This window comes from Paucibacter hankyongi (assembly GCF_037482915.1).
Classification (GTDB): Bacteria; Pseudomonadota; Gammaproteobacteria; order Burkholderiales; family Burkholderiaceae_C; genus Paucibacter_A; species Paucibacter_A hankyongi.
In genome coordinates this window covers 57,672-115,115 of the sequence record NZ_JBBHJX010000005.1, presented here as the reverse complement: position 1 = coordinate 115,115, position 57,444 = coordinate 57,672, and the positions used below count along the sequence as shown (strand labels likewise).

Sequence of the window (57,444 nt, the reverse complement as noted above, 5' to 3'; positions counted from 1 at the left end):
ATCCTCCACCGCCGAGCCTTCCATCGGCGCCAAGTTGGAACTATCCAGCGGCAGGCGCACGCCCCATTCGCGCTCGGCCAGCACTTGGTCGACAAACACCTGAGAGCGCCCCAGATTGGCTTGAAACACGGTCGCTCGCGACGTATCGCCGGCGGCCTCGGCGCAGCCCAAGGCCATCGCTAACTCGGCACGCAAGCGGCCCACGTCGCCGCGATCGGCCGCCAGGTAATGGCTCTGCCAATGCACATCGGCCAAGCCAGTCTGGTCGGCGGCGGCTTCAAACAGCGCGCGAGCCAAGTCCAGTTGCCGCTCCGCCTGCGCCAACTCGCCGTGCAAAAGATGGGCCTCAGAGCGCACCAGATGCAGCCGCCCGCGCGCAGCGTCGAGGCGGAGCGCCGGCCAGTCGGTCGAGCCCAGCAGCCCTTCTACATCGGTCACCAGCACCAAGGCCCGGCGGGTGTCGCGCTGACGCAGGCCCCAAGCCAGTTGCAGCCGCTCTTGCACGGTGTCCAACGGCGCGCCCAGGGCCAGCTGCTGCTCCCAAGCGGCGATGCTTGCGTCTGCGGGGAAAAACTCCATGGCCGACCTCGTCAACTCGGTGTGGAGCGCCGACTCTTCGGCTCGCCCTTCACCGAAGGCTAGACAGGCATTGAGGATACCGCGGCCACCTCAAACGCGACGCGACCTTGCGCGACAAATTCAAGCGCTGCTGCGCGAAACCACACGCCCTACCCTGCTCATCCGGCTCATTCGGCTCATTCGGCTCAATAACCCTGCTGGCGCTGCACCAGATGAGCAAAGGGCTGGCCGGCGCGAAGCGCCAGCACATTGGCGCGCACCACCGCCGCCGCGCTGCGCGGATCGGTTTGGGCGGCGCAATGCGGCAACACGGTCAAGCGCGGATGCTGCCAAAACGGGTGTGCGGCCGGCAGCGGTTCCTGGCGGAAGACATCAAGCACGGCACGAGCGAGCCGGCCGCTGTCCAAGACGGCCAGCAGATCGGCTTCGACCACATGGGCGCCACGCGCCAGATTGACCAAGCTGGCGCCCGGCTTCATCGCTGCAAAGCGGTCCGCGTTGAAGAAGTCACGTGTCTGCTCGGTCAGCGGCAACAGATTGACGACCGTATCGGCCTCGGCCAAGCCCAGGGCGAGACCTTCGGCGCCGTGCAGCGTGCGCACCCCCGCCAACTCGGCCGGCCGGCGACTCCAGCCGCTCAGCGCATAACCTTGCGCGGCCAAGGCGCGGGCCACGCGAGCGCCCAACTCACCCAAGCCCAGCACCAGCACCCGCCATTCGGCGGCGCGACTTTGCATGGGCTGGCGCCATTCGGCTCGCCGCTGTTGGTCCTGCAGGTCAAAGAAGCCGCGATGCAGAGACAACACCGCCCACAGCGCCGTGTGAGCCATCGCCTCGTTCATGGCCGGGTCGACCATGCGCGCCAGCGGCACCTGGGGCGGCAGGGTCGGGTCTTGCATCAGGCGGTCAACACCGGCCCAGAGCGACTGGATCAGGCGCAGATTCGGCAGCTGCTGCAGCACGCCCGGTTCCGGGTTGGCCACGATCGCGATCTCGACCTCGGCCGCCTGCGCCGCATCGGTCGGCGGCGTTAGCCACCATTGCTCGTCGGGCAAGGCCTCTTGCAACAGGCGCAGCCATTGCTGCTGCTCGGCCGCCGGCCAGCGGCCGCTCAGCAAAATACTCATCGATTACTGGTCCTTGTCTTCCAGGGCTTCGCACAAGGCCATCAAGCCGGCGCGCAGCGTGGCGATGCGCACCGCATGGCGGTCCCCGCTGAACAACTCCTGCCACACCTTGGGCGGGCGGCCCGCATGCACCAGCGCCAGCCAGACGGTGCCGACCGGCTTGTCGGCCGAGCCCCCGGTGGGGCCGGCGATACCGGTCACTGCCAGCGCCCAATCAATCGGCGCATGGGCCAGCAAGCCCTTGGCCATGTGCAGCGCTGCCTCGCCGCTGACCGAACCATGCAGGCCGATCAAGGCCGCCGGCACGCCCAGCAATTCGGTCTTCGATTCATTGCTGTAGCTGACCACGCCGCGCTCAAACCATTGGCTGGAGCCCGACAAGCTGGTGCAGGCCGCGGCGATCAAGCCACCGGTGCAGGACTCGGCCGTGCCGACCTTTTCGCGCCGCTGCATCAGGGCCACGCCAATGCGGTCGATCAACTCTTGCTCTTCAGGAAACAGCATGTTTGAACTCCTCTTGATCAATTGGAAGCGGCGTTACACGCTGCTCCTCAAAGCCTCAGAAAAATGAACGCCACAGTGCGATCACCACAAGCGTACATCCAGCCGCGACGAAATCATCAAACAAAATGCCCCAACCCTGCGCCCAGCTGACCGGCTTGCCACGCTCGCCCTTGAAGAGCTGGTCGGCCCAGCCCACCGGCCCAGGTTTGGCGGCATCAAAGTAGCGAAACAGGGCGAAGGCGATCAACTGCGCCCAGAACCCGGCAGGCATCAGCAGCCAGAGGATCAACCAGAAGGCCAGCACCTCGTCCCAAACGATAGCGCCGGGGTCAGGTGTTGCCAGATGCCGAGCCGTGGTCGTGCAGGCCCACCAGCCGACCAAGGTGCCGCCCAGCAAGAGCCAGCCCCATTGCGCTTCGCTCAGCCAGCGATTCAAGACCAGAAAGCTGAGCCAGGCCCACAGCGTACCCACCGTGCCCGGGGCCTTGGGCGAGAGGCCGCTGCCAAAACCGAGCGCAATCCAATGCGCCGGATGCGGAAACATGAAACGCGCCGTGGCGCGGCGCGGCGCGCGCGTGTCAGACGAAAAGGAATCACTCATGGGGTCTTGAAATGGTCAAAGCTGCTGAACTGAGCCAGCAGCGGGCTGCCCGCTGCATCGCGCAGGCGCAGGCCCGGCTCGGCCTCGATGCGGCCGATGCGATGCACCGGCGTGGCGCTGGCGACCGCCGCAGCAGCCACGGCCGCACGCCCGGCGGCATCGCTCGGCGCGCTGAACACCAATTCGTAATCGTCGCCCCCGGCCAAGCCGCATTCGCGCTGCAGGGCCAGGTCTTGCGCCGCCAGCACCGCGCTGCGCGGCAAGGCGTCGGCATTGAGGCTGGCGCCCACGCCCGAGGCCTTCAAGATATGACCCAGATCGCCCAGCAGACCGTCCGATACATCGATGGCGCTGCGCGCCACGCCGCGCAAGGCCAAGCCCAGTTCGACGCGCGGCTGCGGGCACTCCATGGCCCGGCGCACCTGCTCGAAGTCTGCCCCAGCCAACTGGGCCGTGCCGCGGAATACCTCCAGCGCCAAGCGCGCATCGCCCAGCGTGGCGCCCGAAACGTAAATATCGTCACCCACCTTGGCACCACTGCGCAGCAAGGCCTGACCCCGCGGCACCTCACCCATCACGGTGATGCAGATGTTCAAGGGGCCCTGGGTGGTGTCGCCGCCGACCAAGGCGATGCCATGGCGCTGCGCCAACTCAAACAAACCCTGCGCAAAGCCGGCCAAAAACACCTCATCGGCACGCGGCAAGCTCAGCGCCAAGGTAAAGGCCCGCGGTGTCGCTCCGCAGGCCGCCAAATCACTCAGATTGACGGCCAGGGCCTTGTGTCCCAGGCGCTGCGGCGCCACCGTGGACAGAAAATGCCGCCCCTCCACCAGCATGTCACTGGACACCAGCCATTGCATGCCCGGCGTTGAGTTGATGACGGCACAGTCATCACCGATGCCGACCGGCACCACGTCCGCCGACGGCCGGCTTTGGCTCTTGAAGAAACGCTGGATCAGATCGAATTCACCCATGAGTGGATTGTCTCAGCCCAGGGGGCGGGATCAGCGCAAGATTCAAGCGGAAGGCTTGCTCAAGCCAAGCTTGGGCCTGAGGTGGTCGTAGGCCCAATAAAAGGCATAGGTCCAGACCCAATAGAACGCAGCCAAACCAATGTCCACGAACAAGGCGTCAACAAATGACATGTCCAACTGCCACATGATGATGGGGACCGTCATCGCCGCCAAGCCCACCTCAATGGCGATGGCATGCAGGGCGCGAATCAACTTTGTTTTACTGAGCGAATAGCGAATCAGCACAAAGTAATACGCACGATTGATGCAGTACTCAAGGCTCACCGCCATGACGCTGAACAGCACGGCCAGCCCCAGCATGGTGTGCGCCGAAGTGTTCAAAATCCAGGCGGCCAGCGGAGCCACCAGGACCAAGGCCAAGACCTCTTTGAGCACCACCTGTACGACCTGCTCGGTATGCGACAAGTGCTCGACCGGCGCGCTCATTTCGAACCCTCTGCCCCAGCGATATCAGCACCAACTTCACTGCGCGCTTGGCTCCTGAGGTAGGAGTTCTCGTAGATAGTCAAGTCCTCCTGGAGGCGCGAGGATCCATCGCCTGCACGGGCCAGCTTGGCCTCCATCAAGGCCATCATTTGATCGGGCCGGTAGCCGGCGAATGGCGGCATGTCCATGATGTCTTTGAACACCGCAGACCCGTCCTCGTTCAGGTAGACATTCGCCGAGGCGTTCACCCCCATCAGCTTGTGCACGCTGCCCATGGTTTCCTGATAGGCCCCGGCCAAGACATAGTCTTCCCCAGCCTCAATATCGTGCATGGGGAGGCTGCCACACAGGCCACCCACGCCAACATAGCGCTCAAATTTGCCGTCACTGTCGCAAGTGACGTCTTGAACGCTGCCTAGGCGCGTTGGCTGGGTTGCCAGCTTTCGTATCGGCATGAGCGGGAAGGTTTGCCCGAGCGCCCGTCCACTCTCCGAAAAAATTGAAGGATGCGGAATGCCGTGCTCGTCGCAGTGCTGCTTGATTTCTTGAACCACGCCTGGTGCCTGACGATCTACATCGTCAGTCGGGGACTCCTGCGCACTCACTTGAAATGAGTGACCCGCAGTCTCTTGGGCGATAGATCCGGCAAAGCTGCTCACGCGGTCCCCTTGAATGGCGATTGGTTCTTTGTGTGCTGGCGACATCAGCGCGAAGATCAGCTCGAAGAAATGTACCGCATGGCTGCGGGCATCATGTGCCACGGGACTCCCCCGTGCTTTGAAGCTCCCCTGAACTGCCTAGGCTTCGCCTTTGCCCTGAAACTCCTCACGGCCGATACGATCGATGAGACTGGGCTCCTGCCCCGGAACATCGTCGGTTTTTGTATCAATCACTCGAAGCCGCGCGCGTTCAAGAGTTCGGCGAGATGGGGTATTCGCGGGGCAGATCAGGGCGAGCACCTCCGGTTCGCAGCGCTTGATGAACGCTTCCGCCAAGGCCTCTTGGGCGATCGCCGATGCAAGGCCTTGACCCCACGCGCGCGGCGCAAAACGGAAGTACAAATTCAAACCGAAGCGGGACCCAGCGGCCTTGCGCATGACACCGCCAAAACCCAGTACCTCCGGCGTCTCGGTGGTACTGTAGACGGCCCAATAGCCAAAGCCTTCGCTATCCCAATGTGCGAGACCGCCACCAAAGAGGGCGATGGCAGCTGCTGATCAGACAGGTCGGAAGGGTACGCGATGAATTCAAGCTGCACGCAAGACCCACCGGTGCACGGCAACAGCCGCGGCAGCTTAGACAACCACGTTTTCCTCGCCCGGCTTGGGCCGCCGATAGGCCATACCGACAGAGCGCGGCGCCGTATGGACGAAGCCGAATTGCGCATAAAGATCTTGCGCCTGGCCATCGGCGATCAGGCTGACATAGCCACTGAGCGGAACATGGGCATCGATGTACTGCCGGATCTCCCCCATGATGCGCTTGCCCTGCCCGCGGCCCTGATGCGCCTTGAGCACCGCAATATCTACAACCTGAAAGAAGCAGCCCCCGTCGCCGATCACCCGCCCCATGCCGACCGGCTCTGAGCCCCAAAGTATCTGGACAGCGAATAGCGTGTTGGGCAGACCCCTCGCTGCGGCCTCGTCGGTCTTGCCGCTGAGACCTGAGCCCAGGCGCAGCATCTGGTAGGTTTCAACTGAAGGCGTGGCATGCACACTGATGTAGTCCATTGGGGAATCCATTGTTGTTCGAGTCATTGTTTTTGGCGAGACGGAGAAAGCCCTTGTTGCCGCTGACCTTCAGGCAACAAGCGCTCCTCGTTTTATGCAGTCATTTTCGGTTGGCGCTCCGCATTCGCGCCGCCAGTTCAAGCTGGCCTTGGTCCAACAGCCGACATAACTATTTTTTCAATGAGACTCTACGCCCGCTCTATCCGACAGCCGTAGCAGCCGTAGCCAGCGAACCTGGCCAACACAAAGTCAACTCGCTCATTGGCCAAGAGCTTGTCCAATTCAATGGCGGCCGTCTCCGGCGTGGTCAAGACGGCATCGACGATGCGCTCTTCTTTGGAATAGGCGCGCAGTACAAAGACTCGGGTGAAATAGCCCATGTCTGCGCCAATCGGCAGGGCCGTGAGTTCGGGGCTTGCCGCTGAGGCCTCGGCAAGGACGTACACCGGGCCATATTCCTTGTACGGACCTGCCACGGTGAAGGGGCAATAGCTGGCAAGAATTAAAGCCTCTCCGGGCAGGGCGGCTCGCAAGACATCTCGGCAGGGTTCCCCGCCGGCGGCGGTGTGTCTCTCCACCGTCTGGCCAAGGTCATCAAGGCCTTGCGTCCTGACCTTGTCCAAAAAATCCGCACGAATAGGTCGAATCTTGAAGCGGGCTTTGATGACGTCGGTTTGCATATCAATGAGCAAGAGCTGAGGAGCACGGGCGGTGACTTCACTGGGTCTGCGTGCGCTTAGGCAGGACCGAATGAGGATGGCCATGGCCCAGATAGTCAGAAAACCTGCATTGTCAAAATTGGCCGACCGAATGCCCACCCGATTCTTGCGCTTATGCCCGGCCTAAGGCGAGGCCGGCGCCCCAAACCAAGTCAAGTGAGCTGAACGAGCCCGCCCTGAGCAGCCTCCAACACATACTCCTCATCATCCATCGCTTCGCCGCGAATCACATCGTTGCCGATCAGGATGCGGGTGAACTTGAAGCCGACTTTTTGCAGCACCCGGCCGGAGGCCTGGTTGCCCACGGTGACGGTGGCAACAAAGCGGTGCACGCCGCGCGCGGCCAATTGCGCGGCGGCTGCAGCAGCGGCTTCGGTGGCGTAGCCCTGACCCCAAAAGGGACTGAAGAAATAGAAGCCCAGGTTGCTGGCCTCGAATGTGTCGGTGATCTCGGCATCGACGCGACCGAGGTACAGGCCATCGGATTTGCGTCGCACGGCCCAAGCGGGCCAAGCGCAGTCACCATCAGGGGAGATACGAGTCGCCTCGAGACTGCGCCAGCGGGCGCGCAAAGCCGCCAGACTGGCGGGCTTGGGCATCGAGATCCAACGATACACAGCCTCATCCTGCAGCGCTGGGAAAAACGCCTCAGCATGGCTTTCGCGCAGCGGCTCGAGCCATAGCCTGGGGGTTTCAATGGCGGCGGCCAGCTGGGCGGCAGTCTCGGGTTGCATGCAGAGGGACTCTTATCCGATGTGATGAAAAACCTGATCAGTATCGCCCGTCATAGAGCCAGTACAGCGACCGCGGCGCTTGGGCGACACTCACCCCTTCGCGCTCCACCGTTTATTGCCCCAACTACTTTGCCACCTTGAGCTCCCTGCCCGCCACCCACCTCCCCAGCCTGGCCACCCTCCCCAACGGCCTGCGCACCGTCACCATCGCCATGCCCTGGCGCCAAACGGTGAGCCTGAGCGTGTTCATCCGCACCGGCAGCTTGCATGAAAGCGCAAGGCTGAATGGCATCAGCCATGTGGTGGAGCACATGGCCTTCAAGGGCACGGCCACGCGGGACTGCCAGCGCATCAACCTCGATGCCGAGGCCCTGGGTGCCGAGGTCAATGCCCATACCGACAAGGACCACACCGCCTTTCATATCGAGGGCTTGCCCGGTGATCTGCCGGCCTTTGTCGAGTGGCTGGCCGACATCGTGCTGAACAGCAGTTTTCCCGCCGATGAGTTGGAGCGCGAGCGCCGCGTGATCGAACAAGAGTTCAGCGAGTTCGAGGATGACCCCAGCAGCATGGCCTTTCAGCTGCTGGACCGCGCCAGCTATGGCCAACACCATGCGGCCGGCCGGCCCATCATCGGCACCCGCGCCAACATCCTGCGCTTTGGCCGCGAGGACCTGCTGGCCTATGCCCAGGCCCAGTACACCGCTCGCAATGTGGTGGTGACGGTGGCCGGGCCGGTCGATGCCGAGGCCTTCACCCGGCTGGTGGAGAAGGCCTTCGGCGCCATGCCCAGCGGCAGCCCCAATGCCTTGAGCGCGCCAATCTGGCAGGGTGGACTGAAGACACGCCGCATGGCCGGCAGCGGCCAATGCCAGGTCTTGCTGGGCTTTGAGGCGCCTGGCCTGGGCAATGCCAACAGCACCCAGCACCTTCCCCATGTGCTGGCCGCCGCGCTATTGGGCGAAGGCATGAGCTCACCGCTATTGGACGAAATCCGCGAGCGCCGCGGCCTGGCCTATCACGTGGCCAGTTCGGCCGACATCTTGCCGCTCTACGGTCAATTCTTGATCGAAGGGGCCACCGCGCCGGCCCAGGCCGAGGAGTTCTTGCAAGCGGTGCATCAGCTCTTGCGGCGCCATGCGGAAGGGCCCCTGGACAAGGTGGCGCTGGCGCGCGCCCGCAAGCAGTTGCAAATGCGCGGACTGCGGGCCCTGGAGCAGCCTGCCCGGCGCATGGAGGCGGCGGCGCAAGAGCTGTTTGCCTTCGGTCGGCTGCGCGATCCCGTGGAGGCGATGGCGCAGTTGCAGGCGGTCAAGCCCAAACAGGTGCAGGCGGTGTTTGAGCAGTTGCAAGAGCCCCAGAGACCGCGGCCTGCGGTGGCGCTGGCAGGCACGGTGCCGCAGCGTGCGCGCGCCTGCGCCGAAGCGCTGTTTTCCTGAGGCTGGCTTGATCTTGCGCGAGGCACTCAGTCCTCGCGCAGGAGATTGCTCAACTCGACGGCAGACTTGACGTTCATTTTTTCGAACACCCGCGCGCGGTGCACCTCAACGGTCCGAACGCTGATGTTCAGCTGATCGGCGATCAGCTTGTTCGGCAAGGCCTGCACTACCAGCGTCATGACCTCGCGTTCGCGCTCGGTCAACTCGGCCAGTCGCTTGGCCATTTGCACCTGTTGGCCACGCTCGGCAATGGCGCGCTCGCTGATCGCCAGCGCCTTCTCGATGCGGTCCACCAAGGTGTTGTCCGAGAACGGTTTCTCAACGAAGTCGAAGGCGCCGCGCTTGACCGCGGCGACGGCCGTCGGCACATCGCCATGGCCGGTCAAGAAGATCACCGGCAGGGCCGCGTGCTCGCCGCACAGGCCGCGCTCGATCAAACGCTCGAACAGCGCCAGGCCGCTCATGCCCGGCATGCGCACATCAAGCAAGAGACACGACGGCGCATTTGGCCAGTCGCTGCCACCCTCGGGGCGGGCATCCAGCATGACCTCAAAGGCCTCGGCGCTGGCGAAACCTTCGGACAAAAGCCGGCGCGAGCGCAACAACCAGCCGAGGGCGTCGCGCACCACATCCTCGTCGTCGACCAGATAGACCATCGGCAGTTTTCGACTCATGACAGCGTGTCCCCTTTGTGATCGGCGGGCGCAACTGCGCCGGCGCCGGCAGCCGGCAATGTAAAGCGGAATTCGGTGCCCGACACGGTGCCGCCCGGTCCGTCAAGATTGACGAAGTCCATCGCACCGCCATGTTGCTCCACCACCGTGCGGCACAGGCTCAGACCCAAGCCCATGCCTTCTGAACGGGTGGTGAAAAAGGGCGTGTAGAGCTGGCGCGCTACCTCGGCCGGAATACCTGGGCCGCGGTCGATGACAGCCAGGCTGATCCAGCGCGGGTCCGAACTGGGCCGGGCCTGCAGGCGCAGCACGCGCTCGGCCTGCGGCGTGTGGCCCTCCATGGCCTGGATGGCATTGCGGGTCAGGTTCAGCAAGACCTGCTCAACCATGGTGCGGTCGCAGCGCACGCGCGGCGCTGGCTCGGGCAGTTCAATCTCGATGCGGGTACCGCTTTTGCGCGCCTGCAGCCGCACCAGCGGCAGCACCGCGTCAAACAACTGCTCGACACCGATCGCCTCACGTGCCTGATCGCGCCGGCGCACAAAGTCATGCACGCTTTTGATCACGCGGCCGGCGCGCTCGGCCTGCTCGGCAATGCGGGTGACAGCCTGGCGCACCATCTCGGGCGTGGTCGGATCATCGGCCTCGAGCTTGAGCAGATTCAAGGACGCGGCGGCATAGCTGGCGATGGCCGCCAGCGGCTGATTCAACTCATGGCTGAGCAGCGAAGCCATCTCGCCGACGGTGGCCAGGCGCGCCGTGGCCTGCAGGCGCTCTTGCTGCTGGCGCGACAGTTCTTCCATGCGACGTTGATCGCTGACGTCCAGCACCGCGCTCATCCAGCCGGTGTGCTGACCCTGAGCATCAAGCAGCGGCGCTTCAAAAATCATCACCGGAAAGCGCTCGCCGCTCTTGCGCATAAAGACGGTCTCAAAACCTTGCCGCGGGTCTTGGCTGGCCTCCCAGCGGGCACTGCGGTCGGCATGGCGGCGGCGGTATTCCTCGACAAACTCGGTCGGCCAATAGGGCGGCGTGGTCTGCCCCAAGAGCTCCACCGGTTTGAAACCCACCATGCTGCAAAAAGCCGGATTGACGTAGGTGACGATTCCAGCCAGGTCGCGCGCGCGCAAGCCGGTGATCAGCGAGTTTTCCATCGCGTGGCGAAAAGCCAAGGACTCGGCCAAGGCGCGCTCAGCATAGGCGCGCCGGCGGCCGTCACGCGCCAACATCAAGACCACGGCGAACAGCGCCAGCGACAGGCCCAACACCAGTGCGGTGGCCAGGTTGGGAATCAAGCGTGGCCGACCGGCGGCGCTGTCGACCTTCAACTGCAGGGTCAGGCCCGGCAAATCGACCAGACGCTCGGCCAGGTAATGGCCGGCACCGCGGTTCAAACCGGTACGCGCCAAACGCGTGCCGTCGCCCTCGACAAAACTCAGCTCATGGCCACGAGACTGGTCCTGCGTCACCGCATCTTCGAGCAGATAGCGCAAGCTGATGGTGGCGACGATATAGGCCGAAGCGAGGCCGGCGCGCAGCTGCGGCAGGCAAAGGTCGACCACCTCCAGCCCCTCACCACCGGCAAACGGAATGAAATAGCTGCGCGAATACAGCTGCGAGCCCTGGCGCAAGGCGGCCTCGCAGGCCAGCTCGGTTTCAATTTCCATATGCTCGCGGCCAATCTGCGCAAACAGCGGCGTGACATAGGGCGACTCGACCGACTGCAGCACCTCGCGCTGCGCGTCGCGGTACTCCACCCGCAGCAAGGCCCGGGTGCGGCGCAACAACTCGCTGGCGTCGGCCTGCCAACGCGGCGTCTGCGGCTGCTCCCACAACAAGCCCTGTAGACCCTGCAGATCGCGGCCGGCGATTTGTTTAACACGGGCGGCCACTTCGGCCGCCGTGTCATCGACCTTTTCCTGCGCACGGGCGGTTTCGTAGCTGAGCGTCAGCGCCACCAACAGCGACTGCGCCACCAACAGCAAGGCCACCAAGGCCCCCCATAGCAGGGCCCGGCGCCAGCTCCAGGCGCGCGGCAAGGCGGCGGATGTGTGTTCGTGCTTCAAATGGGCAGCGTGGAGCAAAGTAGAGGGCTCGACAGCACGCAGTATCCTTTGCCTGCGGGTCCGGCAAGATGCGCAATACCGCGTATCGTCAGCGGGCCGGTTCAGCCGACACTTGCGCTCTCCACAGCTTGGCCTTCGTGCAGGCTGCGGCTTTTACAATCGCCGGCCGCATCGGGACCGCAGCGTCATCGATGGCTTCACTGGTTTGCCGAGAGAAACAGCACCATGCCCACCTCAGAACAGAAGAACGCCCAGTTTCGCCAAGCGGCACTTGAGTATCACGAGTTCCCGACACCCGGCAAGATTGCCATCGCTGCGACCAAGCAGCTGGTCAATCAACGCGACCTGGCGCTGGCCTACTCGCCCGGTGTGGCTGCGGCCTGTGAAGAGATCGTGGCCGATCCGGCCAATGCCTTTCGCTACACCTCGCGGGGCAATTTGGTCGCGGTGGTGACCAATGGCACCGCCGTGCTGGGCCTGGGCGACATCGGCCCGCTGGCCTCCAAGCCGGTGATGGAGGGCAAGGGCGTGCTGTTCAAGAAGTTCGCCGGCATCGATGTGTTCGACCTCGAAATCGCTGAGCGCGATCTCGACAAATTGGTCGACATCATTGCCGCGCTAGAGCCCACCTTCGGCGGCATCAACCTCGAAGATATCAAGGCGCCGGACTGCTTCTATGTTGAGCGCAAGTTGCGCGAGCGGATGAAGATCCCGGTCTTCCACGACGACCAACATGGCACGGCAATCGTCGTCGGTGCGGCCTTCTTGAATGGCTTGAAGGTACTGGGCAAGGACATCAAGCAGGTCAAGCTGGTGACCTCCGGCGCCGGCGCCGCGGCGCTGGCCTGCCTGGGCCTCTTGGTCAAGCTGGGTCTGCCGAAGGAAAACATCTGGGTCACCGACTTGGCCGGCGTGGTCTATGAAGGCCGTGTCGAGCTGATGGACCCGGACAAGGCCGGCTTTGCCCAGAAGACCGAGCAGCGCAGCCTCAGCCAGGTGATTGAAGGCGCGGATGTGTTCCTGGGCCTGTCGGCCGGCGGCGTGATGAAGCCGGAGATGGTCGCCAAGATGGCGCCGCGGCCGATGATTTTTGCGCTGGCCAATCCGACGCCAGAAATCCTGCCCGAGCAGGTCAAGGCGGTGCGTGATGACGCTGTGATGGCCACCGGCCGCACCGACTACCCGAACCAGGTCAACAACGTCCTGTGCTTCCCCTACATCTTCCGCGGCGCTCTGGACTGCGGTGCCGTCACCATCAATGATGAGATGGAAATCGCTGCGGTTCGCGCGATTGCCGAGCTAGCCCAGGCCGAGCAAAGCGAGGTGGTGGCGGCGGCCTATGCGGGCGCCAACCTCAGCTTCGGCCCCGAGTACCTGATTCCCAAGCCCTTTGATCCGCGTCTGATGATGAAGATCGCCCCAGCCGTGGCCGAAGCGGCGATGGCCTCCGGCGTGGCCAGCCGCCCTATCAAGGACATGGAGGCCTACCGCGAAAAGCTGCAGAGCTTTGTGTACGCCTCGGGCACGACGATGAAGCCTATCTTCAACGTCGCCAAACGCGCGGTGAACAAGCGTGTGGCCTATGCCGAGGGCGAAGAAGAACGCGTGCTGCGCGCCGTACAGGTGGTGGTCGATGAAGGCCTGGCTCGCCCGACGTTGATTGGCCGCCCCGGCGTGATCGCCGAGCGATGCGAGCGTTTTGGCCTGCGCCTCAAAGAAGGTAAAGACTACGACATCGTCAATGTGGAGAACGACCACCGCTACCGCGACTACTGGCAGACCTATCACCAGATGACCGAGCGCAAGGGCGTGACCCAGCAGTTGGCCAAGATCGAGATGCGCCGCCGCCTGACCCTGATCAGTTGCATGATGCTGCACAAGGGCGAGGTGGACGGCATGCTCTGCGGCACATGGAGCAATACGGCCATGCACCTGCAGTACATCGACCAGGTGATCGGCAAGCGTCCGGGCGTCAAGAACTACGCCTGCATGAACGGACTGATCCTGCCGGGCCGCCAAGTCTTCCTGGTGGATACCCATGTCAATTACGACCCGACGGCCGAGCAATTGGCCGAGATCACCGTGATGGCTGCCGAAGAATTGATGCGTTTCGGGATCCGCCCCAAAGCCGCCCTGCTTTCACACAGCAATTTCGGCTCCAGCAACCAGCCGTCGGCGATCAAGATGCGCGAAGCCTTGGGGCTGATCCAGGCCGCCGCGCCTTGGCTGGAAGTAGACGGCGAAATGCACGGCGACACCGCTCTGGACGCCGCCTACCGCAAGGACCTGATGCCCAACAGCACCCTCAGCGGCGAAGCCAATCTGCTGGTGCTGCCGAATATTGACGCGGCCAATATCTCCTATAACCTGCTGAAAACTACGGCCGGCGGCGGTATTGCCATTGGGCCGGTTCTGCTCGGCGCAGCCAAGCCGGTGCATGTATTGACCCCCTCGGCCACCGTGCGGCGCATCGTCAATATGACGGCCTTGACCGTCGCCGACGCCAACGCCGCGCGCTGAATTTCAAAGAAATATCAGCCCCGGCGACAGGAACAATGCGCACCAAACGGGTGCGCATTGCGACCTATTGCGGGAGTTTTTACAAAAGTTTGTAAGGGCTTACCGGGCCCAGTTCAGTTACAAAAACTACACATTCTCAATACCCATTGGGAATGTGTGTACACACAAACAATTACCAGAATCCCGGTCCAGCTGGGGCTAAGCGCTTGAGGTTTTCGGGCGTTTTCGTTACCATTGCGCTTTCAGGAACAGGGTAATCCCGTGTCTTTGCTCTCTCGACCACCGCAGTGGTCCACTTGGTGCAAGTCGGTCGTCGCCAGCATTTTGGTGGCGGCAGCGAGCGTTCAAGTGCAGGCCAAAGAATCGGTAGCCGCGCCGGATCAGTTGTCAGCGACAACCGAAACGGTCGCTTTGTCGAAGCTGCCCCGCGAAGCCCAAACAACGCATCGCCTGATCCTTGCCGGAGGTCCATTTCCGCACGACAAGGACGGCATCGTGTTTGGCAATCGCGAGCGCTTGCTGCCCGCCAAGGCACGTGGCTACTACCGCGAGTACACCGTCAAAACGCCCGGTGCACGTAACCGCGGCGCAAGACGCTTGGTTTGCGGAGGCAAACCCCCTACAAATCCTGATGTTTGTTATTACACCAGCGATCATTATTCAAGCTTCAAGCGCCTTGAGCAGTGATTCGATGGTGGTGAAAAGTTCTGTGACTATATAGGAGGATCGCGACCATGCTTTTGCAGACCGTCCGTCCCAATATCGTGCAGGCCATTCGGGCCTACCGCGTAGAGGACTTGATGCACGCCGCACAGGATGCCGGCCAGCATTTCTTGTATGCCAACTTGACCGAGGCACAGTCCAAGCAGGACGTGCTGGAAGCGATTGCCCAGGCATTTCTCTTCCCGGCCCATTTTGGCAAGAATCTGGACGCCCTCCACGACTGCATGACCGATCTGGTCCACAAGTCCGGCGCACAGCCCGGTTTCGTCGTGGTGCTCGAGCAGTTGCCCGACAACGTCAAGTTTGATCGCGAGGCTCGCGAGCAACTGCTGGATGTCTTCCGTGAAGCGGCCGATTACTGGGCCGATCGAAAGATTCAGTTCAGGTGCTTCTATTCTTTTCAGTAGCCCGCTCTCAAGACAATGCGTCCTGGGAGCGGGCTACCGAAGAAGCCGCCGCCGTTGCCACCAAGCCTGCAGCCAAGAACTCCAAAGCCGCCGCCAACGCCAACTTTGGCATGAATATGCCGATGATGAGCAGTGCGTTCGACACGGCCATGTGGCTCAGCGCCGCCTGAGTTCCGCTGAACACAGCAAAGAAAAAGGAGCCCTGGGGCTCCTTTTTTTCGTCCCTTGCCGGCCTATAGGGCATACAGGCCGCTGGAATCAGGCAATTTCAGGCTTGCAGAGCTTGCGCCAAGGCCACAAACTCCGCCACCGGTACTTCCTCGGCGCGGCGCTGCAAATCGAACTGTCCGGTAAAACCACGCGCAGATAACCAAACACCCAGGCTGTGACGCAAGAGCTTGCGGCGCTGCGAGAACGCGGCAGCCACCATTTCGCCAAATAGCTTGCTATCCAATTGCGGCGGTTTGGCGTAGGGCTGCATGCGAACAATGGCCGAATCCACCCGCGGCGGTGGGTCAAACGCGCTCGGCGGCACATCCAGCACCGACTCGATGGCGTAGCGCCACTGCAGCATCACGGTCAAGCGGCCATAGTCTTTGCAACCAGGCGCGGCGGCCATGCGATCCACCACTTCTTTTTGCAGCATGAAGTGTTGGTCGACCACATGGTCCACAAAGCCAAGCAGATGAAACAGAATAGGCGTCGAAATGTTGTAGGGCAGATTGCCAACCACGCGCAGTTGCTGTCCCTTGGCGGCGGCCAGCGCCGCGAAGTCGACCTTTAGCACATCGGATTCGATCACCTCCAAGCCGGTTTGATGGCGCAGCTTGGCCGCGAGATCACGGTCCAACTCGATCACGGTGAATGGCTGGATGCGCTTGAGCAGCGGCAAGGTCATCGCCCCCAGGCCCGGCCCGATCTCGACCACGGCCTCGCCGGCTCGAGGATCGATGGCATCGACGATGGATTCGATGATGTGGACGTCGGTCAGAAAATGCTGACCGAAACGCTTGCGTGCAATATGTTGAGCCACCGGGTTGTCCTCAGTCCAACCACTCGCGCACTTCGACATAGGCGCGTGCACGCAGGTCCTTGACCCAGTCCAGGTAAGCCTCCTCGTACTTGCCCTCACGCAAGGCCGCACGCGCTTGCTCACGCAATTGCTTCAACTCGATCTCCACCGAGCGCCGCTCCTGCACCTGAATCAGGTGCAGGCCGAAACGTGACGGCACCGGCTCCGAAATGCCGCCGATTGGCAGCGCGTTCATCGCCTGCTCAAACTCGGGCACAAAGGCGCCGGGAGACATCCAGCCCAGATCGCCGCCCTCGGGTGCGCTGCCGTCCTCGGAGTTCTCGCGCGCCACCACTTCAAAGCTGGTGCGGCCGGATTCAATGGCGCGTTTGAATTCAGCCAGACGGCGGGTGGCCACCTCTTGCGTCAGTTGCGCGGAAGGACGCAGCAACACATGGCGGGCGTGGGTCTGCACCACCGTGGTCAGCGAGCCCGAACCTTCGCGGTCGACAACCTTCAAGACATGGAAGCCAGCACCGGAACGCACCACTTTCGCGCTCAACGCACCCTTGCCCAAGCCCTTGACGGTCTCCACAAACAGGTCCGGCAGGCGTTCGGCCGGACGCATGCCGAATTCGCCGCCGCGCTCCTTGCTGGCGTCATCGGAAAGCTCACGGGCCAATTTGGCGAAGTCCTCGCCGGCCTTGGCGCGCTCCAGTGCCCGCTCGGCCTTGGCTTGGCGCTCGGCCAGTACGGTTTCGCTGGCGCCCTCGGGAACCTTGATCAGAATCTGCGCCAAATTGATCTGCCCCGAACCCATCAACTTTTCGCGGCGCTGCTCCAAGTAGGTATCGATCTCACCGTCGGTAATGCGGATACGGCCCTGCACCTCACGCTCACGCACCCGCTCGGACATCATCTGATCACGCAGGCCTTCACGGAAGGTGCGGTAATCGGTGCCGTCTTGCTTCAGCCGCTCGCGCAACTGCTCCATCGTCAGCTTGTTCTGTGCCGCCACATTGGCCACCACCCGGTCCAACTCGGGCTCATCCACCTTGCCGCCGGCTTCGCGCGCATAGGTGACCTGAACCCGGTCCTCAATCAAGGCTTCCAGCGCTTGCTTGTGCAGAGCGGCCGAATCAGGCATCGCCTCACCGCGGCGACGCGCCTCCTCCAGCAAACGGGCCGTGCGTTGCACCACCTCGCTGGCCGCCACCACGTCTTGGTTGACGACCGCGGCGATGTAGTCGCCTGGCTTCAGGTCGAAGGCTCGCTGCTGCGCCCAAGCCGGCTGGCTGGCCTGCAGGCCAAGCAGGATGAAAGAGCCAAGCAGAGTCAGGGATCGAATCGACATATCAGTCATAGGGAGCTTCAAGGCTTGCCGAGCGATCAGAGCTCAGGCGTCGGTAACCGGGGATATTGTCCCTCAAGACATTGAGCGCATTGGAGCCCAGTTGGGACAGACCCACCAGTTCCATCTGCAACATCAAACGCGTATTCGTTTCGGCGCGCCCGGCGGACAGCCGTTCGACCCCGAAACGCAGGATCCAGCAGCCGGAGTCATATTCAAAACCCAGCACCGAATCGGTCAACTTACGGTCGACCAGACTGTATTGCAGGCGCCCGGCGCTGTACCAAGCACCGCCGCAGCCACCGGCGCTGCGTTTGGCCTCGCTCTGCCCATACAAGGGCCATTGCCAAGCCAGTTCAAGCTGCTCGCTCTGCCCTTCCAATCCGCCCTGCCCGGCCTGCACCGCCTGGCCGCGCGCCAAACGGTAAGCCGTGCTGACGGTGCGGAACGGTCCGGGCGAATAACGCGCCCGCATGATGGTACGCACCGAGCGGTTCTCATCGGGATTGAATTGCACCGAGCCGTCCACCCACCACTTCGAGTCCAGGTGCACCGCACCCAGCAAGAGCAGGTCCGAGAAGCGCTGTGTCAGCGGTTTCTCGCTGCCGGTGATCAATTGATCCCGGAACAAGTAGCGTTGCACCAAGCCCAGGCGCAACACTTCGTCGCCCTGCGCCTGGTTGACCCAGCGGCTGACCGCGCCCGCCGTCAGCTGATGGCCGTCCGAGACCCGGTCCACGCCGGAGAACTGATTGGCCGTGTAGATCGAATCGAAATTGAAATCCTTCGGCGCCGAGTCGAACTTGGGGAAGTTTTCCTGTGCCCGGTACGGCGTGTTGACATAGAGCACACGCGGCTCCAAGGTCTGCAACAGGGAGCGGCCCAGCCACGAGGTGTTGCGCTCAAAAATCCAACCATGGTCCAGGCTGAAGCTGGGCACCGTTCGTCCCATCGTCGTCTGGCCATCCAACTGCGGTTGATCGAGCTTGTAATAGGCCGCATTGACCGCCACACGCGGGATCAACCACCAGGCTGCCCCCCCCAGCGGAGCACTGACATGGGCCAGCATATGGGCCCGCTGCCCGGTCGGCAGGCGCGTCATCAGCAAGTTTTGCAACTGGGCATTGCGGGGCAAGTCGAAGCGGTTGTACTCCAGCTCCAGCGAGCCCTCCAGACGCGCCTTGCGACCCCAGGGGCGGAAGCCCTCAAAGACGGCGTCATCGGCCGCCGTCGTCAGGCGCACGCCGACTTGAGGCGAACGTTGATAGGGCGACTGGATCGGCGAATCCAGCTCTTGCAAGACCTGCCAACGCTGCACCCGCGCATAAGTCAGCGCATCGCCCCAGGTCGATTGCCTCAGGCGACTCAGTTGCAAATCGGTCGACAACAGGCGCTCGGTCTGACTCTGCATCCGCTCGGGCAAGTCTTTCCAATAGTCGTCATCGGAGACCCGTTCAGCGCGTAATTTGTAGCCCCAGTTTTGGCCCAGTGAGCCGCGCTGATCCAGGTTGAGCGCCCAACGTGAGCCGCCCATGACCCGGTCATGCGGCAACAGCGCCAAATTCAACTTGCCGGCATGCTCGGGCTCCAGGTAGCGGAACTCACTGTCCACACCGGCGCCGCGCCGCGACATCAGGAAAGGCGTCAAGGTGGCATCACGCTGCGGCGCAATGTTCCAGTAGTAGGGCATGCCGAACTCAAAACCGCTGCGATTGCCGAAGCCGATATTCGGCGCCAGCCAACCCGACTTGCGCTGGCCGCCGAGCGGAAAGCTCAGTGCCGGCACGGGCAGAATCGGCACGCCATAAAACCGCAGCATCGCCCCGGTCGCCACCCCTTCGTTGGCCTCGAAGTCCATGTCCAGCTTGCGGGCCGTGACCTCCCAGGCCAGCGGTGAACCATCCTCATTGGCCGGGCAACTGCTGTAGGTGCCCTCCAGCGCTTGAATGTTCGACGGCCCGCCGAAGGTGACCCGCTCGGCATGACCGCCACCACCGGTGAGCGAAAAGAAATAACTGGGATTGAGAAACTCGCCCTCAAAGCGCTTCAGGTACAGCTGCAACTCGGGGCCACGGAACAAATTCCCCGCCCGGCTGACCTCCACATCGCCGCGTGCAATGGCCAAGTCTTCCACCTGCTCATAGCGCAGACTCTTGGCACGCACCAACAGATCACCGTAGCGCAGTTCGGCCTCGCCTTCGGCCAACATGGCCTCATCAAGGCGCGAGCTCAAACTCTTGGCACTCAGCACCAAGGCGGGCTTGGCCTCGCCCTGTGGCGTGCCGGCCAGGGTCTTGGCCGGCTTCAGGCGCGGGGCCGGCGGGTTTTGCGCCAGCACCAAACCGGGTGCGCACACACACCACAGGCTCAGCCAGGGCCAAACCGGCCGGCGCGACTTGGCGGCGCGGGCAACAGTCGATCGGGCCAATTCAGCGAGAGGGGTGAGGGCAAACTTTGACAAGGGGCGCGGCACAGCGTCGGCGGGCGGCTAAAAATTGAAGAAATTGCGAGCAGCACAGCCGGGCCGCGCGTCCGCACTTCGAACGGATCGCCGCCCTTCAGCTTGCGGTTTGTAAAATCCATTATCCATGAGGCCGCCAGCCAAGGCTGCGGGCTCGACACCGACCCGAGAACCGCCCCGAATGAATTCGATCCCCTGGCAAGACAAGAAGCGCGAACAAGGCTTTCATGGCTGGCTGCAAAGCCTGCAAGCCAGCCACGACCTGCAGCTCGACACGCTTGCCATTGCCAGCGCCGACGCCAGCGCGCGGCGCTATTTGCGCATCGGCACAAACGACGGCGCCAGCTTCATCATCATGGACGCGCCGCCCGAGGCCGGCGACTGCCGTCCCTTCATTCAAATCGCGGCCCACATGGCCGAATGCGGCCTGCACGCCCCCAAGGTCTATGCAGCCGACGCAGCGCAGGGCTTTTTGTTGCTGGAAGACCTGGGCAGTCTGACCTATCTGCAAGCCTTGAAGGCTGCCACCCCGGCCGAGGCCGACCGGCTGATGCGAGCTGCCACGCAGACCCTGTTGCAATGGCAACTGAAGGTCGACGCCGAGCGCCTCCCTCTTTACGACGAAGCCTTCATCCGGCGCGAGTTGCAAATCTTTGTCGACTGGTGCGTGCAACGCGAGTACGGCCGCGAATGGAACGAGACCCAGCAAAAATGGTGGGCACATGGCTGCGACGTGCTGGTCAAGAACATGCTGGAACAGCCGCAACTCGCCATGCACCGCGACTATATGCCGCGCAATCTGATGGTTTGCGACGAGGCCAGCGGCAGCCCCGGCATTCTGGATTTCCAAGATGCGGTCAAGGGCCCGATCGGCTACGACCTGGTTTCGCTGCTGCGCGACACCTTCATTTCCTGGGAAGAAGAGCAGGAGCTCGACTGGGCGATTCGCTACTGGGAGCAGGCGCGCAAGGCCGGCCTGCCAATCAATGAAGATTTCGGCGAGTTCTGGCGCCAACTGGAGTGGAGTGGGCTACAGCGCCACCTGAAGATTCTCGGCATCTTTTGCCGCCTCAAGCACCGCGACGGCAAGCCGGCTTACGCGGAAGACCTGCCGCGCTTTTTTGCCTATGCCATCAAGGTCTGCACGCGCTATGTGCAGCTGTCGCCACTGACCCATCTGCTGCAGGACCTGCAAGGGCAGATGGTCGATACCGGCTTTACCTTGCGTTAGGTTTTCAGCCGACTACTGGGGCAGCCGGCCGCCTCCAGCCAGGGATCTCGGTCCTCGCCGCCAAAGATCTCGCGCAGAAATTCCAGAAACACCCGCGTGCGTGCCGGCACATATTTGCGCGTTGGCATGGCCGCCCAGATCGTCACGCTGTGCAAGCGCCACTCCGGCAGCACGCGCTCGAGCGCATGTTCGAGCAAGGCATCTTCAACCATGAAGGACGGCAGGCCGGCCACGCCGAGGCCGTGCAGCGCGGCAGCGTAATTGCTGTCCATATGGGTTGTTCTGAGGATGGCTTTTTTCGGCACCAGACTGAGCGTCTCACTGCAAGAGCCGTCATCCCCAAAGGGGCCGCGCTGAAACTGCATGCCTCGCTGCAACTCCGACAAGGGCGGCACCAGGGTGTCATGCCGGGCCAGGTCATGCGGATGGCTGGGGCGGCCGCGCCGATTCAGATACTCGGGCGAGGCGCACATGATGAACTCGGTGCGGGCCAACAAACGGGCGACGAAATCCCCCTCCAGCAATTCCCTGGCCAAGATGATGGTCACATCAAAGCTGTCGTCCACCGCCGTCACCGGGCCGGGCGAATGCAACTCGACGGACAGCTGCGGGTACTTGGCCGAAAACCCGGGCAAGTGCTTGGCCAACTGATGCACGGCCACGGCCGGCGGCACCAAAACACGCAGATTGCCGCGCGGCTCTGCAGTGGCCGAGGCCGCCAAGGCTTCTGATTCCTCAACCTCTAACAGGATGCGCCGGGCCCGCTCCAGATAAGCATCGCCCACATCGGTCAGGGCCAAGCGCCTGGTGGTGCGATGAACCAAACGGGCACCTAGATGCGCCTCCAACTCGGCCACCAGACGCGTCACCACGGCCGGCGCCAAGTCGAGCGCACGCGCGGCAGCGGCAAAGCTGCCCTCATCGATCACGCGGGTAAAGACGCGCAGCGCCTTCAGCAGATCCACGCCGCCGCCCGCTGACCGTCAGCGTCGCATCAAGGGTGGGCCGCCATCACCTGAGCCACCGCGGCGGTCAGGCGCTTGCCATAAGGCACATGCAGAAACTCGTTCGGGCCGTGCGCATTGCTCTTGGGGCCCAAGACGCCGCAGACCATCATCTGCGCAGCGGGGAAGCCCTTTTGCAACATGCTCATCAGCGGGATCGTGCCACCCTGGCCGATATAACCGACCGGCGCGCCGAAGTGAGTCTCGCTGGCCTGATTCAAAGCCTGGCTCAGCCAGGGGGACAAATCGGGCGTGTTCCAGCCGGTGGCGCCATACGCGCCGGCCCGACCATCGGGCACAAAAGTCACCTTGGCGTTGTACGGCGCGTTGTCTTCCAGCAAGGCCTTCAGACGCAGAGCCGCCTCATTGCCATCCACCAGGGGCGGCAGGCGCAGTGACAATTTGAAGGCGGTGAAGGGTCGCAACACATTGCCGGCATTGCTCATGGCCGGGAAGCCGTCCACACCGGTCACCGACAAGGTCGGCCGCCAGGTCCGGTTCAAGAGCACCTCGACCGGCTCGGCCGTCATCGGCAAGACCGGGCCGCCGTCGGCACCACAGGCCCAGGGCAGGCGCTTGTAGACCTCGTCCTTCAGGATGGCCGCCGTCGCTTGGGCTTGCTCAATGCGGTTGCCGGGAATCTCGCAATGGAAGCTCTCGGGCAAAAGCCGGCCGGTCTTGGAGTCCTCCAAGCGGTCCAACACCTGACGCAGGATGCGGAAGCTGGACGGCACCACGCCCGAACCGTCGCCGGAGTGGATGCCCTCGGTCAGCACTTCGACCTTCAACACGCCACTGACCATGCCACGCAGCGAGGTGGTCAGCCAGAGTTGGTTGTAGTCGCCGGCGCCGGAATCCAGGCACACCACCAGCGAGACTTGCCCCAGGCGCTCCTTCAGAACATCCAGATAGGCAGGCAAATCGTAGGAGCCGGATTCTTCGCAGGTCTCGATGATGCCGACGCATCGTGGCCGTGCGATGCCCTGTTTGTCCAAGGCCATGATGGCGGTCAGCGAGGCGTAGACCGCGTAGCCGTCATCGGCGCCGCCGCGACCATAGAGCTTGCCGTCTTCGTACTTGGGCGTCCACGGGCCCAGATCATTGCGCCAGCCGCTGAATTCGGGCTGCTTGTCCAAGTGCCCATAGAGCACGATGGTGTCGCTACTGTCGGCCTTGGTGGCCGGCACTTCAAAGAAGATCACCGGCGTACGGCCGGGCAGGCGAATCACTTCCAGCTTCAAGCCGGCGACCTTTTTGCTCTCGACCCAGGCCGCGGCATCGCGCAAGACCTTTTCGATATGACCATTGGCGGCCCAGTCGGCATCGAACATCGGGCTCTTGGCCGGGATGGTGATGTACTGGGTCAGGGCGGGCACGATTTCATCGTCCCAGACCTGGGCGGCAAAGTCGGCGATGGCCGAGGCTTGGGCGGGCTGCAGTGGCAGCGAAGGGTCGCGAGCGTTCATGATGGGCTTCCAGCTTGTGGCGGGGGAAGCCCCAAGTTTAGGGCAAGGCCTTTTCTACCGCTCAGCCCATCTTTCGTTTCATTGGTTCTCGCCAAAGCGCTCGGCAATCCAGCGCTGCAGCCGGGCAAACACCTGTTCCTTCTCCGGCTCATTGAAGATTTCGTGGAACAAGCCCTCAAAGCACTGGCTTTGCACCAGCGCCGCGGGCGCCTGAGCGGCGAACTCCGCGCTGCCGGCGGGCGACACGCAACGGTCACCGCCGGCCCAGATCAATAGCGTCGGAACGACCCAATCAGGCGCATGCTGACGCACCAGCTCGCCGCCGTCCACGATGGCCTTGGCCAGCGTCGGGGTGATGCGATTGTGCACCAAGGGGTCGGCCACATAAGCGCGCACCACCGCCGCGTCGCGCGAAATCCAGCTCGGCTTGAGTCCATTGCCCACCGCCAGATGCGGCAATAGCGCCACACCCAGGGTCAGTTGCAGGCGTTTGAAACCCGACATGCCCGGGTCCAGCGCCGGCGACGACAACACCAAGGCGTCGACCGGGCGAAACCACATCGGCAACTGTCCGCCGCTGCTGGCCGCCAAACCGCCAGCCACAAAACGCGCCGCCACCAGGCCACCCATGCTGTGACCCAACAACAATAGCGGGCCCTTGCCCAACACCGGGTCGGCACGCAACTCGTCGATCACCAGCGCCAGGTCTTTCAGCAGGCGCTCGTCATCCTTGACGTCCCCGCGCATGCCGCCGGATGCTCCGTGGCCTCGCTGGTCATGGCCCACTACATGCCAACCCCAGTCATTCAAGCGGGCGGCCACGGCCTCATAACGACCCATATGCTCGCCCAAGCCATGGACGATCAGCACCGTGCCGCGCGCCGGCTCCAGGCCGGGCTTGCTCCACTGGCGCCAGTGCAAAGGCACGCCATCATCACATCTCAAGGTACGCATCGCCACAGTGTAGGCAAGCCGGCTTCACTTTCGGCCCAGGGCTTGCCCGGTCGGTAGAAGTACGCAAGCCGCGTGTCACACAGCGGATAGTCCCCAACGCAAAGAAACGCTAGTCTCGCAAGATCTGGCACTTTGGATCATCAGCCCATGAACGATTTTTTCAGCCTGACTACCGACGCGGACGGTGTCGCCCACCTCTTGTTGAACCGCCCGGAGCGCATGAACACCATGGCGCCCGCCTTCTTCCCGGCCCTGCGGGATGCGGTGCTGGAACTGCATCAAGCGGGTACGGCCCGGGTGCTGGTGATTTCATCGACCGGCAAGCACTTCAGCGCCGGCATGGCTCTGGAGACCTTTGCCGGCCAAGGGGCCCTGCTCGACACCAGCAGCGCTCGCGCACGCCTGAGCTTTCAGGACTCGCTGCGCCAACTGATGGCCTGCTTCAGCGTCATCGACGAGGCGCGTTTCCCCGTCATCTGCGCCGTCCAAGGCGGCTGCATTGGTGGCGCACTGGATCTGGCTGCCACCTGCGATATCCGTTATGCCTCCGCCGAGGCCTTCTTCAGCGTGCAGGAAATCAATATCGGCATGACGGCCGATCTGGGCGTGCTGCAACGCCTGCAACAAATCATGCCGGCCGGTCTGGCCCGCGAGTTGGCCTACACCGGCGAGCGGTTGACGGCCGAGCGCGCCTTGGCCTGCGGTCTGCTCAATGCCGTGCTGCCGGATGCCGACGCCCTGCTGGCCCATGCAATGAAGGTGGCGCGGCAGATCGCCGGCAAATCGCCACTGGCCATCGCCGGCAGCAAATTGGCCCTGAACCACGCCCGAGACCACGGCGTGGCGGCCTCGCTGCAACAGATGAGCTTGCTGCAGAGCGCCATTTTTGACACGGCCGAGATGGGCCGCGCCATCATGGCCTGGCAGAGCAAGTCGGCCGCCGACTTTGCGCCACTTGCGGAGATTGCACGGCTTTAGGCTGAGCATCGCGAGTTCGTCAGCTTGGCGCCATACGGCGGCCCTACACTGCGCGTTTTGGGTCTCCGTTAGCGCTGATGAAATCGCTGCTCTCCCTGTTGCTTTGTCTGCTCCTGGCGGCCTGCGCGGCCCCCAAATACACCGTCGACGATGGGCGTAAGGTTGACGAGGCCCTGCTGGCCAATATTCGCGCCTATGGCTCAGGCGAACAAAGCCTGCGCCCGGCCATCGTGCGCAGCGCCGGACTGAAGGACCCCGAGTGCGACCGGCAATGGGAGCTGCCCTTCGCCGTGGCCACCAGCTACGGCTGGGCCGAAAATGACCGGGTCGCCTGGGTGCGTGGACTGCAAGTGGACGAACGCCTGACGGTGGTGGCGGCCGCGCCCAATTCGCCGCTGAATCTGGGCGAAAAATTGCAGGCGGTGGCGGGTCAAAAAGAAGAAGACAGCGAAAAACTGCTGGCCAAACTGGCCGATCGACGTGATGCCGGCAAGCCCTTTTTCGTCACACTTAGCAACGGTGCCCAGCGTGCCGTGACCCCCTTTGAGGTGTGCCGGGGCTATGCCCGCCTGGCCCCGCCCAACACGCCTGAGGTGCAGGACTACCACTGGTTGCTGAGCATGCACTCGCTCGAGTTCAGCCAGGCTCAAGTGACTGAGGACGAAGCCTTGTGGGCGGTGCTCTGGACCCAGGGCCTGTCCGAAGAGGGCGGCGCGCGCATGAAGACCTACCACTATGGCACCAAGATCGTCGGCACCCTCTACAACCTGGTAACCCTGGCCACCGGCTTGCGCGGCGCCGCGCTGGCGGCTGAGGCGGCCATCACCGCGGCCAAACAAGCCGCGCAGACGGTGGCCTCCGAAATCATCAAGCAGCAGCTGATTGAGCAAGGCAAGATTCTGGCGGCCCAAAAACTGCGGGAAGGGCTGGTCGACGCCGCCAAGGAACTGACCAAGCAACAGGTGATGAACGGCCTGCAGGCGGCCGCCGTGAACCGCAGTTCTTTGTCCGGCGTGGCCCGCATCGGTGCCACCGTGTTTGACCGCGCCGACCAATGGGCCTTTGAGCGGATAGAGAAACTCGGCGGCAACCCGCTGGCGGGCTTCAGTCTGCACCAGAAGATGCTGGAACGCAGCCTGTCCGGCAACGCCTTTGCGCTGGACCTTGAGCGGCTCGAATCGCTCAGCAAGCTGGCCCAGACCCGCGGCATCGACGACCAGGTGCAGGCGATTCTGCGCGGCTTCAAGGCCAGCGATCTGGCGCAGGAAATCGGCGCGATGCCACTCGCCTCGGCGCCGGAGGCCTTTTCCTTTGAAAGCCCCACCGATCCGGGCAGCGGACGCTTTGCGCGCGGCCTGATCGATGCCATGCTCGACATGCCGACCGAATCCGGCGGCAAGAAATGATTCGCAAGAGGCCCCGCATCTTGAAACTGCACCTGAAGCTGCTGAGCGCAGCACTGGCCCTGAGCCCCATGTTGGGCTTGGCGCAAACCGCAAATCCGCCAACAACGACCGCCCCGCCCCCCGCCCAAGCTGCCTCCGCAGCGGCGGCGGAAGCGCCCACCGAGTTGCCGCTGGCAGGCATGCCCAGCGCCGCAGTCTCCGCACCCGAAGGCACAGAAGCCGTCGCCCCACCCCCCAGTTGCGCGACCTTGACGCAACGCGCCATGTCCACCGATTTGCGCGCGGCCACGGCCATGACGCAGAACAAGCCAGTCGATGAGCTGGCCAAGCTGTTCGACCGGGCCATCGCCCAATGGACTCTGGCCCTGGACGCCTGCGAGGGGCGCGCGCGCGATCGCGCCCAAAAGAACCTGTCCGACGTGGAGAAACAGCGCGGCCTGATCGCCGAGCGCCAGGCGGCCGGCTCTCAGTGCGAGGTCTCACACCGCGACGCCGCTGCCTTGCAGGATCTGGCCAAACAGGCTTTTGGCGAGCGCCGCTGGCCGGATGCCGCATCGCTCTACGGCAAAGCCGAAACGATGTGGGACTTGGCCGCAGAGCATTGCACCGGCAGCCAGCAGCAAATTGCCACCAAGCGCCGCGAGCAGGCCGAGACCGATGCCCACAACGCCGAGTTTTGTGCCCCGCTGTTTGACCGCGCCCGCGAGTTCACGCAAAAGTTCCGCAGCGCCTCCTCCGGTCTAAGCGTGACCGAGCGCCAGCAACAATCGCAGATGGCCGAAACCCTGTGGCGCAAGACCAGCACGATGTGCAAGGGCGCCGCGCTGGAATTGGCCGGCAATAACGCCCAGGCACTGGCACGCGAGCGGGGCACACCGTGGGTGGCTACCGCCGCGCCGGAAGCCGCAGCGCCCGCCGCGCCGGCGCTGGCCGCCAAACCCGGCACCGCCCCGGCACCGGTGTCGGCAGCTGCGGCCGGTGCCGCCGCCCTGGCCCTGGTCACCGGGCGCGGTACGGCCGCTACCGCCGCTGCCGCTGCCGCGACCGGCACAGCCACGGCCCCAGCGGCAGGCTCGGTCGCAAGCGCCAAACCCGCAGCCAGCCCCACGCCTACAGCCCCAACACCTGCGCCAACATCGGCCCCCAGCGTCGCGCCGCCAGCCGTACCAACGCCCGCCGCCATCAACAAGCCCGCGGGCGCCGTTCAAGACTTGGACGTGCGCGCCGGCGACACGCATTACAAGGGCCAGTTCGTACGCGAGGAAGGCCAAGTCGTCAGCGGCACGGGGCGGGTCGAATGGGCCAATGGCGACGTCTATATCGGTGCACTGGTGCGCAGCGCCCGCCACGGCAAGGGCGAGTTCATCTGGGCCAACGGCCAGCGCTATGAGGGCGACTGGGTGCAGAACAAGGCCACCGGCCAGGGCAAGCTGCAATTCACCAATGGCAACCGCTACGAGGGCAGCGTGATCGACGGCTCGCCCGAGGGCGAGGGCCAGCTCAACTACGCCAGCGGCGATGTCTACAAGGGCCAAATCAGCCAGGGCATTCCGCACGGCAAGGGCAGCTATCGTTGGCAAAACGGCCAGCAGTTCGATGGCGACTGGGTCCAGGACAAGCCGCACGGCAAGGGCATACTGCGTTATGCCAACGGCAACCGCTACGAAGGCATGGTGTCGGCCGGGCAACCACATGGCGAGGGCAAGATGCAGATGAGCTCGGGGGATCGCTACGAAGGCAACTTCCACCAGGGCAAGCCGCATGGCCAAGGCAGCTACCAATGGAAGTCCGGCGAACGCTATGTCGGCGCCTGGGTCGGCGGACTCAAGCATGGCCAGGGTGTCTTCCATTGGCCCAGCGGTGATCGCTGGGAAGGTGAGTTCAAGGCCGACGAGCGGACCGATGACGGCGTCATCATCCGCAAAGACTGACACGCAACCAAAGGCCCCCATGAACCCCCGGCATGAACTCGTCGAGCTGAGCCCCCCGGACATCAGCCCCTATCGCCACAGCAATACCGGCGTCGACTTTGTGCACCAGTTCGATTCGGGCCGCCCCGGCCCGACGGTGATGGTGCAGGCGCTAACGCATGGCAACGAGTTGTGCGGCGCGATCGCACTGGATTGGCTGTTGAAGCAAGGCATGGGGCGCTCGCTGCAGCCGGCCTGCGGCAAGCTGATTCTCAGCTTTGCCAATGTCGAGGCGTTTGCGCGCTTCGATCCCACCGAGCCGAACGCCTCGCGCTGCGTGGACGAAGACCTCAACCGGGTCTGGGCCGACGAAGTTTTGTTCGGTGCCGGAGACTCGCTGGAGTTGCGCCGCGCCCGCCAGCTGCAGCCCTTTGTCGACAGCGCCGATCTGCTCTTCGACATCCATTCGATGCAAGACGCCTGCCGGCCGCTGATGGTCTGCGGCATGTTGGACAAGGGTGCCGCCTTTGCACGCGAACTCGGCATGCCGGGCGACCTGCTGATCGACACCGGTCACCCTTCCGGCCTGCGCATGCGTGACCGCGGCGGCTTTGGCGACCCGGCCAGCCCCAAGAATGCCTTGCTGCTGGAATGCGGCCAGCATTGGGAGCGACGCTCCGCCGATGTCGCCATCGACGGGCTGCTGCGCTTCCTGAAGCTGACCGGCATGGTGGACGCGGCCTGGGCCGATGCACACACCCGACTGAGCTGGCCCGCGCAGCAACACACGATCCTTGTCGACCGTGCCATCACCGCGCTCAGCGCCGACTTCCACTTCTTGCAAACGGTGCACGGCTTGGATGTGATCGCCAAGGCCGGCACCGCCTTCGCCCGCGATGGCGACACCGTTTTCAGCACCGACTATGACAACACAGTGCTGGTGATGCCCAGCATGAAGCATGGCAAGCCGGGCAACACCATGGTCAGGCTGGGGCGCTTCGAACCCGCTTGATGCGGCACTCGCGCCACCGCGTGGCGCCGGCTCAGTTCAAAACCGCGTCGTGATGCAACACCTCGGGCGGGTAGTAGCGCTGCAAGGCGCGCAGCAAGCTGCCGTCACGCGCCGCCTTGGACAAGGCTTCGCGCAGCAGTTGCTGATCGGCTTCGCTGAGCGAGCGGCGCGAGATATAGGCTCCCACCTCCGAACGCGGCAGCCCCTGCAATTCGGTGAAGCGAAAGTCGCCGCCGGCATCGGTGTCGCTGCGCCCCTCTTGCAGCGCCGAGTACAACAGCGTCGGCGGCAAGATCGTGAAGTCGACCCGGCCGCCGCGCAGCATGGCGCCGACGGTGCGCAGATCGGTCACATAGTCCACGCGTTTTTCCGACTCCAGCTGGCGCATCAAGGCCTCGTATTCATCGCCCCAACTGTAGCTGCGCACCATGGCCGCGCGCCAAGTTGATCGACCCAACAAAGCACGTACATCTTGCGGCGTGTCGGCCTTGGCGGTGAGCGTGATCAGCGTCGGTGACAGCTTGAGCATGGGCACAAACAGGGCTTTTTGGTCGCGCTCCGTGTTGCGTGAGGCCGGCAGAAAAATGTCGGCCTCCAGGCTCTCAAAGAACATCATCGACAAACGAGCGCGCGGCACCACTGGAAACACAAACTGACAGTCTTGCGCCCGGCCGATCTGTCGCAGCAGATCGGGGTAGACCCCTTCCACCCGATCCCCCAGCACCCGCACATTGAAACCGGTCGGCGCCACCGGCACGCGCACCGCGCGCGAACAAGGCTGAGCCCAGGCCCCGGCGAGCATGCTCAAGCCGAGAAGCAGCACCTGCAGACCCACGCGCTCAAGCCTGTTGACAGCCATCCGCACCCCTGCTGAGTTGGCAAGACTCGGTCGGAGTCTTGCGCCAGGCTCGTCAGAACCCTGGCGGGCAGAATAGCAGCTTCAGCCGACGCAAAAAGCGTTCAGCTTATTGCCATCCAAATCGCGAAAGTAGGCGGCATAAAAGCCCTCGCCGCGCAGACCCGGCGCGCCTTCGTCCTGGCCGCCCAAGGCCAAAGCCTTGGCATGCAGCGCATCGACCTTGGCGCGACTGTCCACAGTCAGGGCCACCATCACGCCATTACCCACCGTGGCCGGCTGCTGGTTGTAGGGCAGCATCACGCCGAAGCCCGGTTTGTCCATGCCCACGCCCCAGGCGTAGCCGCGGCCAAAATCCATCATGCGCTTGATGCCAATGACCTCAAACAGGGCGTCATAAAAAGCCGCGGCGCGCGGCAAATCGTTCGTCCCCAAGGTGGTGTAGCCGATCATCAAAGTCTCCTTGATTCAGAGGGGCAGATGGAAGCGAGCAAGCCGCGGCCCGAACTTCAGCCCCGGTCGAATTTGAACACCGCCATGCTGGCCAGCAGATTCGGGAAGGTCCGCACCGCCTGCCCGTCTTGAATGCCGAAGGCATCCAAAATGCGCAGCCGGTTTTTGCGCGCCAGCACCTCAAAGTCGGCAAAGGTGCCAACCCGGATGTTCGGCGTGTTGTACCACTCGTAGGGCAGCACGCGCGTCACCGGCATGCGGCCCAAGGCCACCTGCAGGCGGTTCGGCCAATGGGCGAAATTGGGAAAGCTGACCACGCCAGTGCGCCCCACGCGGGCAGTTTCGCGCAGCATTGCCTCGGTATTGCGCAGGTGCTGCAGGGTTTCCAGTTGCAGGACCACATCGAAGCTCTGGTCCTCGAAAATGCTCAGCCCATCTTCCAGATTGAGCTGAATCACGTTCACCCCGCGCTGCGCGCAAGCGAGCAGATTGGCATCGTCAAGCTCCACGCCATAACCGGTACAGCCGCGGTGTTTTTGCAGATAGTCCAACAGTTCGCCGGTGCCGCAACCCAGGTCCAAGACCCGCGAGCCACGCGGCACCAGAGCCGCAATTTGTTCGATCACGCCGTTGCTCATGCCGACTCTCCTGACTGCTCACCGGCAATGCGGCTGAAATAGGCGCGCAAAACGCCGTGATAGCGCGGGTCATCCAACAAGAAAGCGTCGTGCCCATGGGGGGCGTCGATTTCCGCGTAGGACACGTCGAGCTTGTTGTCCAACAAGGCCTTGACGATCTCGCGCGAACGCGCCGGCGAGAAACGCCAATCGGTGGAAAAGCTGGCCAGCAAAAACTTGCAGCGGGCGCTGGCAAAGGCACGGCTCAAATCACCACCATGCTCGCGCGCCGGATCAAAGTAGTCGAGCGCGCGCGTGATCAGCAAATAGGTGTTGGCGTCAAAGTAGTCGCTGAATTTGTCACCCTGGTAGCGCAGATAGCTTTCGATCTGGAACTCAATGTCCTGGGTGGAGTAACCCAGCTCGCTGGACCGCAACTCACGGCCAAACTTCTGCTCCATCGCGTCGTCCGACAGATAGGTGATGTGGCCGATCATGCGCGCCACACGCAGGCCCCGCTTGGGCACCACGCCGTGGGCGTAGAAATGCCCACCGTGGAAATCGGGGTCGGTGATGATGGCACGCCGCGCCACCTCGTTAAAAGCGATGTTCTGCGCCGACAGACAAGGCGCCGTGGCAATGGCGATGCAATGCCGCATGCGTTCCGGGTAGCGCAAGGACCAGTCGAGCGCCTGCATGCCGCCCAACGAGCCGCCCAGCACCGCCGCCAGTTGCGTGATGCCGAGTTGGTCCAGCACACGCGCCTGCGCGTCCACCCAGTCCTGCACGGTGACCACAGGGAAGTCGGCGCCATAGACCTGGCCGGTGGCGGGGTTGATGTGCATGGGCCCGGTCGAGCCAAAGCAGGAACCCAGGTTGTTGATGCCGATGACAAAGAACTTGTCGGTATCGAGCGGCTTGCCCGGCCCGATCAGGTTGTCCCACCAGCCTTCGCTCTTGTCTTGGCCGGCATAGGTGCCGGCCACATGGTGGCTGGCGTTCAGCGCGTGGCAGACCAGCACCGCATTGCTGCGGCTGGCATTGAGCTGCCCATAGGTCTCATAGACCATTTCGTAGTCGCGCAACTCGGCGCCACTGCGCAACCGCAAGGGCTGCGCAAACGCCATGCGCTGGGGACTGACATCACCCAATTGACCGCCATGTGCCATGAACTAGGCCTCCTGAAAAACAAAACCGGCACCGCTAAAAAGAAGCGGACGCCGGTTTGCGGAGTCCCTCTTTAGTTATAGCAATCACATCACCCTGGGATGACATGAGCTTTCTCTGAAGAGGTTGGCACCTCTTTAGCGGCATTTATTGAGCGCCCGCAATTCGGAACAAATCGGCGCTTGAGTTGGCATTATAGAAGGGCGCTTGGCGCCCTTCCCAACCGCACTACAGGGTCAAGGCGCGCTGCACAGACAATGCACCACCGCGCCAAAGGGCTTGCCGCTCTGGCTGATCTGGCTGACAAAGCCCAGTTCCGCCTGCGCCTCTTGCAAGGCCTTGGGCAGCGTTAAGCCCAGCTCGGCACGAATCGCCGCCGCAATCGATGGGGCCACCACCTCGTCCAAGCTGGACAACAGGCGTTCCAAGCGGCCCATCTCGCCTTCGACATAACTGACTCGCGCATCGGCGCCGAGCTTGGCCTTGGCCGCTGCCGACTTGATGGCGTCATCAAAACTGCCCAGGCGGTCGACCAGGCCACGCTCCAAGGCCTGCGCGCCGGTCCAGACCCGGCCTTGGGCCACGGCGTCGATCTCGGCCACCGGCTTCTTGCGCGCTGCGGCCGCTTTGCCGGTGAACTCGGCGTAGATGTGATTGATGCCGGACTGCACCGCCGAAGCCATGCGCGGGTCCAAGGGGCGACGCGGGTCGTAGCCGCCGGCCAACCAGGTGGTGGTGTGACCGCCGGTGTGGATGGAGAGCTTCTCCAGCAGCTTGTCGGCCGTGGGCAGCATGCCGAACACGCCAATCGAGCCAGTGATGGTGCCGGCCTCGGCGATCACCTCGTCGGACGACATCGAAATCCAATAGCCGCCCGAGGCCGCCACATCGCCCATCGAGACCACCACCGGCTTGCCGGCCTTTTGCGTCAGCTCCAGCTCACGGCGAATCACTTCCGAAGCAAAAGCACTACCGCCGGGCGAGTTGACGCGCAGCACCACCGCCTTGATGTTGTCATCCTCGCGCGCCTGGCGAATCAGCTTGGCGGTGGAGTCGCCACCGATCTTGCCTGCGCTCGCGCTGCCATCGACGATCTCACCTTCCGCCACCACCACGCCGACCGAGGGGCCATGCGGCAGGACCGGCTTGATATGGGCCTGGTACTCGGCCAATGACACGCGCCGGAAGCTCTTGCCCTTTTCATCCTTGGCGCCCTGGGTCATCAGCAGATCGCGCACTTCGTCCCGGGTCTTGATGCCGTCAATCAGCTTGCTATTCAGTGCCAGCTTGGCCGCGTCGCCGCCAACAGCGGCCAGGGCCTCGGGCAGCTTTTCAATGTCGGCCGCGATGCTGCCCTTGGGCAGCTTGCGCGCGGTCTCTACCGCATCGGTATAACGGGTCCACAGCTCACCGTACAAATAACTTTCCGCTTCCAGGGAAGCCTTGGAAGGGGCATTGGCGAAGTAGGGCTCGGCAAAGCTCTTGTAGGTGCCGACACGCAAGACATTGGCGGAGACACCCAGGCGATCCAGCGCATCCTTGTAATAGTTGCGATAGCGGCCAAAGCCCTCGATCGCCACCATACCCATCGGGTTCAGGTAAATCTCACTGGCCTGCGCCGCCAGGAAGTAACCGCGCTGATCGAAGCTGTCGCCGTAGACGACGATCTTCTTGCCGCTGGCCTTAAAACGCGCCAGCGCGGCCGAGACCTCATGCAGGCCCGCCATGCCGGCGCCGCCGAACTCATCCAGGTCCAGAAAGACCGAACTGATCTTGGGATCTTTGGCGGCGGCATCCAGTGTGGCCAGCACATCGCGCAAGCGGGTTTGCTTTTGCGCATGGCCGCGCAACTGCGCCATCGCCTGCTCGCGCGCGGAACCGGAGAATTGCTCAACCAGGCCCCCATGCAAATCGAGCACCAAGACGGTCTTGTCCTTCAAGGGCGCAGGACCGCGTGAGACCAGGCCCGACACCAAGCCCACCAAAATGGCCAGCATCAGCAGATTCAAGACGAAGCGACGGCTGCCATCCAAGAAGGCCCAGAACTTTCCCAGGCCCCACCACAAACCGGTAAATACGCGTTTGACGCCCATCTTGGCGCTCCCTTTTTCAATGAATGAATGCAGGGCGATTGTGCAGCAGCCTTGCGGGCTGCTTACTCACCCGCGTCGGCGCGGGTTTCGGGCGACCAGACTGGCTGCTTGCGCATGACGGCCTCAAACAAGTCGCTACCCTCTATGCGTGCGAGCCAATGACGCAGTGCCTGATATAGCGAGGCCTCAAACCAGGCCAGGTCCACCCTGGCGAATTGGCGAATGAATGGCATCAAGGCCATATCGGCCCAGGTGGGTGACTCGCCGAGCACAAAGCGCTGCTGTTGCAAGGCCTGCTCCATCGGCACCAGCATCAAGGCCTCGGCCTCTTGCCGCCACTCCGTCTGGCTGCGCTCGGCATACCGCTCAGGATACTTGTAACGATCCAACAAGACCTTGAAGGGGCCGTCATTTCGGGCGATCCAGGCCTGTGCGTCGGCCTCAAACTGCGGCTGCCGCCAGCCCTCGGGATCTTGCTGCGCCAAGGCCCAGGCCATGATGTCCAGGCTTTGCTCCAGCACCTGCCCGTCCGGCAAGACCAAGACCGGCACCGTGCCTTTCGGTGAGGCCTGCAGCATGGCGGCAGGCTTGGCACGCAGCTGAATTTCACGCGCTTCGACGGGCACACCGGCGTAGTGCAAGGCCAGGCGAGCCCTCATTGCATAAGGGCACCGGCGGTAAGAATACAGGATGGGGAGTTCGGCTACAGGCATGGCGTGAGCGATTGTGCCCGCGCGGCCACCCCGAGTCGCGGGGTTGCCCACGCAGGCCACGCGACACAGAATCCGCCGGTCTTCTGTTGTTGATCTGCATGCCTTCCGTCTTCTTGCTGCGCCGCAGCGCTCAGTCCATCGCCAAGTCTTGTGCTGCCCTGTTGGGAACGGCTGGCTGGGCCTTGGCGGGCACCAGCGACCGGGCCACCGAATGCCTGCCGGCCTTGCATCAGGCACGGCCGACGGTGCTGGCCTGCGATCTGCGCATGACCGACGGACATGTCGACCGCTTGCTGCATCAGCTGCGGCAGGAGGGTCAAACCCCCAAGGTGCTGCTCTTCACCCCGAGCACCAATGACCCCTTGTTGTTCCCCACCCTGGCCCATGGCGCCCATGGCTATCTGGTGGAGGCTGACAAACCCGCGGCAGCGTTACCGGCAGCACTGGCCGCGGCCGAGGCCGGCCGCGCGCGCATGTCGCCACAGATCGCTCGCGAAACCCTGGCCGCATTCGATCTGACGCGCGGCAGCCTCAGCAGTCTGCACAAGCCCGCCATCGCCCATGACCTGAGCCCCGTTTCGGCCCAGGGCGAATTACAGCGGGCCGAGCAATCGCTGCTGTCCTTGCTGGCGCATGGCATGTTGGCCGGCGAGATTGCGCATGGATGGCAACTCAGCCTCGACGAGGTGGAGGCGCGCATCGCCGCGATTTACCGCAAGCTGCACCAGGTCAAGGCCGCCTCGGCCATTGACCTCCAACTGGCCTGAATCAGGCCAGCGGCAGAACACAGATCACAAATCGCAAATCGCAGCGCTTAGGCCGCGGGCGGCGCGGTGTCGATAAAGCTTTGGCGAGCGCTGAGCTTTTCAAAGTGGCGGGCCAGATTGGGATTCGATTCGCGCCACTGGATGGCCGGGAAACGGAAATCCACATAGCCCAAGGCACAGCCGACAGCGATATCCGCCAGCGAGAAGTGGTTGCCCGAGCACCAGGGCTTTTCGCCCAGGCCATGGTTCATGGCCGCCAAGGCGCCGACCACCTTGTCCAGCTGCCGCTGCACCCAGGCTTCGCAGCGTTGCTCGGGCGTGCGTCCGGCAAAACGGTTTTCCATCAAGGCCGCCACCGCAGCATCCAGCACGCCATCGGCCAGCGCTTCCCAGGTACGCACCTCGGTGCGCTCACGGCCACGCTCGGGGATCAGCTTGCCCACCGGCGACAGCGTGTCCACATATTCAACGATGACGCGGGAATCAAACACCGCGCCGGTGATCGAGTCCTGCCCTTCCATCACCAGGCATGGCACCTTGCCGAGCGGATTCATCTTGAGGATGGCGTCGCTATTCCAGACGTCCTCCAGGATCAGCTGATAGTCGAGTTTTTTCTCGGCCATCACGATGCGCACCTTGCGAACGTAGGGGCTGGTGAGTGATCCGATTAATTTCATGGTTGCTGCTATGAGTTCGCCTCTGTTGAAACCATTCTAGCCACGGCAATGTTGCAGCTCGTCCTGTACAAAAGCCGGTATCTCGGGCATATAGGGTGCCATTTCCACCCAAGTTTGCGGCAAGGCTGTGGCAAATTGGGGAGTTCAAGCGCCGACACGGCGCCCGACCGGGCCCGTTCGGCCAGGGTCCGTAGCCCCGGCGCTTAAAATGCCGCACCTGCTCCATCCCTCTTTCCAAGCGGCCCCTCGCCGCCGACAGCCATGAATAACTCCGCCCTTTCCTCGATCAGCGCCCTTTCGCCCCTGGACGGCCGCTACGCCTCGCGCGTTGCGCCCTTGCGGCCGCTGCTGTCCGAGTTCGGTCTGATGCACCGCCGGGTGCAGGTCGAGGTCGAGTGGTTCATCGCCCTGTCGGACGCCGGATTTGCCGAGTTCAAGCCCCTCACTGGCGCCGCCCGCGGCCTGCTGCGCGGTCTGGTGACACGCTTCTCCGAAGCCGATGCCCAGGCCATCAAGGACATCGAGAAGACCACCAACCACGACGTCAAGGCAGTCGAGTACTGGCTGAAGTCGCGCTTTGAAGCCCAGCCCGAGCTGAAGGCTGCCGGCGAGTTCGTTCACTTCGCCTGCACCAGCGAAGACATCAACAACACCAGCCACGGCCTGATGCTGAGTCACGCCCGCGCCGAGGTGCTGCTGCCCACCGTGGACCGCATCATCACCAAGCTGACGACGATGGCCCATGCGATGGCCGCCACCCCGATGCTCAGCCGCACCCACGGCCAGACCGCCAGCCCCACCACCGTCGGCAAGGAAATCGCCAATGTGGTGGCGCGCCTGCGCAGCGCCCGTGCCCGCATTGCCGACGTCAAGCTGTTGGCCAAGATGAACGGCGCCGTCGGCAACTACAACGCCCACCTGAGCGCCTGGCCCGAGTTCGACTGGGAAGCCTTCAGCCAGCGCGTGATCGAGCAGCAACTCGGCCTGAGCTTCAACCCCTACACCATCCAGATCGAGCCGCACGATTACATGGCCGAGCTGTTCGATGCCATCACCCGCGCCAACACCATCCTGATCGACTGGTCCCGCGACGTTTGGGGTTATGTCTCGCTGGGCTATTTCAAGCAGCGCACCATCGCCGGCGAAATCGGCTCCTCGACCATGCCGCACAAGGTCAACCCGATCGACTTCGAGAACGCCGAAGGCAACTTCGGCCTTGCCAATGCCCTGCTGACCCACCTGAGCCAGAAGCTGCCGATCAGCCGCTGGCAGCGTGACCTGACCGACTCCACCGTCTTGCGCAATATGGGCGTGGCGATCGGCTACGCCGTGCTGGGCTACGAGTCGCTGCTGAAGGGCCTGGACAAGCTGGAAGTCAACGAAGCCGCCCTGGCCGCCGACCTCGACACCGCCTGGGAAGTTTTGGCCGAACCGATCCAAACCGTGATGCGCCGCTTCGGCCTGCCCAACCCCTATGAGCGCCTGAAGGAGCTGACCCGTGGCAAGGCCATCACCGCCGAAGGCGTGCGCGCTTTCATCAGCGGCCTGGAAATCCCCGAGGCCGAAAAAGCCCGTCTGCTGGCCATGACGCCGGGCAGCTATACCGGCAAGGCCGCCGAGTTGGCCCGCAAGATCTGAGCCGACTGCTCCGGGGTCCATTGACCCATCAAGAAGGCGCCTACCCGGGCGCCTTTTTTTCGCCCGCCAAATTACACACCGTCACAAAGCCTGCACGCTTCCAACACAGACAGGCCGCAGCAGGTTGTCCAGAATGAAGATCGATCAATAGAGCAGCAGCAAGAACGTTGAGTCACCCATTGCAAGCGCCAGACCTCTGGCTGCAAGAGCTTGGCGCCGCCCTATTGCATCTCCCTCACGCCTCTGGAGCCCAGCCTTGCCCTCATTGCGCCACATCCTCGCCGCCAGTCTCTTGAGCCTATCAACCTTCAGCTGGGCCGGCCCAGTCGCACCCACGCCGATCACGCTGAGTTTCAACGGCGTCGACACTTGGTCGGCCAGCTTCTCTGCCCTGAGCAGTGGCACGAACAGCTTTCTCCTGGACCTGAGCCCGTTCGCGGGCATGCAACTGGGTACCTTGTCAGCGCTGGTGTCGGCCAACTTCCTGGGATCCAGCGGCTATGACATCAGCTCGGTCAGCATTGGCGGTCAAGCCTTCAAGCCGCTGATCGATCAGAGCATTCCGGGCTTGGGTGGCATTGACCTTTGGTCTTTCAACACCCAGTCTTGGAGCACGGTGCCGCAGTTGATCGAAATCACAGGCCAGCTGCTCGGCGGCACGACCGGCTTTATTGGCTCGGTCAGCGTGGTCGCCAAACCGGTGCCGGAGCCGGCCAGCTATGCCTTGCTCTTGCTGGGCCTGGCCGGCATCGCCTGGGTGCGCCGGCAACGCCAGCCGGCAAACTATGGTCGCTTGGTACACCTGCCCCAGCCAAGCGTCTTGCGTTGATGCCTACGTGAAGGCCGCCCCGGTGCATTGCCAGGGCATCCCGGCCCTGCTCGATTCACAGCGGCCAGCGCAGCAACAGCCTCGCCCCGCCCAGTGCGGGCGCGGCCTGCATCAGCGCCACGCCGCCATGGGCCTCGGCCACCCGGCGCACGATGGCCAGGCCGAGGCCGAAGCCGCTGCTGCCGCGCTCCTTGGCGCGGTCCAGCCGCTTGAATGGCGTGAAGACCGCCTCACGCAAGGCCTCGGGCACACCTTCTCCATCGTCATCGACCGCCAAGCAGAGCTGCCCCGCTTCGACCCAGGCCGTCAAGGCGATCCGGCTGCGCGCATGGCGAGCGGCATTGCGCAAGGCATTGCGCAGGCCATAAGGCAGCAGCCGCCCATCGAAGCGCACCGCATCGGGCAGGCCGGCCAACTCGGTCTGCAGCTCGCGGCCTTCCAACAAGGGGGCCAGGCTTTGCGCCTCGCTCAACAGCAGCGCGCGCAGATCGCCCGGTTCGCACTGGGCCTGCAGAGCCCCCATATCGAGGCGGGCCAGCATCAGGCTGGTGTCGATCAAGGCATCCAGTTCATCAATGTCACGGTCGCAGGCCTGCACGGCCAACTCACGGCGCGCCGGATCGTCTTCGTCCACCAAGGCGTCGATCGCAAAGCGCAAGCGCGCCAAGGGCGTGCGCAACTCATGCGAGACCGCGCCGGTCAACTCGCGTTGGGTGGCCAAGGCGGCCGCCAAGCGCGCCAGCGTGGCCCGGGCACCGGCCGCAATTGGCGCGAACAAACGGCTTTCAGGTTCCGGCACGGCGCTGTCAAAACGCCCCGCCGTCATCTCATCGGCGGCCTGCTGCAAGGCACGAATATCGCGCCAGATCGGCCGCAACAGCCAAGCCGCCAAGCCAAACACCAGCAAGGCCAGGCTCAGCGCCGCGGCCAGTTGCACCCACAACTCCCGTGGCAGGTGCAAGCCATTGCCTGGATGGTCATCGGCATTCAGGGGACCCAGGCGCAGCACTTGTTGCACGGGCAAGACCTGACCCTTGATCAGCCCGGCGGCGGGCAAGGCGGCATACACCTTGCGATTAAAGCCATGCACCAACAACTCGCCGGCCTGCAACTTCTGCCGCTCCGACTCCTTCAGCTCGTTGGCCGAGACAATCACCACCGGGTAGGCAAACAACTCGTCCAGCACCTTGACGCGCTGCTGGCGGGCCGGCGCATCCAGCGGGCTCAGTTCTTTAACCAGCATGTCAACGGTGCCGCGCATGAAGCGACGTACATAGTCGTCGGTCACACCGTCCACCGCCAGCATCAGCAAGGCCTGCACCAATAGCACCAGGGCCATCACCACCAAGCCGATGCCCAGGGCGACCCGGGTCATCGGTGATCGCATGGCCTGACCCAATTGACGCGGAGGCTTAGACACCCGCCTCAGTCCCGAGCGAACAGATAACCCTGACCTCGCACGGTCTTGATGCGCGCGGCCGCCTGGGCGTCATCGCCAATCTTCTTACGCAGGCGCGAGATGCGGGCGTCGATGGCGCGGTCCAAGCCGTCAAACTCAATGCCGCGCAAGCCTTGCATGATGTCTTCACGGGTCACCACCGTGCCGGCCCGTTCGGCCAAAAAGATCAGCAAGTCGTATTCCGCGGTGGTCAACTCGATCGCGGCCCCGGCGAGGCGAGCCTCGCGCGCCGCCGGCTTGATCAACAACGCCCCGAATTGCAATTCACCGGGAGCGTCCTCCGCCGATGGGGCGGGATCACGCCGCAGCAAGGCCTTCAGGCGCGCCATCAGCACGCGCGGCGCCACCGGTTTGGCGATGTAGTCATCCGCGCCGCCCTCCAGGCCCAGCACTTGGTCGATATCGTCATCGCGCGCGGTCAGCATGACGATGCGCCCCTTGAAGTCACGCCGTACATCGCGCAGCACATCAAAACCGTCTTTGCCCGGCAGGTGGCCGTCCAGCAGCACCACATCGAACGCCTCGGCGCGCATGCGCGCTTCGCCCTCCAGCCCATCCGCGCAGTGACTGACCGCATAGCCGGCTCGGCTCAAGGCCTCGACCACCAATTCGGCCAGGCGTTCATCGTCCTCAATCAGCAAAATACGTGCGGCGGCTTCGGTATTCATCATCGGGTGCAATTTAGTCGGCGACGGTTCAGGCAATATCCTGCCACGCCAGCGCGGCAATGCGCCAGCCGAAACGGGTTTTCAGCAGTTGCAGGCTTTTGTGGCCCTCGCCCTCGAAGGCTTCGCCGTCCATCAGGCCGGCCTTGCGATAACGCAGCCAGACCTGCGCGACCTGCCCCGAAACCTCGATGCGCTGCTCGGTCACCCACTCGGAAAACTGCTGCAGCCGGCCACCCCGCAACAATTCCAGGCGCGGCAACAAGAATTGCTGGACGCTCATCTGCTGAGGTTCGGCCGCCTCGTCCGGCGGGCTACCTCGGCTGATCAAGGTGCGTGGCAACATGAAAAAAGGCACCGCGGCCAGCGGCGCTAGGCGCCCGTCGCGGTTGTCAAACAGCTTGAAAAAGCGCTGCAACAGCGCCGTGATCTTGGCCTCGTCGCTGCTGGCGGGTGCTGCCTCCCCGAGTTGGTACAGCTTGCTCAGCTCATGGTTCTCGCCCAGTTGGCGCGTGTCGACATGGCGCATGCCGATCGCCTCCAGCAGGCGGCCAGAGTCGTCGTTGAAGGTCGCAGTGCTGGCCATCAGCAGCGGCTCACCCAGCACCTCATGCGCATAGTCGCGGCAGGCCTGGGCGGCTTCGCGGGCATAACCCTGGCCCCAATAGCGCGGCAAGAAGGCATAGCCGATGTCGGGCACCGGCAGATAGTCTCGCTGCAACAGCCCACACATGCCCATCAGCTCGCCGTCGCTGGCACGCTCAACGGCCCACAGGCCGAGACCACGCGGCCAATGCCACACCAGCAGCTTCTCCACCATCCAGACGCGGGCGGCCTCCAGATCGGTGACGCCGGGGTCGCTGATATTGCGCTTCCAAGTTTCCTCTTGCAGCTGCTCCAAGAGGAAGGCTTCGTCACCGGGCGCGAACCACCGCAGGCGTAAACGCTCCGTTTTCAACACCAGCATCCAGGGACTCCAGCAAAAATCGGGACAAAGACGGGACAATACGGCACTTCAACTGCCGCCATCATCGCCCATGAACTTCATCCAGCAACTTCAAGCCGCCGAACGTCTCAATAATTCGCTGCTGTGCGTGGGGCTGGACCCAGAGCCAAGCAAATTCCCCGGCGCCTGGAAGGGCGACGCTGGCCGCATCTATGAGTTCTGCGCCGCCATCGTCGACGCGACCAAGGATCTGGTCATCGCCTTCAAGCCGCAGATCGCCTACTTCGCCGCCCACCGCGCCGAAGACCAGTTGGAACAGCTGATGGCCCACATCAAGCGGGTTGCGCCGCAGGTGCCGGTGATTCTGGACGCCAAGCGCGGCGACATCGGCTCCACCGCCGAGCAGTACGCCAAGGAAGCCTTCGAGCGCTACCAGGCCGATGCAGTGACGCTGTCGCCCTTCATGGGCTTTGACACCCTCGAACCTTATCTGCGCTACCCGGACAAGGGCGCCATCCTGCTCTGCCGCACCTCCAACCCCGGCGGCAGCGACTGGCAGAACCAACGCCTTGCCGATGTGCCCGGCCAACCCAAGTTGTTTGAACACCTGGCCCGTTTGGCTCAGACCGAGTGGAACAAGAACGGCCAACTCGGCCTGGTGGTCGGTGCCACCTTCCCCGGTGAGATCGCCCGGGTGCGCGAACTGGCGCCGACGCTGCCGTTGCTGATTCCCGGCGTGGGTGCCCAGGGCGGCGACGCCGAAGCCACCGTCAAGGCGGGCTGGAAAACTGGCGCCCCCATCATCGTCAGCAGCTCGCGCGCGGTGCTCTACGCCAGCTCGGGCGAAGACTTTGCCGCCGCCGCTCGCCGCGTGGCCCTGCAGACGCGCGAGCAGCTGAATCAGGCACGCAAAGCCTGATTCACGAAAATTGCAAGCGGCCAAGCTGCGCACAATTGCTCAAAAACTGGCTCGGCGCAGATATGCGCCGGTTTTCCGGGCCTGCCCTCATGGTCAAGCGGGGTTTTGTCGGTGAGACTGCTGGCTTCGCCAAGGAATGGCCTTGGCATGCGCTGAAGTAGCGGAGCGGTCGGCATTGTGAGCAAGGATTCCCTCGACGATTTGAGCAGCCTGGTCGGGCATGACCTGGCCCCGGCCGAGCAGCAAACGCTGCTCGAGCGCAAGGTGCGCTGGCACTCGGTCCGGCTCTTTATTGGCGCCACCGCCTCTATCCTGCTGGTGGCCTGCGCCGTCCTGCTGTTCGGCCGCCAGGAGAGCGAGCCCTTTTACGGTCTGCTGCCGCCGGCACTGGCCGCAGGCACCGCGCTGCTGAGCCTGCTGGGCCTGTGGAAGCTGCCACGCCGCCACGGTCAGGCGGCCATCGTCGCTTTGCTGACCTTGCTGATGGGCTTGGCGGTCTTGATTGCCGTGTCGCGCGCCACCGGCCTGTATTCGATCAGCTTGCCGGTGATGGCGCTGCTGGTGGCCTTTGCCACCGCCATGCTGGGTCAAAGGGTTGGCCTGGCGCTGACCGGCGCCGGCCTGCTCGCTCTGCTGGGCCTGGCGCTGGCCGAGCATTCGGGCTGGCACAGCAGCCCGGCGGCGCTGAGCTCGCTGGCTTTGCGCGCCCTCAGCCACGCGGTCTTGCTGCTGTCAGGTTTGGTGATCGGCACGGCCATGCTGCGCATGGTGCAGCGCTCGACCAAGGAAGCGGGCGAGCGCAATGCGCGCTTCCGCGGCCTGCTCAGCATGGCCGCCGATTGGTACTGGGAGATGAACCGCGACTACCGCTTCACCCATCTTGCCGAAGACAAACCGGGCAAGTCCGGCCTGGACTTGCAAGCGCGCCTCGGCAAGACGCCCTGGGAGGTGGAGCAAATCGGCCTGTCCGACGAGGACATGGACGCGCACCGAGCCGATCTCGAATCGCACCGTCCCTTTCACGGCCTGGTCGCGCGTCGCCGCGGCGCCGATGGCAGCATCCTTTATGTCTCGATCAGTGGCGAGCCACGCTTCGACACCCAAGGCAACTTCCGTGGCTACTGGGGCGTGGGCCGTGATGTGACCGAAGAGGTGCAGGCCGAAAAAGCCATTCACGCCACCGAGACCCGCTACCGCGAGCTGTTCCGTCGCTCACCCAGCCCGCTGGTGCTGCACCGCTGGGGCCGCGTGCTGGACGCCAACCCCGCCGCCATGGCAATGTTTGGCTACACCCAGCGCAGCAGCATGATCGGGCAGGACCTGTTCTCGCATTACGAGCCAGGCGACGACGAACGCGCCCGACAGCGCGCCGGCAAGATCGAGTCCATGCCGGTCGGCGCGATGCTGCCGATGGCCGAGTTCCGCCTGCGCACGCTGTCCAGGAGGCGCCGTTTGGTGTCGGCCACCAGCGTGCGGGTCGATGCCGCCACCGGCCCGGCCACGCTGAGCTTTTTCATCGACCAGACCGAGCAGTCGCGCGCCCAAGACGCGCTGCGTCGCTCAGAGGGCCTGCTCTCGCATCTGGTCGCCACCAGCCCCGATGTGATCACGCTGACCGAGCTCAGCTCGGGCCGCTACGCCATGGTCAACAAGACCTTTGAGCGTCTGAGCGGCTACAGCAGCGAGGAAGTGCTCGGCCGCACCGCCGAAGAACTTGGCATTTGGAAGAACCCGCAAGACCGCGAGCGCGTGCTCGACGCGGTGCGCGTGCAGGGCCGCATCACCGAGCTGCCGGTCAGCTTTGTGACCAAGTCCGGTGAACCGATTTCGATGCTGATGTCGGCCGCCCCCTTCTCGATGGACGGCCAGCAATACCTGGTGATCAACGCCCGCGACGTGACCGAAGCCGAGCGCACCCGATTGGTCCACCAAGCGATTCTGGAGAACGCCTCGATCGGCATCACGCTGACCCGCGACCAGCATTTCGTGCAGGTCAACCAACTGGTCGAAGAGATGTTTGGCTGGCCCGGCGGCTCCTTGGTGGGGCAGCATGGCAGCGTGGTCTGGCCCAGCAAGGAAGAGTACCTGTCCATCGGCCAAGAGTTGGGCGCACGCCTGGTGGCCGGCGAGCAGGTGGAGATTGAGCGGCTGATGCGGCGTCGTGATGGCAGCACGTTCTTGTGCCGTTTGCTGGCCAAGGCGGTCGACCCGAATCACCCCAGCCGCGGCGGCACCATCTGGATTCTGGAAGACGTGACCGAGCGGCGTCGCGTCGAAGCAGCGCTGGCCCAGGCCAAGGACGAGGCCCAGGCCGCCAGCCGCGCCAAGAGTGCCTTCCTGGCCAACACCAGCCACGAAATCCGCACGCCACTGAACGGCCTGCTGGGCCTGGCGCGCATGCTGCAGCAGCCCGACCTGCCGGAGCAAACGCGGCGCGAATACCTGGACCAGATGCTGGACAGCGCCGAGAGTCTGTCGGGCCTGATCTCCGACATCCTCGACCTCTCCAAGATCGAAGCCGGCCGACTCACGCTGGAAGCCGCACCCTTCGGTCTGCGCGATATGTTGGCCACCATGCGCATGGCCTATCTGACGCTGGCGCAGGCGCACAAGCTGGCCTTCCAGATCGAGGTCGATGCGGCCGTGCCGGCCTGGGTGGTCGGCGACCAGGTGCGCATCCGCCAGATCCTCAGCAACTACCTCAGCAATGCGCTCAAGTTCACCGCCAGCGGCTCGGTCGCCGTGCATGTGCGCAGCCTCGGTGAGGACAAGATCCGCATCGAGGTCAGCGACACCGGCCCCGGCATCGCCCCGGAAATGCACCAGCGTCTGTTCCAAGCCTTCACGCAGGCCGATGAATCGACCACGCGCCGCTTTGGCGGCACCGGCTTGGGGTTGTCCATCTGCCGCGAACTGGCCACGCTGATGGGCGGCGAGGTGGGCGTGCAAAGCCAGCTGGGCCAGGGTTCGACCTTCTGGGCCGAGCTGCCCCTGCCGGCGGCGCCAACGCCCATCAGCAGCCAGCCGCGCGAAGCGCGCAACAACGATGACCTGCAAGGCCTGCGCGTGCTGATGGTGGAAGACCACCCGGTCAATATGATGATTGCCGTGGCCCAGTTGCAGCAATGGGGCATGGAGGTTTCGCAGGCAAATGACGGCAGCCAGGCGGTCGAGGCGATTTTTGCCGCGGCCAGCATGGGCAAGCCCTTTGATGCGGTGCTGATGGATGTGCAGATGCCGGTGATGAGTGGCCACGAGGCGACTCGCGAGGTGCGCCGCCGCTACAACGCCGAAGAGCTGCCGATCGTGGCTCTGACGGCCGCGGCCCTGGTCTCGGAGCGCGATGAGGCGCTGGCCGCCGGCATGAACGACTTCCTGACCAAGCCGATCGATGCGCCGAAGCTGCGTTCCACCCTGGTGCGCCTGATTGGCCACAAGGACAACGACCAGACGCGCCGCTGAGGCCTGCCCGGCAGCACGGGAAAGAGCAAGAGACAATCGGGGCATGAGTACGCCCCAACGCTCCCAAGCCCTCGCCCTCTTACCCGACAAGGGCCTGCCCGATCTGCTGTTCCTGTTGCTGCATGGCGCAGGCGCCGACGCTTCGCAAATGCGCCCGCTGGCCCAGGCCTTGCGCGCCCAATATCCGCAGGCGGCCGTGGTCTCCATCAATGGGCCCGAGGCCTTCGATCGGGTCACCGACGACAGCGAGCCGGCCCGTGGCCAGCAGTGGTACTCGCTGCAAGACGCCAACGACGACAACCATCCCGAGCGCGTAGCGGCCGCCTTGCCCGGCTTCATCGCCACCGTGCGAGCCTGGGCCGAGCAGTTCGACATGGCCTGGGAACGCGTGGCCCTGGCCGGATTTTCACAAGGCGCCGTGCTGGCCCTGGAGGCGGTGCAGGCCGAGGCTCAACTGGCCGGCCGCGTGCTGGCCTTCTCGGGCGCCTACGCAACAGTGCCGGCGCATGCCCCGCACGAGGTCAGCGTGCACATCCTGCACGGCCAACGCGACCCGGTGCTGCCCTACCAAGACCAAGTCCATGCGGCACGCCGATTGGTGCAGTTAGGCGCCGACATCACCGCCGATGTGCTGCCCGACCTGGGCCATGAATTGCACCCCGAACTGATCGAGCGGGCCATGCAGCAGCTACGCACCTTTGTGCCGGCGCGGCTCTGGCGCGAGGCCCAACTGGCCGCCGCCGAGCAGGACCAGCAGCCCCGACATTGAACAGGCCGCACGGCTTATCCGTTATGGCACACTGCAATGCACAGCGCCCGCCGGGGCGCTGCTGGATCCGCAGGCAGGGCTGAGCCCACCCGGACGGACGCGAGTTCAAAACCGCGTCCGAACCATCACTTCCTGGATTGACGCCTTTGTGCGGCCTGATTGCGCGGATCGCAGGCTTACCACGCATGGAGGTTTCCCTTGAAGACAAGCGATCACGGGGCTACGCCCCAACTGCCAGCCAAAGCCGATCTGCAGCAACTCAAACGCCAAGCGCGTGAACTGCTGCGAGCCTGGCAAGCCGCCGACCCAGTCAGCCTGGAGCGCGCCGCTCCTTATCAACGCTCTCACGCCCCCGAGCCACCCAAGCTGAGCCTGGCCCAATTGGTGATTGCGCGCGAGCTGGGTTTCCCAAGTTGGCCGGCGCTGCAAGCGGCGGTGTCGGCGCAAGCGCAAGCCCGCGAGCTGAACAGCGCGGCCCTGGTGCAACGCGTCTTGGCGCTGAGCCTGGGTCGCGGCTGGGACAGTCCCCAGCCTGAACGCGCCCTGGCCCTGCTGCAGCAAATGCAAGGCGCTTGCCCCAGTGAGTTGCGCCCCGCCCTGGCCTTGCTGCGCGGCGAATTGGACGCGCTCGAGAGCCCGCCCACGGCCGGGCAGCGTCTGCCGCCTTTCGATGCACCGGCCTTGGCCTATGTCTGCTTCTCCGGCCTGCATAGGCTCGGCGAGCCCTGGGCCAGCGGCCTGTTGCGCAGCGCCCAGCCCCTGCTCGCGCCGCTGAGCCCGGCCGCGCTGAATGCCTTGCGCATGCCCGACCCCGATCTGCCCGCTGAAGCCGACTCAGCCGATTCAGCCGAAGCGCCCAGTCTGCCGCTGCTCTACGGCGCCATCGCCCGAGCCCAAAGCCCGGCGCTTGCCGCCGCCCTGCTGGCCGCCGGCGCCGAGCCCAACGATGGCGAGTCGCTGTACCACGCTTGCGAAGACCCCGACCGGGCTCGCGCGGCACAGCAGATCCGCCAACTGCTCGCCCATGGCGCGCGCTGGCAGGGCACCAACGCCCTCTTGCGCTTGCTCGACTTTGAAGACCCCGCCGGCCTTGAATTGGCGCTGAGCCTGGGGGCCGATGTGAACGAAGCCGGCCCCGAGGGCGCGCGCGCCCTGCACCACGCCTTGCGGCGCGGCCGCTCCAGTGCGTGCTTGCAGCTCTTGATCACGCATGGCGCCGATCTCGCTGCGCGGGATGCCCAAGGGCGCACGCCCGCCACCTTGGCCGCGCTCTTGGGCGAGTCACAAGCGCTGGCTTTGCTGGCAGCCCAGGGGGCATTGCCTGAGTTGAGTTCTGAGTCACAGCGCTTTCTTGCCGCCTGCGCGGCCGCCGATGAGCCCAGCGCCCGGGCCCTGCTGCAAGCGCAGCCCGATCTGCTGAGTCAGCTCGGCCCACAAGAGCTGCGCCTGCTGCCCGACCAGGCGCAACGCAGAGCCAAGGCTTCGGTCGCGCTGATGCTGGCCTTGGGTTGGCCGATTGCCGTGACGGGAGACTGGGACGCCAGCGCTCTCAACCAGGCCGCCTTCAATGGCGACGCGGCCCTGGTGCAGCTGCTGCTGGACCACGGCGCCCGCTGGCAAGAGGTCAACGGCTTTGGCGGCGATGTGATGGGCAGCCTGCAGCATGCGGCTGTGCATCTGCCGCAGCCCGACGGGGACTACCTGGGCACGCTGCAAGCCTTGTTGGCGGCCGGTGCGCCTTGGCCCACGGACACAGAGCGGGAGGAACTGCCGCCACCGTTGCAGGCCTGGCTGGATGACTCGGAACCCAGCGCGCCCTGAGGTCAATCGCCCCCTGCGTGAGAATGCCTGTCGTCTCTATAGAACCTTGAACCCCTGAGGCGCAGAGGGCACGAGTTGGCTCGATACGGACAAGTATTCAAGCACCGAGCGGTAGCACGCATGCTGCCGCCGAAGTTCGCTTCGCCATAGGCGGTGTCGCGGGAGATCGGAGTTGGGGTTGACACGCTGGGGCGGCAGCGCCGAGTCGGTGGTGACCCCGTCGCCGCCCCAGTTGGCCAGCCACCGGATGAAAGGCATGGTCAACAGGACACACATGGTGGGCTCCGCGAAAAGGCTGCACCCGCAGTTGGTGAAGACGATGGATCGACTTTGTGCCGTAGCGATACGGGAATGCGGGGTACTGGGCAGGCGCTAGCACGGGCTGATCCATGGTGTCGCCCTCCCTCAAGGCGTGATGCGGTAGTTCATGCGGAGCGCCGCGCTGCCGCTGACGCCGGGGTTGCAGAAACCGCGCAGCAGGTACATGTCGAGCCGGTAGACACCGGGCGGCAACACCAAAGCCGTGGGGCCCACGGCGACGCTGGACGACAGGCCTTGGGCGCCACCACTCAACAAGGTGGCGATCCGCCCACCTGCGTGGGCCGTCACCCTGACCTCAGCGCCGACCGCGTAGTTCGCGCCGACCGCCACGCGCAAGTCGGCGTCCACCGTCAGCGTGGTCTCGCGTTCCACGGTAATGTCCACCAAGGCGCTGTAGTAGGTTTTCACGCCGCCCGCGGTGGGCTCCGCGGGGGTGCTGCATTCGATCCTGCCGGCCAGGCTGCCCTCCAGCGCCGACACCTGGTCGACCGTGCTCGCGGCCGCGCCAAAACTGTCGCCACGGGTAGCCGTGATGGTCTTGACCAACGGGGCCGCGTCCAGGCCCTGGCTCTCTTGCCTTTGTTTGACGACCGGAAAACCGCTCTGCGTTTCGATCTCCACGTAGCGCTGCGTCACCTGTGCCGCCGGCGTGGCTGCGGTGGTCTGCAGCGGCACGCCCAACTGCCAGCGCTGCCCACTGAGCAGCTTGGTCTGCACAAAGGCCACGAAGCTGATGGTGGGGCCACTGTCCACCGTGGCCAGCCAGGGGATGGTGAACTGCGTCTGGCCGGGGCTGGCCGCTTGTTCGCCCACCAGCGTGAGCACGTAGCTGCCGTCGTTGGCCGTGGTCTTGCGGTAGACGCGCACGCCCTGCACGTTGTAGCCCAGCAGCGGGAAGTTCACCTCGTCGGTGGCCAGGTTGAGTTGGAAGCTCACGTCGTCCAGCGCCTTGAAGCTGCGCTTGTCGATCTGGAAGCCGGCCGTGGGTGAACGGCCCAGCGGCACACTGGTTTCGAACTTGAGCTGATCAAGGACCAAACCCACCTGCGCGGCGAAGTCGCCCAGCGCTTCGGTGGGCGCCACTGAAGCTTCGAAGCTGAGCTTGTAGTCGGTGCCGCTGGCGGCGTCTTTGGCCTGGGTGTGTTCGCTGGCCAATGTGGTGGCGAACTTCAGGCCGGCCTGGCCTTCGATCGCGTCGAACTGCAGCGTGCTGGCGAACCGCGCACCCCCTTCAAAGTTGGCCCACACGTAGACCTGGCCGCTCAGCTCCAGCCGGTTGGCGGTGAACTCGGGCGCGGTGAGCGTGGGCGTGACGCTGCCGGTGGGCGTGATGCGGTTCAGCGATACACATTCGGGCTTGCAGTCGAAACCCAACACCACGTCGACCTGGACCTGGCCCTTGAGGTTCAGCGCCACGGCGTTCACAGGCAAGGCCCCTTCCAGCGTGAAGCCCACGCCCACCGGGAAGCCGGCACCGACGAACAGGCCCACGGTGGGTGGGATGGGGATGGGGACCTCGCCCAGTTCCAGCTTGCAGTCCACCTTGCCGGTGAAGGCGATCTTGGCCGTGGGTTCCAGTTCGAAAGCCACACCAGGCTGGCCCATGAGGCGCAGGGTTTGGCGCTGCTCGCTCCAGTCCAACTGGTAGCGCAAGGTGTCCAGACCCAGAACTTGGCGCTCGTTCTTGGCCAGTTCGATGCCGCCGGCCGCACCTTCGGCCGTGCAGGCAAAGCCGGCCACGCTGAACTCGGTTTCTGCCTGGGCCCGCACCTGGGGCTGCACGCGGCCCTCACCAGCGCCGGCGGCCAGCGCACGCTGGTGGTGGCTGGCCTTGACCTTGGTGCGGGGCGGGCCGGCCTGCAGGGGCAGGTCCAGCTTCAGTTGGAAGTGCGGCAGCAGGCGCTTCAGCGGCACCATGGCCAGCGTCAGCACCTGGCCGTTCACGGCCACCACCTCGCCGGCGATGGCCTTGCTGCCCTGGCCAAGCACCAGGCTGCCCACGGCAGGCGCAGCCACACCGGCCTGCAGCGTCACGGTGTAGGTGCTGCCCAGCTTCAGACGGCCTGCGGCCAGGGTGGCCGCGCTGGCCACGGGTTCACCGCTCACCTGGGCGTCGCTCAGTACCACGGTGCCAGGGGCGGCGGCCACCACCAGGGCGACGGCGCTTAGGCTGCGGCTGCCCACGGTCGCGGTCAGCACGGCGCTGCCGCTGGTGGACTGGGCCGTCAGCGTGGCGGCGACACCGGTGCGGCCGCTGGCGGGTGGTGCCACGTTGACCACGCCCGGCGCGCTGCTTTGCCAGCTAACGGGCACGTTCAACACCCGGCCTTGCGCGTCCAAGGCCTGCACCTGCAGCGCATGCTGCTGCCCGCTGGCGGTGAATAGAGGTGCCGCGCCCACCCATTGCAGGCGGGTGACAGCGGCCGGGTCGTCGGGAGTGGCTCCGCTGGCTGGCGGGGTGTCGCCACCGCCATCACCGCCGCCGCCTCCGCAGGCCACCAGCGCCAGTGTGACGAGAGTCAATGCACCAGCGCCCAGAAGGCGGCGCAGGCGGACAAAGAACTGGTGAGACAGGTGCATGGCGGGCCTTGTAGACGGAGACTGGAATGGGTGGCCATGCTGCCCGGCCACCGTCTCAACACCGTTTCAGAACCGCCCGCGCAACGCCCCTGATGACACCACGCGGGAGCGGCACACCGGCAATCTGGCAGTGGCCCACGCGACCGGTGGACAGCACCTGCCGGAACTTCATGGCCACATCGCCTTCGACGATCTGGCAGTGGTACAGGTCCATCAGCACCTTCAGCTTGGGCTCGCCAATGGCCTGCACGGTGCGGTGCGATGGATAGGGATAGGGATAGGGATAGGAAATTCAAGCGCCTCACAGCAAGTATGGCTGGACGACTCGGAACCCAGCGCACCCGAAGGCCGGCGCAAGCCTGAAACGCTGGCGAGACGGTACAGGCGCATGCTGTCGTTCATGGCCTCTCCCCCCGCCCCCACGGCCAGCTTTCTGCTGCGCGTGCTGGACCAGCGCGTCGAACGCGTGGTGCGCAGCTATGAGCTGATGGACTTGCGCAGTGGCCAGACCTTGCGTTTCAAATCACTGGGCGCGCTGCGCAAGCATCTGGCCCAGTTTGACGCCGACTCCGAGGCCAAGGCCGAGGCGGCCTCAGGCCAAGCTTGAAGCCTCCGAGACGGCCGTCTCCAGCGCGGCCAGCGCACGCTCCACCAAGGCCGTGAGGTCTGCGTCTACCGCTGGCTGGGTCGGCAGCGCCAAGCCGAGTTGAGCGGCCTCGTCCTGCAACTCGCGCCGCAAGGGCGCGTTCAACGCCGGCTGGCTCAACAAGCTCAGGCAAACCGCTTCGGCTTGCCTGAGCAGGCCCGCGCTGCGCGCCCAACGGCCATAGCCGGCCAGGCCCTCCAGCAGATTTGCAACATCACCCGCGCTGCGCGCCGCGCGCAGCGCCTCTGCCAGATGCTCAGCCGCCAGCGGCAAGCGCTCGCGGCGGCGTGCCAGTTCCGCCAAAAACAAAAGATTGGCAATGACCAGCACCCGGTCACCCTGTTGGCGCAGGCTCGTTTGCGCCTGTTCTGCGAGCGTCTGTGCGGCATCCAGCCGGCCGGCGCGCAGATGCAGCTCAGCCAGAATTTGCAGCGGAAACAGGCGCTGAGCGCTGAAGCCATGGGCATCGCAGACCCGCAGACTGTCCTCGAGCAGCGCTTGTGCCTCCTCGAACCGACCGTCCTCCAGCAGCAGCTTGCCCAGATTGTTCAGCGTCAACGTCAAGCTGTATGCATTGCCCAACTCGCGGTGAACCGCCGCCGCCGAGCGCCACGCGGCCTCGGCCTCGGCAAAACGGCCTTGCTGCTTGGCAATCAAACCGAGATTGCCGCCAAACACCGCTTGGCCCAAGCGGTCACCGTCTTCCACCGCCAAGGCCTGGGCATGGGCCAAAGCGGCTTGCGCCGCGTCCAGCCGGCCCTGCATCCACAAGGCCAGGCCCAGGGTGTTGGCATTGACCTTTTGGCCCTCGCGGTGGCCCAAGCTGTGTGCCCAGGCCTGCGCGCGGCGGGCCAAGGTCTCGGCCTCGGCGTAGCGGCCGGAGCGGTGCAGCAGCAAGGCCTTGCCGCGGGCGACCGCCGCCAGTGCCGCGCGCTCGGCGGGCAGCTCTTCGTCGAACACCGGCTCCACGCCCTCGCACCAGACCAGGCCGTCGGCCAAACGACCACTGCGCTCGAAGTGATTGCACAGCACCACGGCGATGTCAGCGATCAGGTCGGCCCGGCCGTCACTCAGCGCGCGCTCCCACACCGCCCGCGCCTCGGGCAGCAGCCCGCCCACCGTCAACAAGGCCTGACGTTGATCGACCAGGCGCCAGTTGGCCCAGACCAGCAAGCGCTGACGCACCGCCTGGGCATGACGCTCACGGGCCGGCCGCGCCCAGGCCGCTTGCTCAGCCAGCCGCACCGCCGCGAAGGCCCGCACCAACGGATGCAGCTGCCAGCGCGCGGGCTGATCGGCCTCGCCGCCTTGCGCTTCCAGCAGGCCCTGATCCACCAGCGCCGCCACTCGCGCCAGCGGCGCATCGGCCAGCGCGGCGGCATCGTCCAGGCCGAAGGGCGAAACAAAGAGCGAGAGGCTGGCCAAGATTTGCTGCGCCGCTCCATCCAAAAGGCGCCAGCTGCGCCACAGCGAGATGCCCAAGCCGCTGCCATCATCGGCATCGAGCGCCGCCACGTCCTGGCGCAATGCGGCCAGCACCTCGGAGGGCGACAAGAGCCGCAGCCAAGTCCCCGCCAGGCGCAGCGCCAGCGGCAAGCCGCCGACCTGCCGCGCAATCTGCATCAAAGCCGCCGCCTGCGCGCGGGCATCGAAGTCTGGGCGAGACTGCCGCGCCACGTCCACCAGCAGGCGCAGCGCCGGACTGTCCAATCCTTCGGCACCTGCGTTCTGCGGCGGCACCGCCAAGGGGCGCAGTGCCAGCAGTTGCTCTTGTGCACCGCCTAAAGCCTGACGCGAGGTTGCGAGCACGCGCAGCCCCGGCGCGACCTGCAGCCAGGCATCAATCAAGCGGCGCAGGCCCTCGCCATCCAACTGAAGCAAATGCTCGGCGCTGTCCAGTACGAGCAAGCCCGGCGTGGCCGCGTCGAAGCGTTCGGCCAGCAAGGCGCTGACTTCTGCCTCGGCATCACGGCTGGGCGTTTCGCCCTTGCCCAACACTTGCCGCAAGCGGTGCAGCAGCTCGCCCAAACTGCCCACATCTTGCAGCGCCAGCCACAGCACGGGTGCGGTGCTGGTGTCGGCCAGCGCCCTTGCCAGACGCGTTTTACCGACGCCGCCCAGGCCTTGCAACGTCAGGCAGCGGGCCGCAGCCAGACAGGCGCGAGCCTCAAGCAGAACGGGGTCATCGTGCCTGCCCGCACTCCGCTGAGGCGCGGCAGCACTGGGCAGCAAGCGCGCCAGCTCGGCGACCAAGGCCGCGCTCGGCTGCAGGCCCAGCTCGGCCTGCAGCCGTGCACTGAAATCGGCAAACACCTGGGACAACTCGGCATGCCGACCCTGCGCGGCCAAGGCATGCAGCCGCGCACGCAGCAAGTCCTCGTCGCCCGGATCAAGTGCCAGTTGGCGCGCACACAGCTCCTCAGTCTGCGCAGGCTCCTCCTGCAGCGCGCCGCGCAGCAGCGCCTCGCGCACCAGCGCCAGCCAATCGCGGCGCTCACCCTCGGCCCATTCGCGCACCACCGGCAGGCCACGAAAAGTCAAGCCCTCGGCAAAGCCTTGGCCGGCCCAGACGCCCAACTCCGCCCAACAGCCACCGCGCCGCGCCGCTTGAGCCTGGGCGCGGTCGCTCCCGCCGTTCCAGCGCAAGCGCCTGCGCTCGGTCTCCAACTGAGCATCCCCACCCCACTGGACTAACACGCTACGCAAACGGTGCAAAGCCACACGCAGGCTGCGCTGCGCATCCTCGCTCGATGCCTCGGGCCAAAACAGGGAGGCCAGTTCCTCCCGCCCCATCCAGTCGGCGCGCGTGCCCAGATAGACCAGCAAATAACTGGGCAGGGTGTCGGGCAAATCGGTCCGCTGACCGGCACATAGCAGATGCGGCCGGCCGATCAAGCGCAGTTCACCTAAAGACATCATGGCTTCCCTGAGTGTGTCTGTTTTTCCCGCACGATAACCGAACAATGCGCTCATCGAACCTTCCCCGCGGCCCGCTGCGCGCCTCCTTGGGGCTGAGCGGCAAAACAGCCCCCTACCTCTAGGGGGCTTGGAGCCGGAACGCTCAAATCGAGGGGCCGCTGAGACGGTGCTGAGACGTTCGCTTGCCAGCATGCCATGCGTCTACTTCATCGAAACAGGGACCATCCCATGAAACCCACCCTGAAAAGTCTCACCCTACTGGTCGCCCTCTGTTCGGCGGCCAACGCCCACGCCGCGAATGTGACTTACAACAATGAAGCCAGCTTCCTGGCAGCAGTAGGCAAGGTCAATGCTGAGACCTTCAACGCCTTCACCACGGACACCAACAACGACCTGCTTGGCGTACCAAAAACCCTCACTCTGAGCGGCTTCACGCTGAAGGGCGCCTGGAACGTGGATGCCCCAGACCCCGGCACAGACCCTCTGCGGACCGTTGATGGCAGCACCCATGTGCTCATCGACTTGGCCTGGGGCGGCGGGACCGAACTGCGTTTTGACGCACCCACCAAGGCCTTCGGCGCTTGGTTCCGCGGCGCGCCCACAGCCATCAAGGTGGACGGCGACAGCCTGGATGGCTTCGGCTCCTACCGCCACGTCGCTGAACTGCGCCCCGAGTTCGCCGCCGAGAGCGCATTGCAATTCATCGGTTTCACGTCAGACCAGACCTTCAACCGGCTCATCTTCCTTGGGAACGGCTGCTGCCGTTGGAACTTCGCCATCGACAACCTCAGCTACGCCGCCACTCTGGCACCCGTGCCCGAGCCCAAAAGCTGGGCGCTGATGGCGGCGGGCTTGATCGGCCTGGGCTGCTGGACACGCCGCCGCGCCGCCGCCAGCAGGCCAGACTGACAAGCGCACCGCCGGGCTCGGTGCAGTCCACCTGCTGCCGGATCTGATCCGCGACGGGCGGATTGCGTCGCAGTACATGCAGGGCCGTGTGTGAACGCGGCCCGTCCCTTGACAACAAACACCTCAAAGGAAACCCAATGAATTCCAACA

Annotated in this window: 51 protein-coding genes and 1 pseudogene (2 of these 52 running past the window's edge); 20 read left to right on the top strand and 32 right to left on the bottom strand. The window is 64.5% G+C overall.

The features are described 5' to 3' along the window. The 11 genes from WG899_RS10130 to WG899_RS10080 form a co-directional block, all read right to left on the bottom strand. On the bottom strand, positions 1–579 hold the 5' portion of the coding sequence (locus WG899_RS10130) for an ATP-binding protein (protein ID WP_339595518.1). It extends 2,226 nt beyond the left edge of the window; the window shows 579 of its 2,805 coding nt (coding positions 1–579); it begins with the start codon at positions 577–579; its stop codon lies beyond the left edge, outside the window. Positions 580–764: 185 nt separating this feature from the next. Then, positions 765–1,706 (bottom strand): 2-hydroxyacid dehydrogenase, encoded by a 942-nt coding sequence (locus WG899_RS10125; RefSeq protein WP_339595517.1) that lies wholly within the window; start codon positions 1,704–1,706, stop codon positions 765–767. Positions 1,707–1,709: 3 nt separating this feature from the next. Then, positions 1,710–2,210, bottom strand: coding sequence for a CinA family protein (locus WG899_RS10120; RefSeq protein ID WP_339595516.1), 501 nt, complete (start codon positions 2,208–2,210; stop codon positions 1,710–1,712). A 55-nt stretch (positions 2,211–2,265) separates the two neighbouring features. Beyond that, a complete protein-coding gene (locus tag WG899_RS10115) occupies positions 2,266–2,811 on the bottom strand; it encodes a phosphatidylglycerophosphatase A family protein (protein WP_339595515.1) in 546 nt (181 codons plus the stop codon). Continuing rightward, positions 2,808–3,785: a thiamine-phosphate kinase gene (thiL, locus tag WG899_RS10110; protein ID WP_339595514.1), complete on the bottom strand. Its 978-nt coding sequence runs from the start codon at positions 3,783–3,785 to the stop codon at positions 2,808–2,810. The genes WG899_RS10115 and thiL overlap by 4 nt, the downstream gene beginning before the upstream one ends. Before the next feature lie 42 nt (positions 3,786–3,827). Next, positions 3,828–4,271, bottom strand: coding sequence for a PACE efflux transporter (locus tag WG899_RS10105; protein ID WP_339595513.1), 444 nt, complete (start codon positions 4,269–4,271; stop codon positions 3,828–3,830). After that, positions 4,268–5,032, bottom strand: a complete 765-nt coding sequence (locus tag WG899_RS10100; protein ID WP_339595512.1) for a type III PLP-dependent enzyme domain-containing protein — start codon at positions 5,030–5,032, stop codon at positions 4,268–4,270. The genes WG899_RS10105 and WG899_RS10100 overlap by 4 nt, the downstream gene beginning before the upstream one ends. 36 nt (positions 5,033–5,068) lie before the next feature. Beyond that, complete coding sequence (locus tag WG899_RS10095; RefSeq protein WP_339595660.1) at positions 5,069–5,476, bottom strand: GNAT family N-acetyltransferase; 408 nt, start codon at positions 5,474–5,476, stop codon at positions 5,069–5,071. Between the two features lie 90 nt (positions 5,477–5,566). After that, positions 5,567–6,001, bottom strand: a complete 435-nt coding sequence (locus tag WG899_RS10090; RefSeq protein ID WP_339595511.1) for a GNAT family N-acetyltransferase — start codon at positions 5,999–6,001, stop codon at positions 5,567–5,569. 188 nt (positions 6,002–6,189) lie between these two features. Continuing rightward, positions 6,190–6,681, bottom strand: coding sequence for a DUF1203 domain-containing protein (locus WG899_RS10085; protein ID WP_339595510.1), 492 nt, complete (start codon positions 6,679–6,681; stop codon positions 6,190–6,192). Positions 6,682–6,872: 191 nt separating this feature from the next. After that, positions 6,873–7,454 (bottom strand): GNAT family N-acetyltransferase, encoded by a 582-nt coding sequence (locus WG899_RS10080; protein WP_339595509.1) that lies wholly within the window; start codon positions 7,452–7,454, stop codon positions 6,873–6,875. Between the two features lie 137 nt (positions 7,455–7,591). Between WG899_RS10080 and WG899_RS10075 the strand changes: the two genes are divergently transcribed. Beyond that, positions 7,592–8,893, top strand: coding sequence for a M16 family metallopeptidase (locus tag WG899_RS10075; protein WP_339595508.1), 1,302 nt, complete (start codon positions 7,592–7,594; stop codon positions 8,891–8,893). 26 nt (positions 8,894–8,919) lie between these two features. Here the strand turns inward: WG899_RS10075 and WG899_RS10070 are convergent, their stop codons facing one another. Next, entirely contained in the window at positions 8,920–9,567 is a 648-nt protein-coding gene (locus WG899_RS10070; RefSeq protein WP_339595507.1) for a response regulator transcription factor, read from the bottom strand. Then, on the bottom strand, positions 9,564–11,633 hold the full coding sequence (locus tag WG899_RS10065; protein WP_339595506.1) for a sensor histidine kinase: 2,070 nt from the start codon (positions 11,631–11,633) through the stop codon (positions 9,564–9,566). Before WG899_RS10065 ends, WG899_RS10070 begins: the two co-directional genes overlap by 4 nt. Positions 11,634–11,858: 225 nt before the next feature. On the opposite strand from WG899_RS10065, the gene WG899_RS10060 reads away from it, so the two are divergent. The 4 genes from WG899_RS10060 (at position 11,859) to WG899_RS10045 (ending at position 15,453) form a co-directional block, all read left to right on the top strand. Beyond that, positions 11,859–14,153 carry an NADP-dependent malic enzyme gene (locus WG899_RS10060; RefSeq protein ID WP_339595505.1) on the top strand — a complete coding sequence of 765 codons (2,295 nt, stop codon included), beginning with the start codon at positions 11,859–11,861 and terminating at the stop codon, positions 14,151–14,153. A 348-nt stretch (positions 14,154–14,501) separates the two neighbouring features. After that, on the top strand, positions 14,502–14,840 hold the full coding sequence (locus WG899_RS10055) for a guanyl-specific ribonuclease (RefSeq protein ID WP_339595504.1): 339 nt from the start codon (positions 14,502–14,504) through the stop codon (positions 14,838–14,840). Between the two features lie 47 nt (positions 14,841–14,887). After that, a complete protein-coding gene (locus WG899_RS10050; RefSeq protein ID WP_339595503.1) occupies positions 14,888–15,283 on the top strand; it encodes a barstar family protein in 396 nt (131 codons plus the stop codon). Then, positions 15,262–15,453 (top strand): hypothetical protein, encoded by a 192-nt coding sequence (locus WG899_RS10045; protein WP_339595502.1) that lies wholly within the window; start codon positions 15,262–15,264, stop codon positions 15,451–15,453. The genes WG899_RS10050 and WG899_RS10045 overlap by 22 nt, the downstream gene beginning before the upstream one ends. 98 nt (positions 15,454–15,551) lie before the next feature. Here the strand turns inward: WG899_RS10045 and rsmA are convergent, their stop codons facing one another. Genes rsmA through WG899_RS10030 form a run of 3 tightly spaced genes read right to left on the bottom strand, consistent with a single transcriptional unit; the run spans position 15,552 to position 20,074 of the window. Then, positions 15,552–16,355: a 16S rRNA (adenine(1518)-N(6)/adenine(1519)-N(6))-dimethyltransferase RsmA gene (gene rsmA, locus WG899_RS10040; protein WP_444718836.1), complete on the bottom strand. Its 804-nt coding sequence runs from the start codon at positions 16,353–16,355 to the stop codon at positions 15,552–15,554. Then, positions 16,327–17,649: a peptidylprolyl isomerase gene (locus tag WG899_RS10035; protein WP_339595500.1), complete on the bottom strand. Its 1,323-nt coding sequence runs from the start codon at positions 17,647–17,649 to the stop codon at positions 16,327–16,329. Before WG899_RS10035 ends, rsmA begins: the two co-directional genes overlap by 29 nt. 1 nt (position 17,650) lies before the next feature. Then, positions 17,651–20,074: an LPS-assembly protein LptD gene (locus WG899_RS10030; protein ID WP_339595499.1), complete on the bottom strand. Its 2,424-nt coding sequence runs from the start codon at positions 20,072–20,074 to the stop codon at positions 17,651–17,653. Positions 20,075–20,288: 214 nt separating this feature from the next. Here WG899_RS10030 and WG899_RS10025 point away from each other — a divergent pair, with 214 nt between their 5' ends. Beyond that, a complete protein-coding gene (locus WG899_RS10025; RefSeq protein WP_339595498.1) occupies positions 20,289–21,338 on the top strand; it encodes an aminoglycoside phosphotransferase family protein in 1,050 nt (349 codons plus the stop codon). Here WG899_RS10025 and WG899_RS10020 read toward each other — a convergent pair. From WG899_RS10020 to WG899_RS10010, 3 genes are all read right to left on the bottom strand, one after another. After that, the gene (locus WG899_RS10020) at positions 21,335–22,303 is read right to left on the bottom strand and encodes a LysR family transcriptional regulator (protein ID WP_339595497.1); all 969 of its coding nucleotides are present in this window, start codon (positions 22,301–22,303) and stop codon (positions 21,335–21,337) included. The genes WG899_RS10025 and WG899_RS10020 overlap by 4 nt on opposite strands. 29 nt (positions 22,304–22,332) lie before the next feature. After that, on the bottom strand, positions 22,333–23,808 hold the full coding sequence (locus WG899_RS10015) for a M20 family metallopeptidase (protein WP_339595496.1): 1,476 nt from the start codon (positions 23,806–23,808) through the stop codon (positions 22,333–22,335). Positions 23,809–23,886: 78 nt separating this feature from the next. After that, on the bottom strand, positions 23,887–24,762 hold the full coding sequence (locus WG899_RS10010) for an alpha/beta hydrolase (protein WP_339595495.1): 876 nt from the start codon (positions 24,760–24,762) through the stop codon (positions 23,887–23,889). A gap of 147 nt (positions 24,763–24,909) precedes the next feature. Here WG899_RS10010 and WG899_RS10005 point away from each other — a divergent pair, with 147 nt between their 5' ends. From WG899_RS10005 to WG899_RS09990, 4 genes are all read left to right on the top strand, one after another. Beyond that, positions 24,910–25,740: an enoyl-CoA hydratase-related protein gene (locus WG899_RS10005; protein ID WP_339595494.1), complete on the top strand. Its 831-nt coding sequence runs from the start codon at positions 24,910–24,912 to the stop codon at positions 25,738–25,740. 77 nt (positions 25,741–25,817) lie between these two features. After that, the gene (locus WG899_RS10000) at positions 25,818–27,146 is read left to right on the top strand and encodes a hypothetical protein (protein WP_339595493.1); all 1,329 of its coding nucleotides are present in this window, start codon (positions 25,818–25,820) and stop codon (positions 27,144–27,146) included. A 20-nt stretch (positions 27,147–27,166) separates the two neighbouring features. Beyond that, the gene (locus tag WG899_RS09995) at positions 27,167–29,077 is read left to right on the top strand and encodes a hypothetical protein (RefSeq protein ID WP_339595492.1); all 1,911 of its coding nucleotides are present in this window, start codon (positions 27,167–27,169) and stop codon (positions 29,075–29,077) included. A gap of 19 nt (positions 29,078–29,096) precedes the next feature. Then, positions 29,097–30,068: a M14 family metallopeptidase gene (locus tag WG899_RS09990; RefSeq protein WP_339595491.1), complete on the top strand. Its 972-nt coding sequence runs from the start codon at positions 29,097–29,099 to the stop codon at positions 30,066–30,068. 31 nt (positions 30,069–30,099) lie between these two features. On the opposite strand, the gene WG899_RS09985 is transcribed toward WG899_RS09990, so the two are convergent. From WG899_RS09985 to WG899_RS09960, 6 genes are all read right to left on the bottom strand, one after another. Beyond that, the gene (locus tag WG899_RS09985) at positions 30,100–30,927 is read right to left on the bottom strand and encodes a substrate-binding periplasmic protein (RefSeq protein WP_339595490.1); all 828 of its coding nucleotides are present in this window, start codon (positions 30,925–30,927) and stop codon (positions 30,100–30,102) included. Positions 30,928–31,008: 81 nt separating this feature from the next. After that, positions 31,009–31,377: a VOC family protein gene (locus WG899_RS09980; RefSeq protein ID WP_339595489.1), complete on the bottom strand. Its 369-nt coding sequence runs from the start codon at positions 31,375–31,377 to the stop codon at positions 31,009–31,011. A gap of 56 nt (positions 31,378–31,433) precedes the next feature. Further along, complete coding sequence (metW, locus tag WG899_RS09975) at positions 31,434–32,015, bottom strand: methionine biosynthesis protein MetW (RefSeq protein ID WP_339595488.1); 582 nt, start codon at positions 32,013–32,015, stop codon at positions 31,434–31,436. Further along, entirely contained in the window at positions 32,012–33,163 is a 1,152-nt protein-coding gene (gene metX, locus WG899_RS09970; RefSeq protein WP_339595487.1) for a homoserine O-succinyltransferase MetX, read from the bottom strand. Before metX ends, metW begins: the two co-directional genes overlap by 4 nt. A gap of 234 nt (positions 33,164–33,397) precedes the next feature. Further along, positions 33,398–35,254 (bottom strand): signal peptide peptidase SppA, encoded by a 1,857-nt coding sequence (gene sppA / locus WG899_RS09965; RefSeq protein ID WP_339595486.1) that lies wholly within the window; start codon positions 35,252–35,254, stop codon positions 33,398–33,400. Between the two features lie 62 nt (positions 35,255–35,316). Further along, complete coding sequence (locus tag WG899_RS09960) at positions 35,317–35,967, bottom strand: glutathione S-transferase (RefSeq protein WP_339595485.1); 651 nt, start codon at positions 35,965–35,967, stop codon at positions 35,317–35,319. A 98-nt stretch (positions 35,968–36,065) separates the two neighbouring features. Here WG899_RS09960 and WG899_RS09955 point away from each other — a divergent pair, with 98 nt between their 5' ends. Further along, the gene (locus WG899_RS09955; RefSeq protein ID WP_339595484.1) at positions 36,066–36,734 is read left to right on the top strand and encodes a response regulator; all 669 of its coding nucleotides are present in this window, start codon (positions 36,066–36,068) and stop codon (positions 36,732–36,734) included. A 47-nt stretch (positions 36,735–36,781) separates the two neighbouring features. Here the strand turns inward: WG899_RS09955 and WG899_RS09950 are convergent, their stop codons facing one another. Further along, positions 36,782–37,411, bottom strand: coding sequence for a glutathione S-transferase family protein (locus WG899_RS09950; RefSeq protein WP_339595483.1), 630 nt, complete (start codon positions 37,409–37,411; stop codon positions 36,782–36,784). Between the two features lie 261 nt (positions 37,412–37,672). Here WG899_RS09950 and purB point away from each other — a divergent pair, with 261 nt between their 5' ends. Then, a complete protein-coding gene (gene purB / locus WG899_RS09945; protein WP_339595482.1) occupies positions 37,673–39,049 on the top strand; it encodes an adenylosuccinate lyase in 1,377 nt (458 codons plus the stop codon). Between the two features lie 256 nt (positions 39,050–39,305). After that, entirely contained in the window at positions 39,306–39,878 is a 573-nt protein-coding gene (locus WG899_RS09940; RefSeq protein ID WP_339595481.1) for an FxDxF family PEP-CTERM protein, read from the top strand. A 55-nt stretch (positions 39,879–39,933) separates the two neighbouring features. On the opposite strand, the gene WG899_RS09935 is transcribed toward WG899_RS09940, so the two are convergent. Genes WG899_RS09935 through WG899_RS09925 form a run of 3 tightly spaced genes read right to left on the bottom strand, consistent with a single transcriptional unit; the run spans position 39,934 to position 42,969 of the window. Continuing rightward, positions 39,934–41,265: an ATP-binding protein gene (locus tag WG899_RS09935; protein WP_339595480.1), complete on the bottom strand. Its 1,332-nt coding sequence runs from the start codon at positions 41,263–41,265 to the stop codon at positions 39,934–39,936. A gap of 38 nt (positions 41,266–41,303) precedes the next feature. Then, positions 41,304–42,008 carry a winged helix-turn-helix domain-containing protein gene (locus WG899_RS09930; RefSeq protein WP_339595479.1) on the bottom strand — a complete coding sequence of 235 codons (705 nt, stop codon included), beginning with the start codon at positions 42,006–42,008 and terminating at the stop codon, positions 41,304–41,306. 25 nt (positions 42,009–42,033) lie between these two features. Beyond that, entirely contained in the window at positions 42,034–42,969 is a 936-nt protein-coding gene (locus WG899_RS09925; protein WP_339595478.1) for a GNAT family N-acetyltransferase, read from the bottom strand. Between the two features lie 70 nt (positions 42,970–43,039). Here WG899_RS09925 and pyrF point away from each other — a divergent pair, with 70 nt between their 5' ends. From pyrF to WG899_RS09905, 4 genes are all read left to right on the top strand, one after another. Further along, positions 43,040–43,867: an orotidine-5'-phosphate decarboxylase gene (gene pyrF / locus WG899_RS09920; RefSeq protein ID WP_339595477.1), complete on the top strand. Its 828-nt coding sequence runs from the start codon at positions 43,040–43,042 to the stop codon at positions 43,865–43,867. A 177-nt stretch (positions 43,868–44,044) separates the two neighbouring features. Beyond that, positions 44,045–47,329: a PAS domain-containing hybrid sensor histidine kinase/response regulator gene (locus tag WG899_RS09915; RefSeq protein WP_339595476.1), complete on the top strand. Its 3,285-nt coding sequence runs from the start codon at positions 44,045–44,047 to the stop codon at positions 47,327–47,329. A 43-nt stretch (positions 47,330–47,372) separates the two neighbouring features. Then, entirely contained in the window at positions 47,373–48,098 is a 726-nt protein-coding gene (gene ypfH / locus WG899_RS09910) for an esterase (protein WP_339595475.1), read from the top strand. 198 nt (positions 48,099–48,296) lie between these two features. Beyond that, the gene (locus WG899_RS09905; protein WP_339595474.1) at positions 48,297–49,919 is read left to right on the top strand and encodes an ankyrin repeat domain-containing protein; all 1,623 of its coding nucleotides are present in this window, start codon (positions 48,297–48,299) and stop codon (positions 49,917–49,919) included. A gap of 405 nt (positions 49,920–50,324) precedes the next feature. Here WG899_RS09905 and WG899_RS09900 read toward each other — a convergent pair whose 3' ends face one another. Together WG899_RS09900 and WG899_RS09895 are read right to left on the bottom strand one after the other, a co-directional pair. Then, a complete protein-coding gene (locus WG899_RS09900) occupies positions 50,325–52,820 on the bottom strand; it encodes a hypothetical protein (RefSeq protein WP_339595473.1) in 2,496 nt (831 codons plus the stop codon). 109 nt (positions 52,821–52,929) lie between these two features. After that, positions 52,930–53,082 (bottom strand): annotated as a pseudogene (locus WG899_RS09895) (hydroxypyruvate isomerase); the annotation flags it as partial. 138 nt (positions 53,083–53,220) lie between these two features. On the opposite strand from WG899_RS09895, the gene WG899_RS09890 reads away from it, so the two are divergent. Further along, positions 53,221–53,427 (top strand): hypothetical protein, encoded by a 207-nt coding sequence (locus WG899_RS09890; RefSeq protein WP_339595472.1) that lies wholly within the window; start codon positions 53,221–53,223, stop codon positions 53,425–53,427. Here WG899_RS09890 and WG899_RS09885 read toward each other — a convergent pair. Then, positions 53,413–56,382: an ATP-binding protein gene (locus WG899_RS09885; protein WP_339595471.1), complete on the bottom strand. Its 2,970-nt coding sequence runs from the start codon at positions 56,380–56,382 to the stop codon at positions 53,413–53,415. The two genes, WG899_RS09890 and WG899_RS09885, sit on opposite strands and share 15 nt — an antisense overlap. A gap of 231 nt (positions 56,383–56,613) precedes the next feature. Between WG899_RS09885 and WG899_RS09880 the strand changes: the two genes are divergently transcribed. After that, entirely contained in the window at positions 56,614–57,294 is a 681-nt protein-coding gene (locus WG899_RS09880) for a PEP-CTERM sorting domain-containing protein (RefSeq protein WP_339595470.1), read from the top strand. Between the two features lie 137 nt (positions 57,295–57,431). Beyond that, positions 57,432–57,444, top strand: partial view of a PEP-CTERM sorting domain-containing protein gene (locus tag WG899_RS09875; RefSeq protein WP_339595469.1) — the 5' portion only. It continues 686 nt past the right edge of the window; the window shows 13 of its 699 coding nt (coding positions 1–13); its start codon is at positions 57,432–57,434; the stop codon falls past the right edge of the window.

What these genes read in the sequence shown, in the direction of transcription:
- thiL (WP_339595514.1), bottom strand. Translation starts at nt 3,785, where the DNA reads ATGGGTGAATTCGATCTGATCCAGCGTTTCTTCAAGAGCCAAAGCCGG.
- WG899_RS10000 (WP_339595493.1), top strand. Translation starts at nt 25,818, where the DNA reads ATGAAATCGCTGCTCTCCCTGTTGCTTTGTCTGCTCCTGGCGGCCTGC.
- WG899_RS10070 (WP_339595507.1), bottom strand. Translation starts at nt 9,567, where the DNA reads ATGAGTCGAAAACTGCCGATGGTCTATCTGGTCGACGACGAGGATGTG.
- WG899_RS10035 (WP_339595500.1), bottom strand. Translation starts at nt 17,649, where the DNA reads ATGTCGATTCGATCCCTGACTCTGCTTGGCTCTTTCATCCTGCTTGGC.
- WG899_RS09930 (WP_339595479.1), bottom strand. Translation starts at nt 42,008, where the DNA reads ATGATGAATACCGAAGCCGCCGCACGTATTTTGCTGATTGAGGACGAT.
- WG899_RS10025 (WP_339595498.1), top strand. Translation starts at nt 20,289, where the DNA reads ATGAATTCGATCCCCTGGCAAGACAAGAAGCGCGAACAAGGCTTTCAT.
- WG899_RS09980 (WP_339595489.1), bottom strand. Translation starts at nt 31,377, where the DNA reads ATGATCGGCTACACCACCTTGGGGACGAACGATTTGCCGCGCGCCGCG.
- WG899_RS10085 (WP_339595510.1), bottom strand. Translation starts at nt 6,681, where the DNA reads ATGCAAACCGACGTCATCAAAGCCCGCTTCAAGATTCGACCTATTCGT.
- WG899_RS10005 (WP_339595494.1), top strand. Translation starts at nt 24,910, where the DNA reads ATGAACGATTTTTTCAGCCTGACTACCGACGCGGACGGTGTCGCCCAC.
- WG899_RS09990 (WP_339595491.1), top strand. Translation starts at nt 29,097, where the DNA reads ATGAACCCCCGGCATGAACTCGTCGAGCTGAGCCCCCCGGACATCAGC.
- metW (WP_339595488.1), bottom strand. Translation starts at nt 32,015, where the DNA reads ATGAGCAACGGCGTGATCGAACAAATTGCGGCTCTGGTGCCGCGTGGC.
- WG899_RS10115 (WP_339595515.1), bottom strand. Translation starts at nt 2,811, where the DNA reads ATGAGTGATTCCTTTTCGTCTGACACGCGCGCGCCGCGCCGCGCCACG.
- WG899_RS10080 (WP_339595509.1), bottom strand. Translation starts at nt 7,454, where the DNA reads ATGCAACCCGAGACTGCCGCCCAGCTGGCCGCCGCCATTGAAACCCCC.
- WG899_RS10060 (WP_339595505.1), top strand. Translation starts at nt 11,859, where the DNA reads ATGCCCACCTCAGAACAGAAGAACGCCCAGTTTCGCCAAGCGGCACTT.
- pyrF (WP_339595477.1), top strand. Translation starts at nt 43,040, where the DNA reads ATGAACTTCATCCAGCAACTTCAAGCCGCCGAACGTCTCAATAATTCG.
- WG899_RS09955 (WP_339595484.1), top strand. Translation starts at nt 36,066, where the DNA reads ATGCCTTCCGTCTTCTTGCTGCGCCGCAGCGCTCAGTCCATCGCCAAG.
- WG899_RS09900 (WP_339595473.1), bottom strand. Translation starts at nt 52,820, where the DNA reads ATGCACCTGTCTCACCAGTTCTTTGTCCGCCTGCGCCGCCTTCTGGGC.
- WG899_RS09885 (WP_339595471.1), bottom strand. Translation starts at nt 56,382, where the DNA reads ATGTCTTTAGGTGAACTGCGCTTGATCGGCCGGCCGCATCTGCTATGT.
- WG899_RS09950 (WP_339595483.1), bottom strand. Translation starts at nt 37,411, where the DNA reads ATGAAATTAATCGGATCACTCACCAGCCCCTACGTTCGCAAGGTGCGC.
- WG899_RS09880 (WP_339595470.1), top strand. Translation starts at nt 56,614, where the DNA reads ATGAAACCCACCCTGAAAAGTCTCACCCTACTGGTCGCCCTCTGTTCG.
- WG899_RS10120 (WP_339595516.1), bottom strand. Translation starts at nt 2,210, where the DNA reads ATGCTGTTTCCTGAAGAGCAAGAGTTGATCGACCGCATTGGCGTGGCC.
- sppA (WP_339595486.1), bottom strand. Translation starts at nt 35,254, where the DNA reads ATGGGCGTCAAACGCGTATTTACCGGTTTGTGGTGGGGCCTGGGAAAG.
- metX (WP_339595487.1), bottom strand. Translation starts at nt 33,163, where the DNA reads ATGGCACATGGCGGTCAATTGGGTGATGTCAGTCCCCAGCGCATGGCG.
- WG899_RS09925 (WP_339595478.1), bottom strand. Translation starts at nt 42,969, where the DNA reads ATGCTGGTGTTGAAAACGGAGCGTTTACGCCTGCGGTGGTTCGCGCCC.
- ypfH (WP_339595475.1), top strand. Translation starts at nt 47,373, where the DNA reads ATGAGTACGCCCCAACGCTCCCAAGCCCTCGCCCTCTTACCCGACAAG.
- WG899_RS09985 (WP_339595490.1), bottom strand. Translation starts at nt 30,927, where the DNA reads ATGGCTGTCAACAGGCTTGAGCGCGTGGGTCTGCAGGTGCTGCTTCTC.
- WG899_RS10105 (WP_339595513.1), bottom strand. Translation starts at nt 4,271, where the DNA reads ATGAGCGCGCCGGTCGAGCACTTGTCGCATACCGAGCAGGTCGTACAG.
- WG899_RS10050 (WP_339595503.1), top strand. Translation starts at nt 14,888, where the DNA reads ATGCTTTTGCAGACCGTCCGTCCCAATATCGTGCAGGCCATTCGGGCC.
- WG899_RS09890 (WP_339595472.1), top strand. Translation starts at nt 53,221, where the DNA reads ATGGCCTCTCCCCCCGCCCCCACGGCCAGCTTTCTGCTGCGCGTGCTG.
- WG899_RS10125 (WP_339595517.1), bottom strand. Translation starts at nt 1,706, where the DNA reads ATGAGTATTTTGCTGAGCGGCCGCTGGCCGGCGGCCGAGCAGCAGCAA.
- WG899_RS09960 (WP_339595485.1), bottom strand. Translation starts at nt 35,967, where the DNA reads ATGCCTGTAGCCGAACTCCCCATCCTGTATTCTTACCGCCGGTGCCCT.
- WG899_RS10015 (WP_339595496.1), bottom strand. Translation starts at nt 23,808, where the DNA reads ATGAACGCTCGCGACCCTTCGCTGCCACTGCAGCCCGCCCAAGCCTCG.
- rsmA (WP_444718836.1), bottom strand. Translation starts at nt 16,355, where the DNA reads ATGTCGAAGTGCGCGAGTGGTTGGACTGAGGACAACCCGGTGGCTCAA.
- WG899_RS09935 (WP_339595480.1), bottom strand. Translation starts at nt 41,265, where the DNA reads ATGCGATCACCGATGACCCGGGTCGCCCTGGGCATCGGCTTGGTGGTG.
- purB (WP_339595482.1), top strand. Translation starts at nt 37,673, where the DNA reads ATGAATAACTCCGCCCTTTCCTCGATCAGCGCCCTTTCGCCCCTGGAC.
- WG899_RS10090 (WP_339595511.1), bottom strand. Translation starts at nt 6,001, where the DNA reads ATGGACTACATCAGTGTGCATGCCACGCCTTCAGTTGAAACCTACCAG.
- WG899_RS10010 (WP_339595495.1), bottom strand. Translation starts at nt 24,762, where the DNA reads ATGCGTACCTTGAGATGTGATGATGGCGTGCCTTTGCACTGGCGCCAG.